This is a genomic window from Citrobacter sp. Igbk 16, from assembly GCF_028069755.1.
Taxonomy (GTDB): Bacteria; Pseudomonadota; Gammaproteobacteria; order Enterobacterales; family Enterobacteriaceae; genus Citrobacter.
The window spans coordinates 1-49,705 of the sequence record NZ_JANEWJ010000033.1 but is presented as its reverse complement, the minus strand read 5'-3'; the positions used below and the strand labels follow the sequence as shown (position 1 = coordinate 49,705).

Below are 49,705 nucleotides of genomic sequence, written 5' to 3'. Positions count from 1 at the left end.
GGGTTACGTACCTTGTAGGCCTGATAAGCGAAGCGCCATCAGGCAATGGTTGCCGGATGCGACGTACCGTCTTATCCGGCCTACGGGTTATGTACCTTGTAGGCCTGAAAGCTACGCGCCATCAGGCGAATCGTTAATGTAGGAAACCTCTAAAAACTGCCCCTTATCTCTGACAGTTTTTAAAGGTTCCTTCGCGAGCCAAACAAAAAGAGCTCGCAAGTGAACCCCGGCACGCACATCGGTGTGCGTGGTAGTATCCACGGCGAAGTAAGCATACAAATGCTTAAGGGATCACGATGCAGAACAGCGCTTTGAAAGCCTGGTTGGACTCTTCTTACCTCTCCGGTTCTAACCAGAGTTGGATAGAACAGCTCTATGAAGACTTCTTAACCGACCCTGACTCGGTAGATGCTAACTGGCGTTCGACGTTCCAGCAGTTACCTGGTACCGGAGTCAAACCGGATCAACTCCACTCAAAAACACGTGATTATTTCCGTCGACAGGCGTTGATTACCCCACGTTACTCTTCTTCTATTTCCGACCCTGATGCCAATGTGAAGCAGGTTAAAGTCCTGCAGCTCATTAACGCCTATCGTTTCCGCGGTCACCAGCATGCGAACCTCGATCCGCTGGGGCTGTGGCAACAAGAAAATGTGGCCGATCTGGATCCTTCTTTCCACGATCTGACCGACGCTGATTTTCAGGAAAGCTTTAACGTAGGTTCTTTTGCCGGTGGCAAAGACACCATGAAGCTGAGCGACCTGGTTGTCGCACTGAAACAAACCTACTGCGGCCCGATTGGCGCAGAGTATATGCACATCACCAGCACCGAAGAGAAACGCTGGCTTCAGCAGCGTATCGAGTCCGGGCGTGCCGCATTCAGTAGTGAAGAGAAGAAACGCTTCCTCAGTGAACTGACTGCAGCTGAAGGCCTGGAGCGCTACCTGGGTGCGAAGTTCCCAGGGGCAAAACGCTTCTCACTGGAAGGTGGCGATGCGTTAATCCCGATGCTTAAAGAAATGATCCGCCACGCCGGTAACAGCGGAACTCGTGAAGTGGTTCTGGGCATGGCGCACCGCGGTCGTTTGAACGTACTGGTTAACGTGCTGGGTAAACGCCCGCAGGAACTGTTCGACGAATTCGCAGGCAAACATAAAGAACACCTCGGCACCGGCGATGTGAAGTACCACATGGGCTTCTCATCAGATATCGAAACCGAAGGCGGTCTGGTGCACCTGGCGCTGGCGTTTAACCCGTCGCACCTTGAAATCGTTAGCCCGGTGGTTATCGGGTCGGTACGTGCGCGTCTGGATCGTCTGGACGAGCCAAGCAGCAATAAAGTATTGCCGATTACGATTCACGGTGATGCGGCAGTGACCGGACAGGGCGTGGTTCAGGAAACCCTGAACATGTCGAAAGCGCGTGGTTACGAAGTGGGCGGTACCGTTCGCATCGTCATCAACAACCAGGTGGGCTTCACCACCTCTAACCCGCTGGACGCACGTTCTACACCATACTGCACCGACATCGGTAAGATGGTTCAGGCGCCGATCTTCCACGTGAATGCGGATGACCCGGAAGCGGTTGCTTTCGTTACCCGTCTGGCGCTGGATTTCCGTAATACCTTTAAACGTGATGTCTTCATTGATCTGGTGTGCTACCGCCGTCACGGCCATAACGAAGCCGATGAGCCGAGCGCAACCCAGCCACTGATGTATCAGAAAATCAAAAAGCATCCGACCCCGCGCAAAATCTACGCTGACAAACTGGAAGCCGATAAAGTTGCCACGCTGGAAGATGCGACCGAAATGGTCAACCTCTATCGTGATGCGCTGGATGCTGGCGAATGTGTCGTGAAAGAGTGGCGTCCAATGAACATGCACTCCTTCACCTGGTCACCGTACCTCAACCACGAGTGGGATGAAAATTACCCAAGCAAGGTTGAAATGAAGCGTTTGCAGGAATTGGCCAAACGCATCAGTACCGTACCAGAAGCAGTTGAAATGCAGTCGCGCGTTGCCAAGATTTACGGCGACCGTCAGGCAATGGCGGCAGGCGAGAAGCTGTTTGACTGGGGTGGCGCAGAGAATCTGGCTTACGCCACGCTGGTTGACGAAGGCATTCCGGTACGTCTGTCGGGTGAAGACTCCGGCCGCGGTACTTTCTTCCACCGTCACGCGGTGATCCATAACCAGGCGAACGGTTCAACCTACACTCCGCTGCAGCATGTGCATAACGGACAGGGCACCTTCCGCGTATGGGACTCCGTACTGTCTGAAGAAGCGGTGCTGGCATTTGAATACGGTTATGCCACGGCTGAACCGCGTACCCTGACCATCTGGGAAGCGCAGTTTGGTGACTTCGCCAACGGTGCGCAGGTGGTTATCGACCAGTTCATCTCGTCCGGCGAGCAGAAATGGGGCCGCATGTGTGGTCTGGTGATGCTGCTGCCGCATGGCTATGAAGGTCAGGGACCGGAGCACTCCTCTGCGCGTCTGGAACGTTACCTGCAACTTTGTGCTGAGCAAAACATGCAGGTTTGCGTCCCATCTACGCCGGCACAGGTTTACCACATGCTGCGTCGTCAGGCGCTGCGCGGTATGCGTCGTCCGCTGGTGGTGATGTCACCGAAGTCATTGCTGCGTCATCCGCTGGCGGTGTCTACGCTCGACGAACTGGCGAACGGCACATTCCTGCCAGCCATTGGTGAGATTGATGAACTTGATCCACAAGCCGTGAAGCGTGTCGTAATGTGTTCTGGTAAGGTTTATTACGACCTGCTGGAGCAACGCCGTAAGAATGGCCAAAAAGATGTTGCCATTGTACGCATCGAACAGCTCTATCCATTCCCGCATAAAGCGGTGCAGGAAGCGCTGAAACCGTTTGCTCATGTACATGATTTTGTCTGGTGCCAGGAAGAGCCGCTTAACCAAGGCGCATGGTACTGCAGCCAGCATCATTTCCGTGAAGTAATTCCATTTGGGTCAGCTCTGCGTTATGCAGGTCGCCCGGCCTCTGCCTCTCCGGCAGTAGGATATATGTCCGTTCACCAGAAACAGCAACAAGATCTGGTAAATGACGCGCTGAACGTCGATTAAATAAAGGATAAATAATGAGTAGCGTAGATATTCTTGTTCCCGACCTGCCTGAATCCGTAGCGGATGCAACGGTTGCAACCTGGCACAAAAAACCGGGCGATGCAGTACGTCGTGATGAAGTACTGGTAGAAATCGAAACTGACAAAGTGGTACTGGAAGTACCGGCATCAGCGGACGGTATTCTTGATGCGGTCCTGGAAGATGAAGGGACAACGGTAACTTCTCGCCAGATCCTCGGTCGCCTGCGTGAAGGCAACAGCGCCGGTAAAGAGACCAGCGCCAAGTCTGAAGAGAAAGATTCTACTCCGGCGCAGCGCCAGCAGGCGTCCCTCGCCGAGCAGAACAACGATGCCCTGAGCCCGGCAATCCGTCGCCTGTTGGGTGAGCACAACCTCGAAGCCAGCGCTATCAACGGCACAGGCGTCGGTGGACGTATTACGCGTGAAGATGTTGAAAAACATCTGGCTAAAGCGCCGGCGGCGAAAGCTGAAGCGAAAGCACCGGCCGCAGCACCTGCGGCACAGCCTGCACTGGGCGCACGTGGTGAAAAACGCGTTCCGATGACCCGTCTGCGTAAGCGCGTGGCTGAGCGTCTGCTGGAAGCGAAAAACTCTACCGCGATGCTGACAACCTTCAACGAAGTCAACATGAAGCCAATCATGGACCTGCGTAAGCAGTACGGTGACGCGTTTGAGAAACGCCATGGTATCCGTCTGGGCTTTATGTCTTTCTACGTTAAAGCCGTTGTTGAAGCGCTGAAACGCTATCCGGAAGTGAACGCGTCTATCGATGGTGATGACGTGGTTTATCACAATTACTTTGATGTCAGCATGGCGGTTTCCACGCCGCGTGGTCTGGTTACCCCGGTACTGCGTGATGTTGATCTGCTGGGTATGGCCGACATCGAGAAGAATATTAAAGAACTGGCAGTAAAAGGTCGTGACGGCAAGCTGACGGTTGAAGATCTGACGGGCGGTAACTTCACCATCACTAACGGTGGTGTGTTCGGTTCCCTGATGTCTACGCCTATCATCAACCCGCCGCAGAGTGCCATCCTGGGTATGCATGCCATCAAAGACAGACCGATGGCGGTAGACGGTAAGGTTGAAATCCTGCCGATGATGTATCTGGCGCTGTCTTATGACCACCGTCTGATCGATGGTCGTGAGTCAGTAGGCTTCCTGGTAACCATTAAAGAGTTGCTGGAAGATCCAACACGTCTGCTGCTGGACGTGTAACCAAAAAGAGTATCACCTGCCCCGTAGGCCTGGACGCCTTATCAGGCCTACGGGTAAAAGATAACGATTACCTGAAGGATGGACAGAACACATGAACTTACATGAATATCAGGCAAAACAACTTTTTGCCCGCTATGGCTTACCGGCACCGGTGGGTTATGCCTGTACTACTCCGCGTGAAGCCGAAGAAGCCGCATCTAAAATCGGCGCAGGCCCGTGGGTAGTAAAATGTCAGGTTCACGCTGGTGGCCGTGGTAAAGCGGGCGGTGTGAAGGTTGTAAACAGCAAAGAAGACATTCGCGCTTTTGCTGAACACTGGCTGGGTAAACGTCTGGTCACTTACCAGACAGACGCACATGGCCAACCGGTAAACCAGATTCTGGTTGAAGCCGCGACCGACATTGGTAAAGAACTTTACCTCGGCGCAGTGGTTGACCGTAGTTCCCGTCGCGTGGTCTTTATGGCCTCTACTGAAGGCGGCGTAGAAATCGAAAAAGTAGCGGAAGAAACCCCGCACCTGATCCACAAAGTAGCGCTGGATCCACTGGCTGGCCCAATGCCTTACCAGGGGCGTGAGCTGGCGTTCAAACTGGGTCTGGAAGGTAAACAGGTTCAGCAGTTCACCAAGATCTTCATGGGGCTGGCGACGATTTTCCTGGAGCGCGACCTGGCGCTGATCGAAATCAACCCGCTGGTGGTAACCAAACAAGGCGATCTGATCTGCCTCGACGGCAAACTGGGCGCTGACGGCAACGCGCTGTTCCGCCAGGCTGACCTGCGTGAAATGCGCGACCAGTCTCAGGAAGATCCGCGTGAAGCGCAGGCTGCACAGTGGGAACTGAACTACGTCGCACTGGACGGGAACATTGGTTGTATGGTTAACGGTGCGGGCCTGGCAATGGGCACCATGGATATCGTTAAACTGCACGGCGGTGAACCAGCGAACTTCCTGGACGTTGGCGGCGGCGCGACCAAAGAACGTGTAACCGAAGCATTCAAAATCATCCTCTCTGACGACAATGTTAAAGCTGTTCTGGTTAACATCTTCGGCGGTATCGTTCGTTGCGATCTGATCGCTGACGGTATCATCGGTGCGGTAGCGGAAGTGGGTGTTAACGTTCCTGTTGTTGTGCGTCTGGAAGGCAACAACGCCGAACTCGGCGCGAAGAAACTGGCTGACAGCGGCCTGAATATTATTGCAGCGAAAAGTCTGACGGATGCAGCTCAGCAGGTTGTTGCCGCAGTGGAGGGGAAATAATGTCAGTTTTAATTAATAAAGATACCAAGGTTATCTGCCAGGGCTTCACCGGTAGCCAGGGGACATTCCACTCTGAACAGGCTATTGCTTACGGTACGCAAATGGTCGGTGGCGTTACACCGGGTAAAGGTGGCACCACGCATCTGGGTCTGCCGGTCTTCAATACCGTACGTGAAGCCGTAGAAGCGACCGGCGCAACCGCCACCGTTATCTACGTTCCGGCACCGTTTTGCAAAGATTCCATCCTGGAAGCTATCGATGCAGGCATCAAACTGATCATTACCATCACCGAAGGTATCCCAACGCTGGATATGCTGACCGTGAAAGTGAAACTGGATGAAGCTGGCGTACGCATGATCGGCCCGAACTGCCCAGGTGTTATCACCCCGGGCGAATGTAAAATCGGCATCATGCCGGGCCACATTCATAAACCGGGTAAAGTGGGCATTGTTTCCCGTTCCGGTACGCTGACCTATGAAGCGGTTAAGCAGACCACCGACTACGGTTTTGGCCAGTCTACCTGTGTCGGTATCGGCGGTGACCCGATCCCAGGCTCTAACTTTATCGACATCCTGAAACTGTTCCAGGAAGATCCGCAGACTGAAGCGATCGTGATGATCGGTGAGATCGGCGGTAGCGCAGAAGAAGAAGCGGCTGCGTACATTAAAGATCACGTGACTAAGCCGGTTGTGGGTTACATCGCAGGTGTGACCGCACCGAAAGGCAAACGTATGGGGCACGCGGGCGCAATCATCGCGGGTGGTAAAGGGACAGCGGATGAGAAATTCGCTGCGCTGGAAGCTGCTGGTGTGAAAACCGTGCGTAGTCTGGCCGATATCGGCGAAGCGCTGAAAGCGGTAATTAAGTAATTCTCAAAAAGCAGTATAAGGTCCGACTCTTTCGCGTAGCAGAAAAAAGCTGTTACGCGAAGGAAGCAAGACTGATTCGTTTTCGACATGGTTGGCCATCTATTGATGGCCTTTTTTATTTTCTGTCATCCCGCATCATGCAATTTGATCACATTCATCTTCACAAATGAGATTATTTTTTGCGGCGAGCATCATTCTTTCTTTTGCCTGGATTTTGCATATTACCGCCTTTAGTCATATTAAGGTTGGAGGATGATGTGTCGCTGAAAATTCAGGATGATTACTTACCATGTTTTTTCTCTATAGCAGAAGTTTTCTCCAATGCGACGGGGTTAGCAACGGTAGTCGTTGATGTTACAGGCAGAGCACTCTCTGACTGCCATAATTTTAATTCATTCTGTAAGCTGATGAGAGCGAATAAACGCTACAGTGTTGGTTGCCAGGCATGCGATAAACAGTGTGCTTTTGAGGCACTGAAACAGTGTAAACCCAGAATATTCAGCTGCCATGCAGGGTTAAGTTTGTTCTCCATACCATTAATTTATGAGGGGAATCTGCATGGTTTTATTATCTGTGGTCAGGTTCGGGCTAAGTACCAGGAATATAAAACTATCGTCGTTGAAGATGAATTACGATGGATGGGCGATCCTGAAATAAAAACTGAGTGGGATCAGCTTGTTGCGGTTGATAATAATACGCTGGTGGCATCGGCTAATTTATTGCATTTTATTGTTAATAATTTTGAGAGAGAAGAAAAACAATCTGAAGTGGTATTCGATAAACCGGTAAGTAGCGTCCGGCACTATTTTACGGAGCTTTCTCGTCATGAGAAAAAACTACTGGCGGCACTGCGATATATTGATGAGAACTTGTATAGTGACTTATCCCTGGAGTCTGTGGCTGCACATGTCTGTTTAAGTGCAAATTATTTTAGTCGATTTTTTAAGAAGCGTCAGGGCGTTAATTTTAAAACCTGGGTAAATCAGAAAAAAATGCAAAAGGCGGGGGAGTTATTACATGATCCTGTTCATTCAATAGACAGTATTGCCCGGAAACTTCAGTACGCACAAACCAGTTATTTTTGTCGCGTTTTCCGGGCGGCGCATCAAACATCACCTCAGTCTTTTCGTCACGCCAGACTCTCGCAGTAAAGATGTTCAGGGAGGTCGATAGCGGCAGGAATGAAAGACAAACGATCGCTCAGCGTGACGACATCGCCAATGACTACCAGTGCAGGTGGCGTAATGTTGGCTTCCTGCGCATTGCTCAGTAATGATCCGAGAGTACAGGTCAGTCGGCGCTGATTCTCCCGGGTCGCGGACATGATAATGGCCGCGGGTGTCTCCGCCGGTTTTCCGCCCATCAGTAGCTCTTCACAGATGAATGCCAGATTCGCGATACCCATGACGATAACCAATGTACCGTTCAGTTTGGCCAGCTGGCGCCAGTCCTGTTGCTGGTTACCTTCGCGTGTATGGCCGGTCACCACGTGAAAACCAGAGGCGTAATCGCGATGTGTTACCGGGATCCCGGCACAGGTTAATCCCCCAATGGTTGAACTGATACCGGGGACGACTTCAAAAGGAATCCCCGGCTCGATAAGCCCTTCAGCTTCTTCGGCCCCACGACCAAATACGTAAGGATCGCCACCTTTTAAGCGCACGATATTGTGATGCGTCTGGGCATACTGAACGAGAAGCGCATTGATTTCATCCTGCGGAACGCAATGAAATCCTGGATTCTTACCGACATTGATAAGCTCACAGTCAGCGGATGCCCATTCCAGAATCTTAGGATTGACCAACCTGTCGTAAATAATGACATCCGCTTGTTTAATGCACATCACTGCTTTGAGGGTGAGTAATGAAATATCACCGGGACCTGCGCCAACGAGCCAGACCTTTCCGAAAGTTTTCACATTGTGTCCTTTATCACGTCTAACAAAAAAAGGCAGAACCACCCCGGAGAATGATTAAAAGCAGTCGTTTGCCTGTAAGTTATAACGCTAAATTTTCCTAAATTATCGCAAGGATAATATTGATTAATCTCGCAAAGTTTTTTCCACAATAAACAAGATGACTTGAAAAATTATTAAGAACTTATTGGCGCTATGTGTCTGAATTTAACCTTAATTAAATTGTGTTTATTGTTGTGCTTGAGTATTATTGGTTAATATTTATCCGCCATCAGTATGAACAAATCATGGATTGGATCAATGACATCAATGCCTGAAATAAAATATAACACTCGATGTTTACTCGGGTGGCATGAATTATTTTTTATAAATTAAACTATTTTTGTACGCTGCATATGGAAGAGGTTATGAGAGGAAAAATACCCAAAACGGAGTTGCTGGTAACTTTTGAAGTGGTTGCGCGTCACGAAAGTTATACCCGGGCAGCTGAAGAGCTGGCTTTAACACAAAGTGCTGTTTTCCGCCAGGTGAATGCGCTAGAGGATTTTCTTAATACAGCGCTATTTAATCATGCCAAAAAACGCATTTTTTTAAATGCGGCAGGCAAACACTATTTAACTATCGTTAAAGAGACACTGAACAAGCTTGAACGAGACACGACGACGATCATGACATGGCAGCCGACCGTACAAGTGATCGAACTGGCAGTTAACCCGACGTTCAGTACGCACTGGCTGATCCCAAACCTGCGTGAGTTCAATAAACTCAATCCTGATATTATCGTTAATATTCATTCTCTGGCGAATATTGGTGATTTTCTTAACCGGGAATATGACGCAGCGATCATGCGGGAAGATTTTTACTCTCCGTGGTCGGGGGTAGAGTATCTGTTCGAAGAGGAAATTCTGCCCGTGTGCAGTCGTTGCCTGCTTGCCGAACCGGACCGGAAGCTGTCCGTCGATGAACTGCTGAACGAATACCCGCTATTGCATCAAAGCACCCGCATCAAAGGTTGGCAGGAATGGTTTGCGCTGTCCGATGTCAGCAGTCCGCTGGTGAATAAAGGTCCGCGATTTGATCTCTTATCGATGCTGATTGCGGCGGTACGCTCCAACCTTGGTGTCGCATTGCTACCCCGTTTTGCCATTCAGCACGATCTGGATAGTGGAGATATGGTGATTCCTTGCGATGTTCCAATGCGTACTGGGAATCGATTTATCATGACGTGGCGGGAGGAGAAATCAGAGTCCCTGCATTTGGAGATCTTCCGCAACTGGTTGCTAAATAAATCCGTGGTGTCGGCTGCCTGATAGCGGCTTGCGCCTTATCAGGCCTACAGGTTTCAGTGTTAACCATAGGCCGCGATAAGCATCGCGGCATTGGGCAAATCGCCGGATGCGGCTTAAACGCCTTATCCGGCAAAGGAGCGATTACCAGTCGATACCTGGCTGTGCCTGAATGCCGCTATCAAAAGCGTGTTTAACCGGGCGAAGCTCGCTGACCGTATCGGCAAGTTCAAGTAACAGCGCATGGCAACCGCGCCCGGTGACTATCACACTCTGGTCGGCAGGGCGATTTTCGATGGCGCTGATAACCTCCTGAGTATCCAGATAGTGATAAGCCAACATATAAGTGAGTTCGTCCAGTACGACCAGATCATAATGCGCATCGGCTAGCATGCGCTTACTTTCCTGCCACACTGCCGTGGCCGCCTCGATATCGGCTTCCCGGTTCTGGGTTTCCCAGGTAAAACCGGTACCCATAATATGAAACTCCACGCCGAGAGGGTGCAGCGTGTTGTACTCGCCATTATCCCACTGGCCTTTAATAAACTGCGCGACGCCAACGGTTTTTCCGTGACCAACCGCGCGCGTAGCCGTGCCGAAGGCTGCGGTGGATTTCCCTTTACCATTGCCGGTGAAGACAATCAGAATCCCTTTTTTCTCGGTTGCTGCCGCCACACGGGTATCGACCTGCGTTTTTAGCTTCTGCTGACGCTGACGATGTCGGTCATTGTTGGCTCGCGCTTCCATGATAGCTCCTTAATGCCCCGCCGGGCAGGTTGCGCAGCGATGCTGCTGCTCAAACTGACTGAAGAAGTTATTGCCTTTGTCATCCACTAAGACGAAGGCCGGCATATTTTTAACTTCCATCATCCAGACCGCTTCCATGCCCAGTTCGGGATACTCAAGACAGTGCAGGCTCTTCACATATTGCTGTGCCAGCAGAGCCGCTGCGCCGCCGATGCTGCCGAGGCTAAATCCACCGTGTTTGTGGCAGGCATCAGTAACCTGCTGGCTGCGGTTACCCTTGGTGAGCATAATGAGGCTGCCGCCTTGTGCCTGGAAAGCATCGACATACCCATCCATACGCCCGCCGGTGGTCGGACCCATTGATCCACAGGCTTGATTTTCCGGGGTTTTGGCGGGACCTGCGTAATAAACGATATGCTTTTTCATGTATTCCGGCATCGGTTCGCCGTTATCCAGACGCGCTTTAATGTTTGCGTGGGCGATATCGCGAGCGACAACAATCGGGCCGCTAAGCGACAGGCGGGTACCAATGGGCAGAGCTGACAAATCATTAAGAATGTCACGCAACGGGCGATCGAGGTTGAGCTGTACCGTCTGGGCGGTGTTTTCAACGCGGTGAGAGTCGGGAATAAACTTACCTGGGTTATGTTCGAGTTTCTCCAGCCAGATACCGTGTTTATTAATTTTAGCCTTGATGTTGCGGTCAGCTGAGCAGGAGAGCGCCATGGCGATAGGGCAGGAGCCACCGTGGCGCGGCAGACGAATAACACGAATGTCGTGGGCAAAGTATTTGCCACCAAACTGCGCGCCGATGCCAAATTCGCGGCTGGCATTGAGCAGTTCGGCTTCCAGTGCTGTATCGCGGAATGCCTGGCCCAGTTCATTCCCGCTGGTGGGCAGGTTATCGTAATATTTGGTCGATGCCAGCTTCGCAACTTTTAGCGACTGATCGGCAGATAATCCGCCAACCACAAAGGCGATGTGGTACGGCGGACAAGCGGCAGTGCCCAGCGATTTCATTTTTTCGATCAGGAAAGCCGTCAATTTCTCCGGCTGCAGAATAGATTTGGTTTCCTGGAACAACGCGGCTTTGTTAGCAGAGCCACCACCTTTGTTGACGAACAGGAAACGGTATTCGCTACCCGGCGTCGCGCTGATGTCGATTTGTGCAGGCAGGTTGGTCTGGGTATTGACCTCGTTATACATGTCCAGCGGGGCATTTTGTGAATAGCGCAGGTTACTTTCCGTAAAGGTGGTATATACACCCTTGCTTAATGCTTCGGCATCATCGCCACCGGTCCAGACCTGCTGGCCTTTGCTGGCGACAATGGTGGCGGTACCGGTGTCCTGGCAGTTTGGTAGTACGCCTTTGGCTGAGACTTCGGCATTGCGCAGCAGCTGTAATGCGACATACTTGTCATTACTGCTGGCCTGTGGATCGTGCAAAATGCTGGCAATCTGTTTCAAATGTCCGGCGCGCAGGAAAAATGAGGCCTCATAAAATGCCTGCTGTGCTAACAAGGTTAACGCTTCCGGCGCAACCTTAATAACTTCCTCTCCGTCTAACTCCGTCACAGTAATGTGTTGATTACTGAGCAATTCATATTCGGTATTATCTTTACTCTGAACAAAGAGTTCCTGCCAGACAAATGGTTTAGACATGTTTACTTCTCACCTCTTCATTTTTGCCGGATGACGGCGTAAATAAATGCGCTAATCGTAGGCCGGATGAGCGAAGTGCCATCCGGCATAGAGTTATTTTGCTAAAAAGACATTGGCCTGCGTCGCGTCAGCGACATATTCGATAGTTCTCTGAGCACGAACGCTGTTACCGGCTTCGTCCAACGGCGGAGAATAGACGGCAATCGCATATTTACCGGGCACAACCGCAACCATTCCGCCGCCAACGCCGCTTTTCGCCGGAATACCGACGCTGTACAGCCATTTGCCGCTGCCGTCGTACAGCCCGGCAATTGCCATTTCAGCCAGCACCTGTGGCACATAGCGTTCATTCAGCAACTGCTTACCGTTGAAGGGCGACTTGCCTTTGTTCGCGAGTACGGCACCCATTTTGGCCAGTTGCTCAACGGTGATGTCCACTGAGCATTGGCGGGTATAAATTTCTACCGCTTCCTCTGTGTTGCCGTAGAAACTGTTGTAGGACTCCATCAGCTTCGCCAGTGCCTGGTTGTGCTGATTGGTTTCCATCTCGGACTTGAATACCGGTTCGTTGACCGTCAGTGAGGCATCCGCCCAGACATTCAGGTTGTTGAGGATTTTGTTCCAGCGATCGGTTTTGTCTTTGGCCTCAATCAGGCTGACGGTGCTCATTGCACCTGCATTCACCAGTGGGTTTTCCGGTGCGCCTTTCGTGAGTTCAACGGCTAAACCTGAGTTGAATGGCATGCCGGTGGCATTGGCCCCGAGTTTATCCAGAACCACCTGCGGACCATGCTGTTCCATGGCGAGCGCCATGGTGAAGACTTTACTCAGGGATTCCATCGGGAAGGGCTTTTTAACATCACCCACCTGGTAGATTTTTCCGTCTACTGTGGCAATGGTGATGGCAAAATTATTGGGGCTGTAGCTCGCCAGGGCAGGGATATAGTCGGCGACTTTTCCATCATTGTTACTTTTGTATTTCTGATGTGCCTGCTCTATTAGCTTTGCGTAGTCCGGCGTGGTTTGCGCGAATGAGGCAGAGCTAAACAAGACGCTGAAAGCAAAGAGACTCACGCCGATAATTGTTTTGTTCATTGTGCGTTCCTGTTGATGTTGTTGGGAAAACTATCCTGTAGGCCGGATAAGGCGTTCACGCCGCCATCCGGCGTTAACACGGTATAATTGCCGGATGGCAACGCTGGCGCGTTTTATCCGGCCTACGACTAGTCGTCCTTCTGCTATCAGGACAACGCGACCTCTGTTTCGGTAACCGGGCGGTCTTGCTCCGGTGTTTTGACTGGCGCGGTTCCGCGGCAGCCTGAACCAAAGTGTTCACCTTCCCAACGACCCACAATGGCAGCACCCATGGCATTACTCATGACGTTAGTGGCTGAACGACCCATATCGAGGAACGGATCGACGCCCATCAGCAGGATCAGACCGGCTTCCGGAATGTTGAACTGGTTCAGGGTTGCGGCGATAACCACCATGGATGCACGCGGTACGCCCGCCATCCCTTTCGAGGTCAGCATCAGGATCAGCAGCATGGTGATTTGCTCGCCCATGCTCAGCTCAATGTTGCACGCCTGGGCAATAAAGACGGTGGCAAAGGAGCAATAGGCCATGGAACCGACGAGGTTAAAGGAGTAACCAATCGGCAAAACGAAGCTGGCAATTTTTGACGATACGCCGAATTTTTCCAGCTTATCCAGCGTGCCAGGGAAGGCCGCTTCAGAACTGGACGTGGTAAAGGCCAACAGCGCCGGTTCGAAGATTGATTTGGTGAGACGTGCGATGCAAGGCCCGACTATCATGCTTGACAGGCCAATCAGAATTGCCCACAGCATACCCAGTGTCAGGTAGAACTCGCCCATAAAGATACCGGCACTGACCATTACACCCAGACCACGCTCGGCAATCAGACCGGAAATAGCCGCGAAAACGGTCAGTGGGGCAAACAGCATGACGTAGCCTGTCAACTTCAGCATGACGTGTACCAGCGAATCCAGAACCTTAACGATAGGCTCGGCTTTTTCACCGATGGCGGCCAGGCTGCAACCGAGGAAAATGGAGAACACCACGATCTGCAGAATTTCGTTACGCGCCATTGCGTCAACGATACTGGTTGGTACGGCATGTGAGATAAAGACTTTCAGCGTGAACGGCTCTGACTTAACAGCGGCAACAGCGCCTGCGTCATGAGCAACAAAGTTGATGCCTGCGCCCGGCTGGAAGATATTAACGATAACCAGACCCAATGCGATCGACAGCAGTGAGGCACAAATAAACAGGAAAAAGGTTTTAGAAAATATACGACCCAGCGTTTTGGCATCGCCCATCTTGGCAATACCGACAACCAGAGTTGAAATAACCAATGGCGCAATAATCATCTTCACCATACGTAAGAATATAGTGGTGAAAATGGAAATATCCTGTGCATATGATTTTGCTGTTTCAGCCGCGGCCATATTATTAATGGCCACCCCGGCAATCATGCCGAGTATCAGGCCTAATATGATCATCTTCGTTAAACTAATTTTCTTCATGTGTACTCCATCGGATAAAGGCTGGTAATTGGAATAATGTAGGGTGGCGTGTGCCTGAGCCCGGACAGCAGCTCAGACGCACGCCTGTTGTGACCAACCGCATGAATATTCGAAGCACTGTGATACCGCTGAACTCTGTGCTCCAATGGCTGTTATTGTGTTTTTTTGTTACAGATCGAATTCAATACTTAATAATGGTGCGTGTTGCTGCGCGCCATAAACATCATTGTCACCGACATTGCCGGAAATAATATCGCGCGGCATGACAATTTTTACTGCGTTAGCGGGATCAAACCAGACAATATTGTGAATAAAATCAGGTTCAACATTATATAACCCAGCAATAAGTTGCGGAGTTAATTGCTCCGAACGCTTTACCCGCTGATAGTCTTCCCGGGTTTTAAACAAAATATCTAAAACCAGTTCGTACGGTCCGGCATTTTTGGAGCGAATGACCTGCGCCAGTGAACAAATTGATTGTTTCATGCCTGAACTCCTTCTGGCGTCACCTGCTCAATGTGGAAATCAAACCGCAGTGCATCGCTGGCTTCAATCAGGTGATAGATCGAGAACTCATACACCGGCCCACTCTGAATATCAGATGGCGAGAATGGGAAAGCGAGGTTGCCCGCGGTCGCAATACGATTTTCATAGCCGTAGTGCAGTAGGGTAGAGCGCACCAGCGAGCAAACGCTGTTGGCGATATCCTGCGTTGGCGCGACAACGTCCAGTAAAATCCCCAGTTCATGACCGGCGGTTTTCATCGGTTCATGATTACCCATCACGCCATTCTTACCGTAAAGGTGGAACGTCATGCGGATACTGTCATCATTCAGTGAGAGGTTACGTGCCACGCTTGCCTGTACTTCTTCGAGAATGGTGTCGATACCGGCAATCATTATCGGGTCGCGCGTCCCGGCGATAGTCAGGCAGCGGAAGCCAACCTGACGTGCGCCTTCCAGTTTCAGTGCATACGGCGTTTCTTCATGACGCGAACCGCTGACATACACTTCACCTTCGTTAACCGCGGTGAAAGTACATGCCTTCAGGTTCAGTACGCCGCCTGGTCCCGGCAGGAAGTACGGGTCGGACTTCTCGTACAAGGTATGCGCCGCAGCGGAGGTTTCGGTGAACTTACGCTTTGGATTGAACGCCTTCAGCGTAAAGCCGTTGTCGTCGATGATCCCCATTGCGCAATCCGAGCCGGAGCCAGGGGTTGCTGCAATGGCAGCACACTCAAGGATCTTACCGCAGTGCAGCGCCAGACCTTCATCAAAGCCTTGCATAATCGGCAGCGCCGCGAAGCAGGCTGGATCGTAAGCGCGTCCGCCCAGAACAACCTGTGCACCCGCTTTCAGTGCACGCTGGAAAGGTTCGACCCCCATCTGCGCGACGATGTAGGTGCTGTCTTCGATGGCTTCGTGCGTTAACTCAGGCACGAAATCCAGCGCGGTGATTTTGCCGTTATCCAGCGCCTGGTGAACCACGTCTTTATCAACATCAGACGGAATCAGCGCCATGGAGAAAGACAGTTTTTCTTCCTGGGCAATCTCATGGATTATCTGGCGGCACCACTCCAAATGCGGAGCAGCACCGGAACCACCGGCGGTGCCGATAACCACAGGGATGTTGTTCTTAACGCCCGCCACGATCATATAGCGCAGATCGCGTTTTACCCCAGCCCTGTCAGTGAAGGGTTTACCTGCCCCCAGGTAGTGGGGGCCAGGATCGGAGGAACCTGCGTCAACAGCAATAAGATCCGGTGACTCTTCCATGGCTTTACGAAAACTCTCTTCCGGGAAGCCATAACCCAGGATAGCCGTAGGCGATAAGATCTTAAATGTGCGTGCCATCTCTTAATCCTTAGTTTGCAACAGCGCGATGGTGCGGTTCATTTCGTTAAACACGATGTTGAGACCTTCATCGAATCCCATACCCGGTTTTACCAGCATGCGCATTGGGCGTGCGGCCAGTGCGACGTGGACACAGGTGCGAGCACTGATCTCGGTTTCGTTACAGGTACCGCCCTGATAGGCTTCCATGGCGTGTTTGTTGCAATACAGCACCGCATCAACGATGTTGTGAATACCGCCCAGGTCCGGGGTTTTGATCTGCACCATGTGGCAGCTGCCCGCGTCGGTGAAGTCCACGATGTCCTGGTAGGTGTTACACCATTCATCAGCCACGATTTTCACGCCGGAGCCCAGACGGGTCAGCTCTTTGGTGATGGCGGTCAACATGCGGATCTGATCCGGTTTGTTGCCGGCATCAACCGGACCTTCAATGTACAGCGGCAGGCCTTGCGCTTCGGCTTCCAGGCTGGCGATGTATTCGGCGCAACGCACCGGGTCCATATCAAAAATCAGGCCGATCGTGCCGTACACATCGATATGCAGCGTCGGGTGATAACGCTCGCTGGTGCGCAGGCTTAAGATACGGTCAGACAGCCAACGCACATACTCACGCAGTTTTTCGCCTTTAAAGCCCAGCTTCTCTTCAACGTTATTGATCAGTGCATGCGGCAGGACATCCACACCTTTGAGGATCATTTTGTCGACGGCGATATAGCGGTCGTCACCACTCTGACCAAATAATGGAATGGCTTCTGGTACGCACGGCAGTTGCCACTCGTCGCATACCACTTCAGTTTTCAGACGACCGGTGGCCAGTGCCGCCGCGTCAAGCAGTGCCTGAGACAGACCATAACGAACGGCGGTATGCAGCAGGTGGCCGTCAATACGCAGTTGGTCAAAGAAACGGGCATTCGGCAGGAATGCATCAACGTCACGACCTTCCAGCAGCGGTTTGATGTGATCGTTGAGGAATGGAATGAAGTTCTCAGCCAGGAACAGCGGATCACGGCCGCCGGCACCTGAATATTGCACCGCAGCGCAATCACCCACTGCGACCGCGCCGTTTTCCAGAACCAGCTGGACGGATACGCATTCACCAGCCTGACGCACGGAGGTAAAGCCTGGCGTTACCGGATCGCCGGTATAGATAAAGCCGTCATGACCTGCGCCGTTTTTGATGGCCTGCTGATCGTCAAAATAAAATGAGGAGTAGCCAGCGGTGAAAAGGGCCTGTTTGATTTTCATTATGGTCTTCCTATTAATTTACTGTGGGATACGGCGTTGATGTCATCAATGACCATCTGGAAAGAAGGTTTGCGACCTTCAAAATGTGCGCGCTCTGAGACGTAGTCGTGGTGCAGCGCGAGAATGTCTTTCGGCAGTGGAACTGCACCGGCTTCGAGAATACGGATAGCACCTGTGTTATCGCGCACCGGCAGAATTTTGCCTGCGTTGCAAGCGGCTGGGGCGAAGGGGACATCCAGAACACCGGCTTCAAAAGCCAGTACCGTACCGCGTGCAATGTCGCCATTACCCAGCTCGAAGACTTTTTTCAGTACTGCGCGGACTTCACTCTTAATCAGTTCGACTTCCTGTTCCACGGCAGCGCACTGTGGGAATTTCTGGTCGCTAACCATGTTAAGCATCTGGCGTGACGCTTTAAGACCCTGAGCATTAGCCGCGGCGGTTGGGATGCCGAAGGCTTCATGCGGGCTCTTGGTAATGACTTTTGTGGCACCGGACATGCCAGCAACCGCAGCGCCCCAGGCGATAACGGAGAAGGCTTTTGCTTCATCTTCCGGGAATCCGCCCATCCACTGGTGGAATACGGTACTCAGCTCATAATCATCGAAGCCGTGGTTATGGAAGTATTCGTGGGACAGTTCGCGCAGTGCCTGAATGGCGGCGATATCCTGCGTCAAACTACCGACCTGGCCGTAACCGACGGTAATGGACTTCACGCCTTGTTCCAGTGCCAGCAGACCTTCGATAATCGCCACCGAGTGGGACATAAACGGCGGGATCAGGGTGCCGGTCAACGGACCAAACGGTTCACGGTTGATGCGAATACCATTTTCTTCGTACAGTCCCATCAGGCGATCGCAGTACTGCCAGTCACGAATGGATTTTTCCAGGGTGACGCGTTTGGCGTAAGGGATGTTGTAGGAGATACCGCCCCCTTCGTAGCTGGTAAAGCCACTGGCCATGGCGATTTCTGCCAGCAGACGTGCATCTGGCGTACCGTGGCGGACCTGGATTGGTTTTTCCAGCGACTCAGTCATACGGCGGCAGGCAGCAACCCCATGATTGACGACGGGTAAACCATTCAGTTTGGAGGTGCCCGCCTCGATAGATTTTTGGATCCCGACAGCCGCTTCTTCATAGCGGTTCAGACGGGTATAGGCATCGATTGTACTTGGCAGGAGGTCACATTCTTCCTGCAATGTTTTAAGCAGCTCAATGTGCTCATCCATGAGTGCGACGCCCGCACGCGGTTGGCTCAGCGTTTTACCTTCCTGGTCGGCCTTCAACAGCGCGAGGGAGAAGCGTTTTGAATCTGGAATTGATTGCTGGTACTTCACGCCATCTTCGAAGTTCTCAACGTCTTTGCCGGTTTCCCAGGTTTGCAATACCTGATGCCTTTCGGTCATGAATTCGTCGTGGGTCAATTTTTTATTTCGAAGTTCCATTCGTAGCTGCCTTTAGTTTTGTAGGGTTAAACACTGAATGCTGGTGCGAGCAGCGGCTTGCGGGTACAGCCTGGCGACGTTTGCCAGTAGAGGGAGCAGGCCATATGAATCGCGGTAATACTCAAACTGATTCGGTAACAGAATTCTTTTACCCTGGTCGTCCAGCTCCCGGTATTTGAGCCAGTTATGAATATCGAACTGGCTGGCGCGAGAGAGCCATCCACCTGAACCGACAACTTTCCGTACGGTGGTGAGATCGCGACCCATCTGTAAATCCACGTTACCGACGCAGGTGCAAACCTGCTTCTTAGTGCCCGCGTGGCGCTCAGTGGCATAGCCCACGCACAAACCGGCTAACAGAGTGTCGAAATATTTCTCTTCCTCGTTGACCGGCAGGTAGTCCGGCTGCCCAACCAGATGGCGCAGGTAGCGATAAAACGCCTCCTCACGTTGTGGCTGTTGGGCGAAAACAACTTTCACCATATCCTGCGTGCTTTCTCCCACCACGACGGCGGAAACGCGCATGCCCAAATCACCTTCAACGGTACGTTTGACGAAAGGTTCAGGGACACCATGCAGGACAGTATCGGGGGAGAGGGTATTCGCGCTGGCTGAATAGACATCCGTGGTGGCGCCACCCATATCGATCAGCATGAATTCCTTCCATGCGCTGTCGTAATCGCTAATTGCTTTTACCAGTTCATACACCGTCCACGGCGTCGGCATGGGGTCTTCGCCTGTTTCACCCACGATGACGTCAAGACCTTTACCTTTTACGATGCGTGACAAGAACACATCGCAAATGGCCTGACGAGCGGCAAACGGATTCGGGTGATCGAGATCCGGCAGGATGTTGTCTACCGTGGTCAGATCTTTGTGACCTAGAATCGTTTGTATTTCGTCCTGAATATCACGGTTTCCGGCATAGATGATGGCGCAATCAAGCTTCGAATTCGCCAGTGCACGCGCATTGGCCAATCCATAGCTTTCTTCACCGCCATCTGTACCCCCTGTAAACAACAGGATATCTGGCGGGACGGATTCCAGCTCCTGGATGTCATGACGGTTCAGCTTGTACGAATAATATTGCGCGATTTTCGCTCCTGCCGAGTGAGCGGTAACTTTCGCCGATTCCAGCGTAATGGAAGGCACCAGCCCCATTGCTGCAACGGCGAGTCCACCTTTGGCTGAGGAGGAGTACTTCAACTGCACTTCACCACTTTTCAGTAACGGGCGAGCATCGGCAACATTCAGCACCTGATTCAGGCTGGCAAAAAAACCGTCTGCCAGATGATGTGTGGTGGTTGGGGTCAGGACATGATTGACCAGCGTTAACACCTCTCCTTCCTGTGCGAAGAGGGCTGCCTTGGTCCATGTCGAGCCGATATCGACAGAAACTGTTTGCATCAGATGGCCTCTTCCAGGCAACGCTGTTCGAGGCCATTGTGTTGGTGAATATCGTTAGTGATAAGCGAGCAGACATCTTCCAGGTCGTGGCTGGGGGCGAAAACGCGGTTGAAGCCCATTTCTTTAAACTTCACTTCGACATCGGCAAAATCGTGTTTGCCCACGACAAGGTTACCGCCGACATACAGCAGAATGTCGCCGAGGCCGCGTTCAATGCAACGCTCACGCAAGCCGAGGCAGTCAATGTCGCCGTGGCCGTAGATGGAGGACACCACGATGGCATCGGCGCCTGTTTCAATTGCGGCATCAATATATTCATCCTGGCTCACCATCACCCCGAGGTTGATTACGTGAAAATCATGAGCAGTAAAAACGCGATCCAGAACTTTATTGCCTACTGCATGGCAGTCAGCACCGATGACGCCAATAACAAGTGTAGATTTCTTCATGGGTAATCCTCTGTAGGGCTGATGGTCAATAAGTAAAGAATATTTCTAATATTTAGAACATGGATTGTGACAACCTCTTAATAGGGTTGGAGTTTCTGTGGAAGCGAAAAAGGAAGCAATTGATCTATTTTCAAAATATCCTGCATAAAATGATTGTTATATTTCGATTTCATAAAAATCTATTTAAATCAGTATGTTATAAAATAGTTTCTATTGGTTATTTTATTTATTAGCGAATTTAGTAATAAACAACTTGCCATGTTTGTGATCGAAATCTTATTTTGTGTGGCGGGCTTTATCTGGGGTGTTTTTAATAATTTCAAAAATGATATTCGCTAAATAACTTGTGAACGACATAACGGTTTTTTATTTATTAATCTTATATGCCGTAAATATTTTTTGTTAAATTTAAGATAAAAATGATAATGAATTGTTCGTAATATAGTTATTCTTTGGCGTAGAAGCGATGTTGTGGTGGGAGTGATAACTTGCAGTGATGATTTAAGCGAAACGGCGAGTCTCTGCTGGGCGATCGCCAAGCCTCAGGGCACCGGTCAATGTTTGCCGCTTCGCTTCCAGTTGAGATAGTTACATTGTGGTGTTAATTATAAGTAAAATTAAAATGAATAATTTGTATTAAATAATGATTGCAGGACTTGCTAAACAAAAAACTGTGAGCTACCCAGCAATAGTGACTCTTTATCTGTCCATAATTTTGTCCCGCCGACTGGTTAAAAGATCGTGTAGATTTAAATAAATATCCTATCATTTGTAGTAACGGCAATTACTCATTGAAAAACATATCGTTAACATGGTGTTCACTAGTCGCACTAGCGATAAACACTATTAACATTAAAATTGAAAATTGATTTAAATCAATGTTTAAAACTTGGTAAACCTCACCAAATGAGGTTAAATTGCTGCAGATCAAATTGGTCTGAAAGTGATAAATTAGCTATAAATTGATCACTATCGAAAAATGCAAATTTACCTCGATAAAAACCTGTTTATTGTAAGGATTTTACGGCGTAATATAATTGCGGGATCAATTTGAGTGTTTTATTAACATGTTTGTAACTTTTCATCATTGTCCTTTCTTCAAATGAGAAGAAAGAGCAGCGGGGGAAGGAAGCAAATAAATTTGTATTGGGGCATGCGTGTGACCCTTTCTAACGGGGTTCACTCTCGGAGTCTTCATGCGATGAGCAAGGAGTCATGATGTTAGATATAGTCGAACTGTCGCGCTTACAGTTTGCCTTGACCGCGATGTACCACTTCCTGTTTGTGCCACTGACGCTCGGTATGGCGTTCTTGTTGGCCATCATGGAAACGGTCTACGTCCTTTCCGGCAAACAGATTTATAAAGATATGACCAAGTTCTGGGGCAAGTTGTTTGGTATCAACTTCGCTCTGGGTGTGGCAACCGGTCTGACCATGGAGTTCCAGTTCGGGACTAACTGGTCTTACTATTCCCACTATGTCGGGGATATTTTCGGTGCACCGCTGGCGATTGAAGGTTTGATGGCCTTCTTCCTCGAATCCACCTTTGTAGGTCTGTTCTTCTTCGGCTGGGACCGTTTGGGTAAAGTCCAGCATATGTGTGTCACCTGGCTGGTGGCGCTGGGTTCTAACCTGTCCGCACTGTGGATTCTGGTTGCGAACGGCTGGATGCAAAACCCAATCGCTGCGGATTTCAACTTTGAAACCATGCGTATGGAGATGCTGAGCTTCTCTGAACTGGTGCTCAACCCGGTTGCTCAGGTGAAATTTGTTCACACTGTGGCTTCTGGTTATGTTTGTGGCGCGATGTTCGTTCTGGGTATCAGCTCCTACTATATGCTGCGCGGCCGTGACTTCGCGTTTGCTAAACGTTCTTTTGCTATCGCTGCCAGCTTTGGTATGGCTGCCATTCTGTCTGTTATCGTTCTGGGTGATGAATCTGGTTACGAAATGGGCGACGTGCAGAAAACCAAACTTGCTGCTATTGAAGCCGAGTGGGAAACTCAACCTGCACCGGCATCCTTTACGCTGTTCGGTATTCCGGACCAGGATGCGCAGGAAAACCATTTTGCGATTCAAATTCCTTATGCGTTGGGCATCATCGCTACCCGCTCTGTTGATACACCGGTCATTGGTCTGAAAGATCTGATGGTGCAGCACGAAGAGCGTATCCGTAACGGGATGAAAGCGTATCAGCTGCTGGAAGAACTGCGCGCAGGCTCTACCGATCAGGCTGTTCGCGACCAGTTCAACAGCATGAAGAAAGATCTGGGATATGGTCTGCTGCTGAAACGTTATACAGATAAAGTGACTGATGCGACTGAAGCGCAAATCCAGCAAGCCACGAAAGACTCTATCCCTCGTGTTGCGCCACTGTACTTCGCATTCCGTATTATGGTGGCGTGCGGCATCCTGATGCTGGCTATCATTGCTGTGTCCTTCTGGACCGTGATTCGTAATCGTATCGGCGAGAAAAAATGGCTGCTGCGTACAGCGCTGTATGCGATTCCGCTGCCGTGGATTGCCATTGAATCTGGCTGGTTTGTCGCAGAATATGGCCGTCAACCGTGGGCGATAGGTGAAGTGTTACCGACAGCCGTGGCGAACTCTTCGCTGACTGCGGGTGATCTCATCTTCTCGATGCTGTTGATTTGCGGCCTGTATACCCTGTTCCTGGTGGCTGAACTGTACCTGATGTTCAAGTTCGCACGCCTTGGGCCGAGTAGCCTGAAAACCGGTCGTTATCACTACGAGCAGTCTACTGTGACTACTCAGCCGGTACGCTAAGACAGGAGTCGTCAAATGATCGATTATGAAGTATTGCGTTTTATCTGGTGGCTGCTGGTTGGCATTCTGCTGATTGGTTTTGCGGTCACTGATGGCTTCGACATGGGGGTGGGCATGCTCACCCGTTTCCTCGGTCGTAATGATACCGAGCGTCGAATTATGATTAACTCCATCGCCCCGCACTGGGACGGTAACCAGGTATGGCTTATCACCGCGGGTGGCGCATTGTTCGCTGCATGGCCGATGGTGTACGCTGCTGCGTTCTCCGGTTTCTACGTGGCGATGATCCTGGTACTGGCGTCATTGTTCTTCCGTCCGGTCGGTTTCGATTACCGATCCAAGATTGAAGATATGCGCTGGCGCAACATGTGGGACTGGGGCATCTTCATTGGTAGCTTCGTTCCGCCGCTGGTTATCGGCGTTGCGTTTGGCAACCTGCTGCAAGGTGTTCCGTTCCACATGGATGAGTACATGCGTTTGTACTACACCGGTAACTTCTTCCAGTTGCTGAATCCGTTTGGTCTGCTGGCAGGGATTGTGAGCGTAGGGATGATCATCACTCAGGGCGCAACCTATCTGCAGATGCGTACCGTAGGTGAACTACACCTGCGTGCTCGTACCACCTCACAGGTTGCGGCGCTGGTGACTCTGGTTTGCTTCGCACTGGCCGGTGTTTGGGTTATTTACGGGATTGATGGTTATGTGGTGACTTCCGCACTGGATCACCACGCGGCCTCTAACCCGATGACCAAAGAAGTGGTGCGTGAAGCGGGCGCCTGGATGGTGAACTTTAACAATGCACCTATCCTGTGGCTGGTTCCTGCGTTGGGCGTGGTTCTGCCGCTGCTGACCATTCTGACTTCTCGTATGGAGAAAGGGGCCTGGGCGTTCATCTTCTCCTCACTGACGTTAGCCTGCATCATCCTGACTGCCGGTATCGCAATGTTCCCGTTTGTGATGCCGTCCAGCACCATGATGAACGCAAGTCTGACCATGTGGGATGCCACCTCCAGCCAGAGAACATTGAACCTAATGACCTGGGTTGCGGCGGTGTTTGTACCGATTATTCTGCTCTACACCAGCTGGTGTTACTGGAAGATGTTCGGTCGCATCACTAAAGAAGATATTGAAAGCAACACCCACTCTCTGTACTAAGTAAGGAGCTAAAAATGTGGTATTTCGCATGGATTTTGGGAACGCTTCTTGCCTGTGCATTTGGGATAATCACAGCACTGGCGCTTGAGCACGTTGAATCAGGCAAAGCCGGACAAGAAGAAAGTTGATGACCAACATTATCGCGATGGTATACAACGCGATGGATAAGCGCCCCTTGCGGGCGCTTTCCTTTGTGCTGGCAATCGTGTTGGCTGGTTGCATATTCTGGGATCCGTCACGTTTCGCGGCCAAAACCAGTGAGCTTGAGATCTGGCATGGCTTCCTGCTGATGTGGGCTGTCTGCACTGGCATCATTCATGGCGTTGGATTTCGTCCTCGTGCGGTGCACTGGCAGGGCATCTTCTGCCCGCTGATCGCAGATATCGTCCTCGTTGTTGGTCTTATTTTCTTCTTCTTTTGAATAAGAAACATCCTTAAATATTTATGGGCTTGCATAAGCCCATAATTTTTTACTCTCCGTTTACTTTCCCCCATTCCAAAGCATCATTCCCGCGCGTATAGTAGCGAAGTTTGAAAGCACTACCGGGATGTACAGTGAAGACAGCGCGATATACAACGACATTCTTGATGCATCGCGGCGGCAAGAACGCGAGTCACCAGGCGTTTACAAAGATAAGCGGCTGGTGTGAGTGGACGAAGCCAACAAAGAGGCAGTAAGAATGAATAAGTATATATTTCGATGGCCGGTTCGTGTCTATTATGAAGACACCGATGCCGGTGGGGTGGTTTACCACGCCAGCTATGTTGCTTTTTATGAGCGAGCACGCACAGAGATGCTGCGTCATCATCACTTCAGTCAGCAGGTGCTGTTGGCAGAACGTGTAGCCTTTGTGGTGCGCAAGATGACCCTGGAATATTTTGCGCCAGCCCGGCTCGACGATATGCTCGAAGTCCAAACCGAAATTACGTCAATGCGTGGCACCTCATTGGTTTTCACGCAACGCATTGTCAACGCAGAGAACGTCGTGCTGAATGAAGCCGAAGTTCTGATTGTTTGCGTTGATCCACTCAAAATGAAGCCTCGTGCGCTTCCCAAGTCTATTGTCGCGGAGTTTAAGCAGTGACTGACATGAATATCCTTGATTTGTTCCTGAAGGCAAGCCTTCTGGTTAAACTTATCATGTTGATTTTGATTGGTTTCTCAATCGCATCCTGGGCCATTATCATCCAGCGGACCCGTATTTTGAATGCCGCCTCACGTGAAGCAGAAGCGTTTGAAGATAAGTTTTGGTCTGGTATCGAATTATCGCGTTTGTACCAGGAAAGCCAGGGGCGCCGGGATAATCTGGCCGGTTCGGAACAAATTTTCTACAGTGGATTCAAAGAATTTGCGCGCCTGCATCGGGCAAATAGCCACGCGCCGGAAGCGGTTGTTGAGGGGGCATCCCGTGCGATGCGTATCTCTATGAACCGCGAACTGGAAACGCTGGAAACGCATATTCCGTTCCTGGGAACCGTCGGCTCCATCAGCCCATACATTGGTCTGTTCGGTACCGTTTGGGGGATCATGCACGCATTTATCGCGCTGGGCGCGGTAAAACAGGCAACCCTGCAAATGGTTGCACCGGGTATCGCGGAAGCGTTGATTGCAACAGCCATTGGCCTGTTTGCGGCAATCCCGGCGGTTATGGCTTACAACCGACTGAATCAGCGCGTGAACAAGCTGGAACTGAATTACGACAACTTTATGGAAGAGTTCACCGCGATTCTGCACCGCCAGGCGTTTACCGTTAGCGAGAGCAACAAGGGGTAAACCATGGCCAGAACGCGTGGACGAGGTCGTCGCGAACTCAAGTCCGAAATCAATATTGTACCGTTGCTCGACGTACTGCTGGTTCTGCTGCTGATCTTTATGGCAACAGCGCCAATCATTACACAGAGCGTGGAAGTCGACCTGCCGGATGCGACTGAGTCGCAAGCCGTTAGTAGCAACGACGAACCTCCGGTCATTATTGAAGTTTCCGGTGTTGGACAATACAGCGTGGTGGTTGAAAAAGACAGGATGGATCAACTACCACCAGAGCAGGTTATCGCAGAAGCGAAGAGCCGTCTGCAGGCCAACCCGAAAACGGTCTTTTTAATCGGTGGTGCGAAAGACGTGCCTTATGATGAAATAATTAAAGCGCTGAACTTGTTACACAGTGCAGGCGTGAAATCGGTTGGCTTAATGACGCAGCCAATCTGATGTCTGCGTATTCCTGGCTTGAAAGATAGCGCGTAACAGGCGAACAGTTTTTTGGGAACCGAGAGTGTCAAAGGCAACCGAACAAAACGACAAGCTCAAAAGGGCGATAATTATTTCAGCGGTGCTGCATGTCATTTTATTTGCGGCACTGATCTGGAGTTCGTTCGATGAGCACATTGATGCTTCAGCCGGCGGTGGTGGTGGCTCGTCCATCGACGCCGTTATGGTCGATCCTGGTGCTGTTGTTCAACAGTACGACAGGCAGCAGCAACAGCAGGCAAGTGCGAAACGTGCAGAAGAACAGCGTGAGAAACAGGCGCAGCAGCAGGCCGAGGAGCTTCGTGAGAAGCAGGCGGCAGAGCAAGAGCGTCTGAAACAGCTGGAGAAAGAACGTTTAGCGGCGCAGGAAAAAGTGCGCGAGCAGGCGGAACAGCAGAAACAGGCTGAAGCCGCTGCGGCGAAAGCACAGGAGCAACAGAAGCAGGCTGAAGAAGCTGCGGCGAAGGCTGCAGCAGACGCGAAAGCCAAAGCAGATGCTCAGGCGAAACAAGCGGCAGATGCTGCGAAGAAAGCCGCTGCTGATGCCCAGAAGAAAGCTGAGGCTGAAGCTGCAAAAGCGGCTGCCGATGCTAAGAAGGTTGCTGAGGCGCAGGCTGCCAAGGCCGCCGCAGACGCCGCGAAGAAAGCGCAGGCTGAAGCCGCTAAACAAGCTGCGGCTGAAAAAGCTGCCGCTGAGAAAGCCGCTGCTGCTGCCGAAAAAGCGGCTGCCGCGAAAGCTGCCGCTGCTGAAAAAGCGGCTGCAGAGAAGAAAGCCGCCGCCGAAAAAGCCGCTGCAGATAAAAAAGCTGCTGCAGAGAAAGCCGCTGCCGATAAGAAAGCAGCAGCCGATAAAGCCGCCGCTGCGAAAAAAGCGGCCGCTGAAAAAGCTGCTGCCGCTTCGGGTGTTGACGACTTATTAGGTGACTTAAGCTCCGGTAAGAATGCGCCGAAATCAGGCGGTGGGGCGAAAGGAAACGGCCAACCGGCAAAAGATAGTGGTACAAGTGGTGCAAATGGCGGTGCATCTGGTGCTGATATCAGTGCTTACGCATCTCAAATTCGTAATGCAATCCAGAGCCGTTTGTATGGTGCCGATTTATATGCAGGGAAATCTTGCGTATTACATATCAAGTTAGCGCCCGATGGTCTGTTACTGGATGTGACCGAAGAGGGTGGTGATCCGGCATTGTGCCAGGCTGCGCTGACGGCTGCGAAAACAGCCAGAATTCCTAAACCGCCTAGCCAGGCTGTTTATGAAAAAGTAAAAGATGCCAAACTGGACTTTAAACTGTAATAACGCCCCCTGAGAATTCAGGGGAAACGGTCTAAGGTTGAGACAGAGTTCTGGTAGTTTTGTGTATTTGAGTTTGTTAACATTCTGCTAAATTATCGTGGGCGTTCCGTCCAGATAAGGGAGATATGATGAAGCAGGCATTACGAGTAGCATTTGGTTTTCTGATGCTGTGGGCAGCAGTGCTGCATGCAGAAGTACGTATCGAGATCACCCAAGGGGTAGACTCGGCACGCCCGATTGGTGTTGTCCCGTTCCAGTGGGCAGGGCCGGGCGCTGCACCTGAAGATATCGGTGGTATCGTAGGTGCTGACCTGCGTAACAGCGGTAAATTTAACCCACTAGACAGATCTCGTCTGCCTCAGCAGCCGGGGACTGCAGCTGAAGTTCAGCCTGCTGCATGGTCCGCTCTGGGTATTGATGCCGTCGTGGTAGGCCAGGTTACGCCAAACCCGGATGGTTCCTATAGCGTTGCATATCAACTGGTTGATACCGGTGGCGCACCAGGTACCGTACTGGCACAGAACACCTATAAAGTGAACAAGCAGTGGCTGCGTTATGCGGGGCATACTGCAAGTGACGAAGTATTTGAAAAACTGACCGGTATTAAGGGCGCATTCCGTACCCGTATCGCGTATGTTGTTCAGACGAACGGTGGTCAGTTCCCGTACGAATTACGTGTGTCTGACTACGATGGTTACAACCAGTTTGTCGTTCACCGCTCTCCGCAGCCGTTGATGTCTCCGGCGTGGTCTCCGGACGGTTCTAAACTGGCCTACGTTACCTTCGAAAGCGGTCGTTCAGCGCTGGTTATTCAGACGTTGTCCAACGGCGCAGTGCGTCAGGTTGCTTCGTTCCCGCGTCACAACGGTGCACCTGCGTTTTCTCCGGATGGCAGCAAACTGGCGTTTGCCCTGTCTAAAACCGGTAGCCTGAACCTGTACGTTATGGACATCGGTTCCGGTCAGATCCGTCAGGTCACTGATGGTCGTAGCAACAACACGGAACCTACCTGGTTCCCGGACAGCCAAAACCTGGCCTTTACGTCTGACCAGGCCGGTCGTCCGCAGGTGTATAAAGTTAACGTCAACGGCGGTGCTCCGCAGCGTATTACCTGGGAAGGTTCGCAAAACCAGGATGCTGATGTCAGCAGCGACGGTAAGTTTATGGTAATGGTAAGCTCGGCGAATGGTCAGCAGCACATTGCCAAACAAGATCTGGTAGCGGGTGGCGTACAAGTTCTGTCGTCAACGTTCCTGGACGAAACGCCAAGTCTGGCACCTAACGGCACTATGGTAATCTACAGCTCTTCTCAGGGGATGGGATCCGTGCTGAATTTGGTTTCTACAGATGGGCGTTTCAAAGCGCGTCTTCCGGCAACTGATGGACAGGTTAAATTCCCTGCCTGGTCGCCGTATCTGTGATAATAAATAATTGATTAATAAAGGAATCATTGAAATGCAACTGAACAAAGTGCTGAAAGGGCTGATGATTGCTCTGCCTGTTATGGCTATTGCGGCATGTTCTTCTAACAAGAACGCCAGCAATGACGGCAGCGAAGGCATGCTGGGTGCCGGCACTGGTATGGATGCAAACGGTAGCGGCAACATGTCCTCCGAAGAGCAAGCGCGTCTGCAGATGCAACAACTGCAGCAGAACAACATCGTTTACTTCGATCTGGATAAGTACGATATCCGTTCTGACTTCGCTGCAATGCTGGATGCGCACGCTAACTTCCTGCGTAGCAACCCGTCTTACAAAGTCACCGTAGAAGGTCATGCGGACGAACGTGGTACTCCTGAGTACAACATCTCCCTGGGTGAACGTCGTGCTAACGCCGTTAAGATGTACCTGCAGGGTAAAGGCGTTTCTGCGGACCAGATCTCCATCGTTTCTTACGGTAAAGAAAAACCTGCAGTACTGGGTCATGACGAAGCGGCTTACGCCAAAAACCGTCGCGCCGTACTGGTTTACTAAGAGAATTGCATGAGCAGTAACTTCAGACATCACCTGTTGAGTCTGTCGTTACTGGTTGGCATAGCGGCCCCCTGGGCCGCTTTTGCTCAGGCGCCAATCAGTAGTGTCGGCTCTGGCTCGGTCGAAGACCGCGTCACTCAACTCGAGCGTATTTCTAACGCTCACAGTCAGCTTTTAACCCAACTCCAGCAACAACTCTCCGATAATCAGTCCGATATTGATGCCCTGCGTGGTCAAATTCAGGAAAGTCAGTACCAGCTGAATCAAGTTGTTGAACGCCAAAAACAGATATTGCTGCAGATGAATAATCTCGGCAGCGGTAGCGCGCCTGCGGCGCAATCTGCGGCTGGTGATCAGAGTGGGGCGGCAACCCCAGCACCCGATGCGGGTGCTGCAGCCTCGTCAGGCGCTCCGGCGCAAACTGGCGATGCGAATACTGATTACAATGCGGCAATCGCTCTGGTACAGGATAAATCCCGTCAGGATGATGCGATCGTTGCATTTCAGAACTTCATCAAAAAGTACCCGGATTCTACTTACCTGCCAAATGCGAATTACTGGCTCGGTCAGTTGAATTACAACAAGGGTAAAAAAGATGATGCAGCGTTCTATTTTGCATCCGTAGTTAAAAACTTCCCAAAATCACCGAAGGCTGCAGACGCGATGTATAAAGTCGGCGTCATCATGCAGGACAAAGGTGACACAGCAAAAGCGAAAGCCGTTTATCAGCAGGTTATCACTAAATACCCTGGTACTGATGGCGCGAAACAAGCGCAAAAACGTCTTGGCGCGATGTAATGCACACCATGCGACCAGAAATCGTGTTATTTCTGGTCGCGTCGTGTGATTCCTAAGCAGTTGAGTAATTTACATCGAAATTTTTGTTGCGCTAAAATCTGAAATCAGTAATATATGCCGCCGTTGCCAAGGGATATCAAACAAACCAAAAGCAGCGCAAAAGTGGGTCGTTAGCTCAGTTGGTAGAGCAGTTGACTTTTAATCAATTGGTCGCAGGTTCGAATCCTGCACGACCCACCACTTAATGCAGTATCCAGCGCAGTAACGGGTGATTAGCTCAGCTGGGAGAGCACCTCCCTTACAAGGAGGGGGTCGGCGGTTCGATCCCGTCATCACCCACCACTCGGGGCGTTAGCTCAGTTGGTAGAGCAGTTGACTTTTAATCAATTGGTCGCAGGTTCGAATCCTGCACGCCCCACCAATTCTTATATTGGTGTCGAGTAAAAAATTTTTCAGGCGACATCCGAGCGGGTCGTTAGCTCAGTTGGTAGAGCAGTTGACTTTTAATCAATTGGTCGCAGGTTCGAATCCTGCACGACCCACCATCCTGAATAATTGAAGCAGTAAACCCCATATGGGGGCGTTAGCTCAGTTGGTAGAGCAGTTGACTTTTAATCAATTGGTCGCAGGTTCGAATCCTGCACGCCCCACCAGTGTAAAAAGGCGCCCTAAAGGCGCCTTTTTGCTATGCACAGAATTAACGATTCGAACCTGCAGCAGGTTCGGGTCTCACGTAGTGAGACAACGGAGCCGTTTACGGCGACGGCCCGGAGGGCGAGCGAAGCGAGTCATCCTGCACGCCCCACCAGTGTAAAAGAGGGCGCTGGCGGCGCCTTTTTGCTATCTGCGATTTATAAGATTCGAATCTGCTTGCCTGATGCGCTTCGCTTATCAGGCCTACTGACGACACGACTCATGTAGGCCGGATAAGACGCCAGTCGCCATCCGGCATTCATCACTCGCAATTCTTGTGACTTTTCGACACCAATCCGCTATCTTGTTTAGCATACAAAACAATTCTAACCGAATATAGCGTATGTCACGCTTCTACTCGGTTATTTCGTTAAGCCAGTAAAACGAGAAAGCAAGATGAGCGTGATGTTTGATCCTGAAGCAGCAATCTACCCGTTTCCGCCAAAACCTGCGCCGTTGAGTGTGGATGAAAAGCAATTTTATCGAGAGAAAATTAAACGTCTGCTGAAAGAGCGTGATGCCGTCATGGTTGCGCACTATTACACCGATCCTGAAATACAGCAGTTGGCCGAAGAAACCGGAGGCTGTATCTCTGACTCGCTGGAGATGGCGCGGTTCGGATCAAAACATCCGGCCTCTACGTTGCTGGTTGCGGGAGTCCGGTTTATGGGCGAAACAGCCAAAATTCTGAGCCCGGAAAAAACCATACTGATGCCAACCTTACAGGCTGAATGCTCACTAGATCTGGGGTGCCCGATTGAGTCGTTTAGCGCATTTTGCGATGCGCATCCGGATCGCACTGTCGTGGTTTACGCCAACACTTCAGCCGCCGTTAAAGCACGTGCGGACTGGGTCGTGACGTCCAGTATTGCCGTCGAACTGATTGAACACCTTGATAGCTTGGGGGAAAAAATCATTTGGGCTCCTGACAAGCACCTGGGTAATTACGTACAAAAACAGACCGGGGCGGATGTTCTCTGCTGGCAGGGTGCCTGTATCGTTCATGATGAATTTAAAACCCAGGCATTAACACGCATGAAAGGGCTGTATCCTGACGCTGCCGTACTTGTGCACCCTGAATCTCCCCAGTCTATCGTTGATATGGCTGATGCAGTGGGATCAACCAGCCAGCTAATCAGCGCCGCTAAATCGTTACCGCACAAGCAACTGATTGTGGCGACCGATCGGGGTATTTTTTACAAAATGCAGCAAGCTGTTCCGGATAAAGAGCTGCTTGAAGCCCCGACAGCGGGTGAAGGTGCAACGTGTCGTAGCTGTGCGCACTGTCCGTGGATGGCAATGAACGGCCTTAAAGCGATTGCTGAGGGACTTGAGCAGGGGGGTGTGGCTCATGAGATACATGTTGATGCCGCGCTGCGAGAAGGCGCATTGCTGCCGTTAAACCGCATGCTGGAATTTGCGGCTACACTACGAGCTTAATTACGGCGTTTCGCTCTGGGGGAAAAGATGGATTTTTTTAGCACGCAGAACATTCTGGTACATATTCCAATCGGTGCAGGCGGGTACGATCTGTCGTGGATTGAAGCGGTGGGGACTATCGCCGGGTTACTGTGTATTGGCCTCGCCAGTATGGAGAAAATCAGTAATTACTTCTTTGGTCTGATAAACGTCACGCTGTTTGCGATTATCTTCTTTCAGATCCAACTTTACGCCAGCTTGTTGCTGCAGGTGTTCTTTTTTGCCGCCAATATCTATGGCTGGTACGCCTGGTCCCGGCAAACCAGCCAGCATGAGGCTGAACTTAAAATTCGCTGGCTGCCGTTGCCGAAAGCGTTGGGCTGGCTGGCGGCTTGTGTGGTGGCAATTGGTCTGATGACAGTGTACATCGATCCGGTGTTTGCGTTTCTCACCCGTATTGCGGTGACTATCATGCAAGGGCTGGGATTACAGGTTGCATTACCTGAATTTCAACCGGATGCGTTCCCGTTTTGGGATTCCTGCATGATGGTGCTATCGATTGTGGCGATGATCCTGATGACGCGCAAATACGTCGAGAACTGGCTATTGTGGGTGCTCATTAACATCATCAGCGTCGTGATCTTTGCCCTGCAAGGGGTGTATGCCATGTCGCTGGAATACATGATTCTGACTGTGATCGCGTTGAACGGCAGCAGGATGTGGATTAACAGCGCGCGCGAACGGGGTTCACGCGCGTTTTCCCATTAGTGATGGTGATGTGAATGGCCGGACAGTCCCTCATACAGGTGACAGTCCGGTCCATTGCACGGCTGATATTCCATCTGAATCGTCGCGTGTTCAATCTGATAGTGATGAATAAGAAAGTGCTGAATGCGTTCCAGCAACGCATCGTGATCGTGCGGCGGGACGACCTGAACATGCAGTGTCATGACCGGTTTTTCACCCACCATCCAGACGTGAACATGGTGTACATTGCGAACCTCGGGGATATCCCGGCTGAGATGTCGCTGTAGAGCGGCGATATCCAGCGCATGGGGCGCGCCCTCGAGTAATTCATTCACACTGTCTTTCAGTAAGCGCCAGGCGCTACGCAACACCAGAACAGAAACCAGAATAGAGAGAATAGGGTCTGCAGGGGTCCAGCCCGTCCAGATAATGATCAGTGCCGCAATGATCGCGCCGACCGAGCCCAGCAAATCGCCCATCACATGCAGCGCTGCGGCACGAACGTTGAGGTTTTTCTCTTCGCTGCCGCGATGTAAAACCCAGAAGGCAAGGACGTTAGCCAGTAAACCCGCAACGGCGATGACCATCATCATCCCGCCGGCGACCGGACGGGGCGTATGGAAGCGCTCAATCGCTTCCCAGACGATTAAAATCGTGATCACCACCAACGCAATAGCGTTAACAAATGCGGCCAGCGTCGTGAGCCTCAGCCAGCCGAAAGTGTGTCGGATGGTCGGCGGTCGACGGGCAAATTGAACGGCCAGCAGAGCAAAAAGCAGCGCTGCGGCATCAGTGAGCATATGTCCGGCATCCGCCAGCAGCGCCAGCGAGCCTGAAAGTATCCCTCCTACCACTTCGACCAGCATGAACCCCGCTGTAATGCAGAAGGCGAACAGCAGTCGACGGGCATTATTATCTTTTGGCTGGTCGGGGGAAGTATGAGTATGTGAGTGCGCCATTGTGCCATCCCTTTGTTATTCTCACCTTTACTGTATGACATCATACCGTTTTTGGGGGGATAAAATTAAAAAGGAGAGCTTCTATTCTCCCTTTATCAGCCACGTAAATAGTGGGCGTTGCCTTACCGTACAGTGGGTAAAGATCCACGATGTGTATCGATAGTCAGCACAGAATTTTGAAAATAATAATAAAAGCCGCAATTACAGTTGGGATTTGCGGTCTGGATCTCACTATTCGCTACATTCTTGCGTTTTTTTGCTTAATCCCGGGATAACACGGTTCGTACTGTAAAACCCCGTTTACACTTTATGACTGAAGATATAGATTGGGGGGATTGCATTCATTTATATAAGTATGGCTACGCTGGAATAATCATGAATTATCAGAACGACGATTTACGCATTAAAGAGATCAACGAGTTATTACCCCCGGTTGCACTGCTGGAAAAATTCCCCGCTACTGAAAATGCCGCAAATACAGTTGCGCATGCCCGTAAGGCGATTCATAAAATTCTGAAAGGGAATGACGATCGCCTGTTGGTTGTTATTGGACCGTGCTCAATTCATGATCCGGCTGCCGCTAAAGAGTATGCCGCACGTCTTCTGGCGCTGCGCGAAGAGTTGAAAGGCGAGCTTGAAATCGTCATGCGTGTTTACTTTGAAAAACCGCGTACCACCGTCGGCTGGAAAGGGCTTATCAACGATCCACATATGGACAACAGCTTCCAGATCAACGATGGCCTGCGCATCGCACGTAAATTGCTGCTGGATATCAACGACAGCGGATTGCCGGCAGCGGGTGAGTTTCTGGATATGATCACCCCGCAATATCTTGCGGATCTGATGAGCTGGGGCGCAATTGGCGCGCGTACCACTGAGTCTCAGGTGCACCGTGAGCTGGCGTCTGGTCTTTCCTGTCCGGTTGGTTTTAAAAACGGTACTGATGGCACCATCAAAGTTGCCATTGATGCCATTAACGCCGCAGGCGCACCACACTGCTTCCTGTCCGTGACCAAATGGGGTCACTCCGCCATTGTGAATACCAGTGGTAACGGCGATTGTCATATCATTCTGCGTGGTGGCAAAGAGCCAAACTACAGCGCTCAGCACGTCGCAGACGTAAAAGAAGGTCTGGTCAAAGCGGGTTTGTCTGCGCAGGTGATGATCGACTTTAGCCATGCCAACTCCAGCAAGCAGTTCAAAAAGCAGATGGATGTAGCCAGCGATGTTTGTGGACAGGTTGCCGGCGGCGAGAAAGCCATTATTGGTGTGATGATCGAAAGCCATCTGGTCGAAGGTAATCAGAACCCGGATAGCGGTGAACCGCTGACCTACGGCAAGAGCATCACTGATGCCTGCATTGGCTGGGAAGATACCGATGCGGTACTGCGCCAACTGGCGGATGCGGTTAAAGCGCGTCGCGGGTAAAAAACTTATCCGGGCTACGCTCGGTAGGCCGGATAAGGCAACGCAGCCATCCGGCAATAAAAAAAGCGTGGAGCATTCCACGCTTTTTTCGTTTGAACCGGGATGAAAATTACTTCGCTTTACCCTGGTTGGCTACCGCTGCGGCTTTTGCTGCGATCTCGTCAGCGTTACCCAGATAGTAATGTTTGATCGGCTTGAAGTTTTCGTCGAACTCATACACCAGCGGTACACCCGTCGGGATGTTCAGTTCAAGAATTTCATCTTCACCCATATTATCCAGGTATTTCACCAGCGCACGCAGGGAGTTACCGTGAGCGGCAATAATGACGCGCTCACCGCTTTTCATGCGCGGCAGAATGGTTTCATTCCAGTAAGGGATAACGCGATCGATAGTCAGTGCCAGGCTTTCGGTGACCGGAAGTTCTTTGTCCGTCAGTTTGGCATAACGCGGATCGTGACCCGGATAGCGCTCGTCATCTTTAGTCAGTTCCGGCGGGGTTACCGCAAAACCACGACGCCATTGCTTAACCTGCTCGTCACCGTATTTCTCAGCGGTTTCGGCTTTGTTCAGCCCCTGTAGCGCGCCGTAATGACGTTCGTTCAGTTTCCAGGATTTCTCAACGGGCAGCCAGGCCTGATCCAGTTCGTCCAGGACATTCCACAGGGTGTGGATGGCACGTTTCAGCACAGAGGTATAAGCAAAATCGAAGCTGTAGCCTTCCTCTTTCAGCAGTTTACCTGCCGCTTTTGCTTCGCCCACGCCTTTTTCAGACAGGTCAACATCATACCAACCGGTAAAACGGTTTTCGTTGTTCCACTGACTTTCACCGTGACGTACCAGAACCAGCTTAGTTACAGCCATACACTCACTCCTATAAATCATATTGAATGATAATAATTATCATTATATTGCCGTAATGCACCAGCGGCAATGCTTACGCATAACCATAGCGAAAATAGCGGCGCAGTGTAAGGTTCTTGTGAACTCAAGGTTGCGATTTTGTCTTTGAGTGGTGTGGTTTTGCGCGGATCCCGAGAGGGAATAAATGACGAGCCGGGTATCAGCTCGTCACGGTAAACTGTCAGGCAGGAATAAACCGGTATTCGGTCAGGCTGGTGTACTCTTCACCCGGTCGCAGAAAGCAATCTGGTTGCGGCCATTCTGGATGATTTGGGCTGTCAGGCAGAAATTCACTTTCCAGCGCCAGTCCTTGCCAGTCGGCATAGACTTCAGGTCCACGGGAGGGCGTGCCGCCGAGGAAGTTACCGGAATAGAACTGCAATGCCGGGGCAGAGGTGTATACCTCCATTTGCAGTTTTTCATCCTGGGACCAAACTATAGCGACCGGTTTGCGGGCATCACCTTGCGCCTGCAACAAGAAAGCGTGGTCGTAACCTTTCACCTTGCGCTGATCGTCATCGGCCAGAAATTCGCTGTCGATGCGTTTAGGTGCCCGGAAATCGAACGAGGTGCCAGCCACGGGTTTCAGTCCGTCATGCGGGATACCCATTTCATCAACCGGCAGGTACGTATCGGCCAGAATCTGCAACGTATGCTGACGGATATCCGTTTTGTCGCCGTCAAGATTGAAATAAACGTGATTCGTCAAATTTACCGGGCAGGGCTTATCCACCGTCGCACGGTAGGTAATCGAAATACGGTTATCATCGGTCAGGCGATATTGCGCGGTGGCGCAGAGGTGACCCGGAAAACCCTGGTCGCCATCGTCAGAGGTTAAGGCAAACAGCACCTGACGATCATTTTGATCCACTATCTGCCAGCGGCGCTTATCGAAACCGTCCGGCCCACCATGCAACTGGTTGTCACCCTGGCTTGGCAGTAACGCAACGGTTTCACCGGCATAGGTATAACGGCTGTCTGCGATACGGTTAGCATAGCGGCCGATGGATGCGCCTAAAAATGCGGCCTGTTGTGGGTATTGCTCCGGGCTGGCGCAGCCGAGTAATGCTTCTCGCACGCTACCATCGCTAAGCGGGATACGGGCAGAAAGCAGCGTCGCGCCCCAGTCCATCAGCGTGACTACCATCCCCGCGTCATTACGCAGGGTGAGCAGGCGAAACGGTTGGCCGTCGGGCGCCATTACGGGAATTTCGTTTAGCACTGTCCGGCTCCTTGTGAAGGTTTGCAGACGTAAAAGGTTTCCTTGATACCGGTTTTCGCTTCGTATTGTTCAGCGACAGCCTGCTGTACGGCAGGAACCAAATCTTGTGGGATCAACGCCACGATGCAGCCGCCGAAGCCGCCACCGGTCATACGTACACCGCCTTTATCGCCGATAGTTGCTTTAACAATCTCGACCAGCGTATCAATTTGTGGCACGGTGATTTCGAAGTCATCGCGCATTGAAACGTGAGATTCAGCCATCAGCTGGCCCATACGTTGCAGATCGCCTTTCTCCAGAGCCGCTGCGGCTTCAACCGTGCGGGCATTTTCTGTGATCACATGGCGAACACGTTTGGCAACGATGGGATCCAGTTCATGTGCGACCGCGTTAAAGGCCTCAAGGCTGACATCACGCAGCGCGGGTTGTTGGAAGAAGCGCGCACCGGTTTCACACTGTTCGCGACGGGTGTTGTACTCACTGCCAACCAGTGTACGTTTAAAGTTGCTGTTGATGATCACTACCGCCACACCTTCCGGCATGGAAACAGCTTTGGTGCCCAGCGTACGGCAGTCGATCAGTAGCGCATGGTCTTTCTTGCCCAGTGCAGAGATGAGTTGGTCCATAATGCCGCAGTTACAGCCGACAAACTGGTTTTCCGCTTCCTGACCGTTCAGGGCAATCTGCGCGCCGTCGAGCGGCAGATGATAGAGCTGCTGGAACACCGTACCAACGGCGACTTCCAGCGAGGCGGAAGAGCTTAAGCCCGCACCTTGCGGCACATTGCCGCTGATCACCAGATCCGCGCCGCCAAAGGCGTTATTGCGCTTTTGTAGATGCTTCACGACGCCGCGCACGTAGTTTGACCACTGCTGGGTTTCGTGGGCGATAATCGGCGCATCAAGAGAGAATTCATCTATCTGATTGTCGTAATCCGCCGCAATCACACGAACGGTGCGATCATCGCGGGGGGCACAACTGATAACCGTTTGATAGTCGATGGCGCACGGCAGGACGAAGCCGTCATTATAATCAGTGTGTTCGCCGATCAGGTTTACACGACCGGGTGCCTGAATAGTATGGGTGGCAGGGTAGCCAAACGATTCAGCAAACAGAGATTGTGTTTTTTCTTTCAGACTCATTATTTAAACTCCGGATTCGCGAAAATGGGTGTCGCTGACCGCACGCAAACGGTCTGCCGCTTGTTCTGCTGTCAGATCGCGTTGGGTCTCCGCCAGCATTTCGTAACCAACCATAAACTTACGTACGGTCGCGGAACGCAGCAGCGGTGGATAAAAGTGTGCGTGCAACTGCCAGTGGTCATTCTCTTCGCCGTTAAACGGTGCGCCGTGCCAGCCCATAGAGTAGGGGAAAGAGCACTGGAACAGGTTGTCATAACGACTGGTCAGTTTTTTCAACGCCAGCGCCAGGTCAGTTCGCTGTTCGTCGGTCAAATCGGTAATTCGCAGGACATGTGCTTTTGGCAGCAGCAGTGTTTCGAATGGCCATGCCGCCCAATAGGGCACTACTGCCAGCCAGTGTTCGGTTTCTACTACCGTACGGCTGCCGTCTGCCTGTTCACGCCGGACATAATCCAGCAGCATTGGCGTGCCCTGCTCGGCAAAGTACGCTTTTTGCAGACGGTCTTCACGTTCGGCTTCGTTGGGCAGGAAACTGTTGGCCCAAATCTGTCCGTGCGGGTGCGGGTTTGAACATCCCATTGCCGCACCTTTGTTTTCAAATACCTGCACCCAGGGATAGGTTTTCCCTAAATCTGCGGTTTGTTCCTGCCACGTTTTCACGATTTCGGTCAGCGCGGGTACGCTGAGCTCTGGCAGTGTTTTGCTGTGATCGGGCGAGAAGCAGATCACGCGGCTGGTACCGCGTGCGCTCTGGCAACGCATTAATGGATCATGGCTGTCGGGAGCATCCGGGGTATCAGACATCAGCGCGGCAAAATCGTTGGTAAAAACGTAGGTTCCCGTGTAATCGGGGTTTTTATCGCCGGTAACGCGTGTATTGCCTGCACACAGGAAGCAGTCCGGATCATGCGCGGGCAGAACCTGTTTAGATGGCGTTTCCTGCGCCCCTTGCCAGGGACGTTTTGCACGATGCGGCGAAACGAGGATCCACTGCCCGGTGAGCGGGTTAAATCGGCGGTGTGGATGATCGACAGGGTTGAATTGCGTCATGACGTGTCCTTAATCCGAATATCCCTGTGGATGGCGTGATTGCCAGTGCCAGGTATCTTGTGCCATTTCATCCAGTGTACGCGTCACGCGCCAGTTAAGTTCGCGGTCTGCTTTGCTGGCATCAGCCCAGTAGGCAGGCAGATCGCCGTCGCGGCGCGGAGCAAAATGATAGTTCACTGGTTTACCGCAGGCTTTGCTGAAGGCGTTTACCACATCCAGTACGCTGCTACCAACGCCAGCGCCAAGGTTGTAAATATGTACCCCTTGCTTGCCTGCCAGTTTTTCCATGGCGACAACGTGACCGTCGGCAAGATCCATCACGTGGATGTAATCGCGAACGCCGGTACCGTCTACGGTCGGGTAGTCATTACCAAATATGGCCAGAGACTCACGGCGGCCCACGGCAACCTGCGCGATGTAAGGCATCAGATTGTTAGGAATGCCTTGCGGGTCTTCGCCCATGTCCCCTGACGGGTGTGCGCCAACCGGATTGAAATAGCGTAGCAACGCAATGCTCCACTCAGGTTGTGCTTTTTGCAGATCGGTCAGGATCTGCTCGACCATCAGCTTACTTTTTCCGTATGGACTTTGTGGTGTGCCGGTCGGGAAGCTTTCAACGTAAGGAATTTGCGGCTGATCGCCATAGACTGTGGCGGAGGAGCTGAATATGAAGTTTTTCACGTTGGCGGCGCGCATCGCATTGACCAGACGCAGAGTGCCGTTGACGTTGTTGTCATAGTACTCCAGCGGCTTAGCAACGGATTCGCCGACGGCCTTCAGACCAGCAAAGTGGATGACCGTATCGATGGCATGATCGTGCAGGATTTCGGTGATCAGCGCTTCGTTACGGATATCACCTTCGACGAAGGTCGGATGTTTTCCACCTAAACGCTCAATAACGGGCAGTACGCTGCGCTTACTGTTGCAGAGGTTATCAAGGATCACGACGTCGTGGCCATTCTTAAGCAACTGCACACAAGTGTGGCTCCCAATGTAACCGCTACCACCTGTAACCAATACTCTCATAATTCGCTCCGTTATGCCTATATCATGTAATGAAGATAGCATAACAAAGTTGTGAAAAGTGTGACATGGAATAAATTAGTGGAATCGTTTACACATGCAAATTCTTAACACCTGAGCTGCATTTTTTGATTTTAAATCATTATGTTATTTAATGATTGCAGATTTTATCTGAAAAATCTGGCCTAAAAAAGGGCGCATTAACGCGCCCAGGTATGAAAACTAACGCAGGGATGATTGCCGATAGGTGTAGATATCGTTTTCTGGTACGAACTCCAGTCGGTGGGTAATGCAGGCGGGTGCATCTTCAGCATGGTGAGAAACAAACAGCAATTGGGTTTCGCCTTCACCGATCAGAACATCAACGAAGCGGCGGATCAACTGGCGGTTTAGCGGGTCCAGACCTTGCAAGGGTTCATCAAGGATCAATAGCGTAGGGTGTTTCACTAACGCGCGGACGATCAGCGCCAGGCGCTGCTGCCCCCAGGAAAGGCTGTGGAAAGGGGCGTCAGCAGTGCGCTTATCCATTCCCAGAATATCCAGCCACTGTTGCACCAGCTTGTGTTGTCTGTCTGATACGGCCTGATAAATACCGATTGAATCGAAGTAGCCTGAGAGAATGACGTTACGCACCGTGGTGCTCACTCGGTAATCCAGATGCAGGCTGCTGCTGACGTAGCCAATGTGCTTTTTAATATCCCAGATAGTTTCGCCGCTACCCCGACGACGGCCAAACAGCGTCAAATCATTGCTATAGCCCTGCGGATGATCGCCGGTAATTAAACTGAGTAGCGTTGATTTTCCCGCCCCGTTGGGACCGACAATCTGCCAGTGTTCCCCTGGGTTTACCCGCCAGCTCAGATGATGAAGAATAGGGCGATCGTTATAGGAAACGACCCCGTCGTTGAGCATAATCCGCGGTTCGTTCTCAGACAATATGCGGCGTACGGAAGGTTCATCCGGTTCGGGGAGGGTAATACCATCAAGCCGTTCACTATGCGCAAGTTGGGCGATTAACGCTTGTTGCAGAAGACCCGTTTTTTCACCGGTTTCTGTCAATGTGCAATCGGCGAGTACGCCAGCATATTGCACAAAATCGGGGATCTCATCAAAGCGGTTTAGCACCAGCACTAACGTAAAACCGGCCTGATGTAACGCTGCGAGCAGCTCTGCCAACTGGTGACGTGAAGCCACATCCAGCCCGTCAAACGGTTCATCAAGGATCAGTAAATCGGGTTCAGACATCAGTGCCTGACAGAGCAGAGTTTTCCGCGTTTCGCCAGTGGAAAGATATTTGAAACGTCTGCTGAGCAGTGAGGTAATACCAAACTGCTGCGCCAGGGCGGCACAGCGAGCAGGGTCGCTGACCTCATCCTGAATAATTTCCGCGGTGGTGCGCCCGGTATCGTCTTCACCTGGGCTCAGAAGATCGGTGTTGTTACGCTGCCATTCGTCGCTGACCAGCTTTTGTAGCTGCTCAAAGGAGAGACGGGTTATACGCGTGAACTGGCTGTGGCGTTCGCCTTTTAGTAACGGCAATTCTCCGGCGAGCGCACGCGCCAGTGCGGATTTTCCGCTGCCGTTAGACCCCACAAACGCCCAGCTATCACCCGCGTTTAACGTCAACGAATTCAGCTGAAGCGTTTTGGTATCACTCAGACGAAACGTGCCTTGCGAAATTTGCAACGATGACATTTTGCATCCCATTTTTTGCAGCGATGAATAACAGGGATACGTTGTCCGGGCGGGAATGTCAATGCAGTTTGTTGCCGGATGGTGGCGCGGGTACCTTATCCGGCCTGAGCGTGGGCCTGATAAGCGCAGCGCCATCAGGCGAAGCGGGCTTAAAGATTTAGCACAGTGTGGCGATAATCACTCTGTCCGCGTTGAAATAGGCAGTGACATTCGCGCCTTCTTGCAGTGATAGCGCATCGTCAGTCGGCACGGTGGCGCACAGTGTTTGTCCATCCGGCAAGGTCATTAACACTTCACACTGCTCGCTCCCGCGTTCAATATGGCTGATGGTGCCTTGCAATTGGTTATCGGCGGCCTGAGCGATAGCATCATCCTGGGTGATCCCCACCCACGGAGCTTTCAACAGGATCAAGACTTCTTTGCCTTCATCAAGCCCCAGACGTTCACCGCTTTGCGCGGTAATCGCGACTTTCAGCCGGGTTTCGCCATCGGCCAGCAGGACGTCAACATGCTGTTGCACCTGGTCGTGGTCGCGTGCGGTGATGGTGCCAAACCATTGGTTACGCGCACTGGTTTGCAGTGAGAAGCGGGAGATGGCCGCCAGCAAGCTATTCAGTGGAACCGCATCGTCATCGCTCAGGACATCGAAGGCTTTTTGCTGAATTTGCGCCAGCAGATCGTATAACTGAATCAGGCGCTGGCCGTAGCGGGTTAACACTGCACCGCCGCCGCCTTTGCCACCGGTGGCGCGCTCTACCAGTGTCTGCTCACTCAGCTGGTTCATTTCGTTAATCGCGTCCCAGGCGCTTTTATAACTGATACCTGCATCCTTCGCGCCCTGACTGATGGAGCCGGAAAGCGCAATGTGCTTAAGCAGAGAAATGCGGCGGGGATCGGCAAACAGTTTTTGCTGAAGTTTCAGTGTAAGTAGGATTTCGGCCTGCATAACAAGCTCCTGGCAAAAAAGGGTATTGTGACGGAAAACCGCGCCCGAGCAAAGCCGACCGCACAAAAGGGGAGTGCTTTTCTGTGTTATGTGGTTAGAATACAACTAAGGACTATATCTGGAGTTGACCATGTTAGAGTTATTGAAAAGTCTGGTATTCGCCGTAATCATGGTACCTGTGGTAATGGCCATCATTCTGGGACTGATTTACGGACTGGGTGAAGTGTTCAACATTTTTTCCGGTATCGGTCAGAAAGACCAATCCAGACAGAACCATTGATTCCCCGAACGCCCGCTTAGCCGGGCGTTTTTTATTGCTCATTATCAAACTGCGTTAGTTCCTCAAGATCCTGCTTTCCCTGCCGATATTTTCTTTGTGTAACCTCTAATTGGTAGTAATAACCACTGGGAAAATCCTGATTTAATCGTTATATTTGCGCCTACATAACGAAACTCAAAGGAGTTACAGATGGCACGTACATGGTTACGCTTGTTTGCAGGGGCAACACTTTCTCTTTCTGTTGCCGGACATGCACTGGCGGATGAAGGTAAAATCACAGTGTTTGCAGCGGCGTCGTTAACGAACGCGATGCAGGACATTGCCGCAGAATATAAAAAAGAGAAGAATGTTGATGTTGTCTCCTCTTTTGCCTCTTCTTCTACGCTGGCACGCCAGATTGAAGCAGGTGCTCCGGCCGATCTGTTTATTTCAGCCGATCAGAAATGGATGGATTACGCGGTAGATAAAAAGTCTATCGATACCGCAACGCGCAAAACGCTGCTCGGTAACAGTCTGGTCGTTGTCGCGCCGAAAGCCAGTGCACAGAAAGACTTCACCATCGACAGCAAAACCAACTGGACCAGCCTGTTGAACGGCGGGCGTCTGGCCGTAGGCGACCCGGAACATGTTCCGGCAGGTATTTACGCGAAAGAAGCGCTGCAAAAATTGGGTGCATGGGATACCCTGGCACCGAAATTGGCTCCGGCTGAAGATGTTCGTGGCGCATTGGCGCTGGTTGAACGCAACGAAGCCCCGCTGGGCATTGTCTACGGTTCTGATGCCGTAGCCAGCAAAGGCGTAAAAGTTGTGGCGACCTTCCCGGAAGACTCACATAAAAAAGTGGAATACCCTATCGCGGTTGTTGATGGGCACGCCAACGCAACGGTCAGCGCGTTCTATGATTACCTGAAGGGACCGCAGGCTTCTGAAATCTTCAAACGTTATGGATTTACGACCAAGTAATGATACTGACTGATCCAGAATGGCAGGCTGTCTTACTGAGCCTGAAAGTTTCTTCCCTGGCCGTGTTGTTTAGCCTGCCGTTTGGGATCTTCTTTGCCTGGTTACTGGTACGCTGTAAGTTCCCGGGCAAAGCGTTGCTCGACAGCGTACTGCACTTGCCGCTGGTACTGCCTCCGGTCGTGGTGGGGTACCTGCTGCTGGTGGCTATGGGGCGGCGCGGATTTATTGGCGAGTGGTTATATGACTGGTTCGGTATCACGTTTGCGTTTAGCTGGCGTGGTGCGGTTCTGGCCGCAGCGGTAATGTCTTTTCCTCTTATGGTGCGGGCAATACGTCTGGCGCTTGAAGGCGTAGACGTCAAGCTGGAGCAAGCGGCCCGCACACTGGGGGCCGGGCGCTGGCGCGTATTCATGACCATTACCTTACCGTTGATGCTGCCTGGCATAATTGTCGGTACGGTGCTGGCGTTCGCGCGTTCACTCGGTGAATTCGGCGCAACCATTACTTTTGTTTCAAATATCCCTGGCGAAACGCGCACTATTCCTTCGGCAATGTACACCCTCATCCAGACGCCGGGCGGCGAAAGTGCGGCGGCAAGGTTATGCATTATTTCTATTGTGCTGGCGCTGATTTCGCTGCTCATTTCTGAATGGCTGGCGCGAATTAGCCGTGAGCGGACGGGGCGATAATTATGCTGGAACTTAATTTCTCCCAGACGCTGGGAACCCATAGTCTGACGCTCAACGAAACGCTGCCAGCCAGCGGTATCACCGCTATTTTTGGTGTCTCTGGTGCGGGCAAAACATCGCTGATTAATGCTATCAGTGGTCTGACCCAACCCCAGTCCGGGCGCATTGTGCTCAACGGTCGGGTACTGAATGACGTTGAAAACGGTATCTGCCTGACGCCTGAAAAACGCCGGGTGGGCTATGTTTTTCAGGATGCGCGTCTGTTCCCTCATTATAAAGTACGCGGCAATCTGCGTTACGGTATGGCGAAAAGCATGGCCGGACAGTTTGATAAGCTGGTGGCATTGCTGGGCATTGAACCGCTGCTTGACCGTCTGCCCGGCGGTCTTTCCGGCGGTGAAAAGCAGCGCGTCGCTATCGGCCGGGCGCTGCTTACCGCCCCCGAACTGTTACTGCTTGATGAGCCGTTAGCGTCGCTGGATATCCCGCGTAAGCGCGAACTGCTGCCTTACCTGCAACGCCTGGCGCGAGAAATTAATATTCCCATGCTGTATGTCAGCCACTCGCTCGATGAAATTTTGCACCTGGCGGACAAAGTGATGGTGCTGGAAAACGGGCAGGTGAAAGCGTTTGGCTCACTGGAAGATGTCTGGGGAAGCAGTGTGATGCATCCCTGGCTACCGAAAGAGCAGCAGAGCAGCATACTGAAAGTTAACGTACTGGAACATCACCCGCATTATGCGATGACAGCGCTGGCGCTGGGCGATCAGCATCTGTGGGTCAATAAGCTGGATAAACCGCTGCAAACCGCATTGCGTATCCGGATTCAGGCATCTGATGTTTCGCTGGTATTACAACCGCCGCAGCAGACCAGTATTCGTAACGTACTACGGGCAAAGGTGGCGTCATGCTATGACGACAACGGACAGGTAGAAGTACAGCTTGAAGTGGGCGGGAAAACGCTGTGGGCGAGAATCAGCCCATGGGCCAGGGATGAACTTGGCATCAAGCCTGGCCTGTGGTTGTACGCCCAAATTAAGAGCGTATCGATTACCGCCTGATTACAGCAACTGAGAATAGATAAATTTGGCGATGCTGTCGGTGGTATTGTCGCCAATGACAATATTGGCGCGGGCTTTGACTGCATCATCGGCATTTCCCATCGCCACGCCGGTGCCCGCGGCTTCCAGCATACTGATATCATTAAAGTTATCGCCAAAGGCGATCACGTTTTCCATTGATCCACCTTGCGCTTCAATCCACTGGGCAAGGCGTCGTCCTTTGCTGTTGCCTTTACGGGCCACGTCAACCTGATCGTGCCAGGACCACTCACACTCCAGCCCCAACTGCTGTTCAACATGTTTACCAAATTGCTGCAGCTTTGGAATATCTTCGTCAGTCAGGGCAAATTTCCACACGGCATTCACGTCATGCGCGGCCTGTGCGAGAGACGGTACCTGAGTGAAGGTAGGACGCTGTTCCGGCGGCAGAGTTTGCGCCCAGTTTGCGGTACGCTCGACATGCCCGGTCGGGCGTTCATACAGCATGGCCTCGTCAACATACATTAGCCCGTGGATCTGGTGTTCATTCAGCATATCAATCAACTGCAACGCCTGATTAACCGGAAGGGGATCGGATTCCAGTACCTTTTTCGCCTGATAATCATACAAATAGGTACCGTTGCAGCAAATTGCAGGTGTATCCAGCGCCAGTGCCTGATAAAAAGGATGAATAGCAACGTGATGGCGACCCGTGACAATGATAAGTTGGTAGCCTGCTTCTCTGGCGCGAGAGAGCGCCTCGAGAGAGGATGGCAGCAAGGTTTTTTTCGGGGTCAGCAACGTACCGTCTAAATCCAGGGCAATCACGCGTGCGGTCATAGGTTTTTCCAGATGAAGGTTGAGAATTTTGTCTGTCAGAATGGTACACCGAGTCGGGGGCCGGACAAAATTCTGAGCCTTAATTAAGCATTCACCGATAAAAGCGTCTACCTTAGGCGTGTGTCAGGCCATTGCAGCCACCTGCCAAAAGCAAAGGAGTTTTCATGAAGCAAACCGTTTATACCGCCAGCCCTGAGAGTCAGCAAATTCACGTCTGGGGCCTGAATCACGATGGTTCACTGACGCTGACGCAGGTGGTTGATGTACCGGGTCAGGTACAGCCGATGGTTGTCAGCCCGGATAAACGCTACCTCTATGTCGGTGTGCGTCCGGAGTTTCGGGTGTTGGCATACCGTATCGCACCTGATGACGGTGCACTGACATTCGCTGCGGAATCTGCACTGCCGGGGAGCCCGACGCATATTTCGACCGATCATCAAGGGCGTTTCGTATTCGTCGGCTCTTATAACGCGGGTAGTGTGAGCGTCACGCGTCTGGAGGATGGCCTGCCGGTGGAATTGGTTGACGTGGTTGAAGGTCTGGATGGCTGTCACTCGGCCAATATCTCACCAGATAACCGTACGTTGTGGGTTCCTGCGTTGAAACAGGATCGTATCTGCCTGTTCACCGTCAGTGATGATGGCCATTTGGTTGCACAGGAACCCGCGGAAGTGACTACCGTTGAAGGTGCAGGTCCGCGTCATATGGTGTTCCATCCGAATCAGCAATATACCTACTGCGTGAATGAGTTGAACAGTTCAGTCGATGTTTGGGAACTGAAAGATCCGTACGGCAAAATTGAGTGTGTACAGACGCTGGATATGATGCCTGCTGATTTCTCTGATACCCGCTGGGCGGCAGATATCCATATTACGCCAGATGGTCGTCATCTGTATGCCTGTGACCGTACCGCCAACCTGATTACGGTATTCAGCGTATCAGAAGACGGAAGTGTGCTGACGAAAGAAGGCTTCCAGCCTACTGAAACACAGCCGCGCGGTTTTAATATCGACCACAGCGGGAAATACCTGATTGCCGCAGGGCAGAAGTCCCACCATATTGCGGTGTATGAAATTGCGGGTGAGCAGGGATTGCTGGCAGAGAAAGGACGCTATGCGGTAGGCCAGGGCCCAATGTGGGTGGTGGTTAACGCGTACTAACCACGGTGACGCCCGCTTGCGGGCGTCATTATCTGAAAGTGATTCTTGTTTTTTCTGTACCCGCCTATTTCATTTTTTTAGTGACACCTCAGATTTCACATATTGACCGGGGACTGAGGTGGTTTCTTCATTTTATCTCTCACCCGCACTAAATATTTTCTTAAAAAACCCTTTTTGTGAACATGAGATATCTTGTATTAAATTTCAATGCGATAATTGAAATGGGATATATATAAT

Annotated in this window: 45 protein-coding genes, 5 tRNA genes and 1 other RNA gene; 31 read left to right on the top strand and 20 right to left on the bottom strand. The window is 51.5% G+C overall.

The genetic code is table 11. The annotated features are described in order from the left end of the window. The first annotated feature begins 296 nt into the window (after window positions 1-296). The 5 genes from sucA (at window position 297) to NNO03_RS18740 (ending at window position 7,614) form a co-directional block, all read left to right on the top strand. Window positions 297-3,098 carry a 2-oxoglutarate dehydrogenase E1 component gene (gene sucA / locus NNO03_RS18760; RefSeq protein ID WP_271442215.1) on the top strand — a complete coding sequence of 934 codons (2,802 nt, stop codon included), beginning with the start codon at window positions 297-299 and terminating at the stop codon, window positions 3,096-3,098. Window positions 3,099-3,112: 14 nt separating this feature from the next. Further along, window positions 3,113-4,336 (top strand): 2-oxoglutarate dehydrogenase complex dihydrolipoyllysine-residue succinyltransferase, encoded by a 1,224-nt coding sequence (gene odhB, locus NNO03_RS18755; RefSeq protein ID WP_271450211.1) that lies wholly within the window; start codon window positions 3,113-3,115, stop codon window positions 4,334-4,336. Window positions 4,337-4,427: 91 nt separating this feature from the next. Then, a complete protein-coding gene (gene sucC / locus NNO03_RS18750) occupies window positions 4,428-5,594 on the top strand; it encodes an ADP-forming succinate--CoA ligase subunit beta (protein WP_003022927.1) in 1,167 nt (388 codons plus the stop codon). Further along, the gene (gene sucD, locus NNO03_RS18745) at window positions 5,594-6,463 is read left to right on the top strand and encodes a succinate--CoA ligase subunit alpha (RefSeq protein WP_005122544.1); all 870 of its coding nucleotides are present in this window, start codon (window positions 5,594-5,596) and stop codon (window positions 6,461-6,463) included. The genes sucC and sucD overlap by 1 nt, the downstream gene beginning before the upstream one ends. Before the next feature lie 257 nt (window positions 6,464-6,720). After that, a complete protein-coding gene (locus NNO03_RS18740) occupies window positions 6,721-7,614 on the top strand; it encodes a PocR ligand-binding domain-containing protein (RefSeq protein WP_271450210.1) in 894 nt (297 codons plus the stop codon). Here the strand turns inward: NNO03_RS18740 and cobA are convergent. Next, on the bottom strand, window positions 7,593-8,381 hold the full coding sequence (gene cobA / locus NNO03_RS18735) for a uroporphyrinogen-III C-methyltransferase (RefSeq protein WP_202039115.1): 789 nt from the start codon (window positions 8,379-8,381) through the stop codon (window positions 7,593-7,595). The genes NNO03_RS18740 and cobA overlap by 22 nt on opposite strands. Before the next feature lie 404 nt (window positions 8,382-8,785). On the opposite strand from cobA, the gene NNO03_RS18730 reads away from it, so the two are divergent. After that, window positions 8,786-9,688 (top strand): LysR family transcriptional regulator, encoded by a 903-nt coding sequence (locus tag NNO03_RS18730; RefSeq protein WP_137381339.1) that lies wholly within the window; start codon window positions 8,786-8,788, stop codon window positions 9,686-9,688. A gap of 120 nt (window positions 9,689-9,808) precedes the next feature. Here NNO03_RS18730 and cobO read toward each other — a convergent pair whose 3' ends face one another. The 10 genes from cobO to glmS form a co-directional block, all read right to left on the bottom strand. Beyond that, the gene (cobO, locus tag NNO03_RS18725; RefSeq protein ID WP_271450209.1) at window positions 9,809-10,411 is read right to left on the bottom strand and encodes a cob(I)yrinic acid a,c-diamide adenosyltransferase; all 603 of its coding nucleotides are present in this window, start codon (window positions 10,409-10,411) and stop codon (window positions 9,809-9,811) included. A 9-nt stretch (window positions 10,412-10,420) separates the two neighbouring features. Continuing rightward, the gene (locus tag NNO03_RS18720; protein ID WP_271450208.1) at window positions 10,421-12,073 is read right to left on the bottom strand and encodes a class I fumarate hydratase; all 1,653 of its coding nucleotides are present in this window, start codon (window positions 12,071-12,073) and stop codon (window positions 10,421-10,423) included. 93 nt (window positions 12,074-12,166) lie between these two features. Beyond that, complete coding sequence (gene glsA, locus NNO03_RS18715; RefSeq protein WP_271450207.1) at window positions 12,167-13,168, bottom strand: glutaminase A; 1,002 nt, start codon at window positions 13,166-13,168, stop codon at window positions 12,167-12,169. A 146-nt stretch (window positions 13,169-13,314) separates the two neighbouring features. Beyond that, window positions 13,315-14,619: a dicarboxylate/amino acid:cation symporter gene (locus NNO03_RS18710; RefSeq protein WP_271450206.1), complete on the bottom strand. Its 1,305-nt coding sequence runs from the start codon at window positions 14,617-14,619 to the stop codon at window positions 13,315-13,317. A gap of 168 nt (window positions 14,620-14,787) precedes the next feature. Continuing rightward, complete coding sequence (locus tag NNO03_RS18705; RefSeq protein WP_005122536.1) at window positions 14,788-15,105, bottom strand: DUF4387 domain-containing protein; 318 nt, start codon at window positions 15,103-15,105, stop codon at window positions 14,788-14,790. Continuing rightward, window positions 15,102-16,472, bottom strand: coding sequence for an acyclic terpene utilization AtuA family protein (locus NNO03_RS18700; RefSeq protein WP_137381334.1), 1,371 nt, complete (start codon window positions 16,470-16,472; stop codon window positions 15,102-15,104). The genes NNO03_RS18705 and NNO03_RS18700 overlap by 4 nt, the downstream gene beginning before the upstream one ends. A gap of 3 nt (window positions 16,473-16,475) precedes the next feature. After that, window positions 16,476-17,717: a methylaspartate ammonia-lyase gene (locus tag NNO03_RS18695; protein ID WP_137381333.1), complete on the bottom strand. Its 1,242-nt coding sequence runs from the start codon at window positions 17,715-17,717 to the stop codon at window positions 16,476-16,478. Then, a complete protein-coding gene (locus NNO03_RS18690; protein WP_271450205.1) occupies window positions 17,717-19,162 on the bottom strand; it encodes a methylaspartate mutase subunit E in 1,446 nt (481 codons plus the stop codon). The genes NNO03_RS18695 and NNO03_RS18690 overlap by 1 nt, the downstream gene beginning before the upstream one ends. A 12-nt stretch (window positions 19,163-19,174) precedes the next feature. Further along, the gene (gene glmL / locus NNO03_RS18685) at window positions 19,175-20,569 is read right to left on the bottom strand and encodes a methylaspartate mutase accessory protein GlmL (RefSeq protein ID WP_271450204.1); all 1,395 of its coding nucleotides are present in this window, start codon (window positions 20,567-20,569) and stop codon (window positions 19,175-19,177) included. Continuing rightward, a complete protein-coding gene (glmS, locus tag NNO03_RS18680; protein WP_137381330.1) occupies window positions 20,569-21,018 on the bottom strand; it encodes a methylaspartate mutase subunit S in 450 nt (149 codons plus the stop codon). Before glmS ends, glmL begins: the two co-directional genes overlap by 1 nt. 1,218 nt (window positions 21,019-22,236) lie before the next feature. Here glmS and cydA point away from each other — a divergent pair. From cydA to pnuC, 19 genes are all read left to right on the top strand, one after another. Then, a complete protein-coding gene (gene cydA / locus NNO03_RS18675) occupies window positions 22,237-23,805 on the top strand; it encodes a cytochrome ubiquinol oxidase subunit I (RefSeq protein WP_271450212.1) in 1,569 nt (522 codons plus the stop codon). Window positions 23,806-23,820: 15 nt separating this feature from the next. Next, window positions 23,821-24,960 (top strand): cytochrome d ubiquinol oxidase subunit II, encoded by a 1,140-nt coding sequence (cydB, locus tag NNO03_RS18670; RefSeq protein WP_271441224.1) that lies wholly within the window; start codon window positions 23,821-23,823, stop codon window positions 24,958-24,960. 14 nt (window positions 24,961-24,974) lie between these two features. Then, window positions 24,975-25,088: a cytochrome bd-I oxidase subunit CydX gene (gene cydX, locus NNO03_RS18665; RefSeq protein WP_061381940.1), complete on the top strand. Its 114-nt coding sequence runs from the start codon at window positions 24,975-24,977 to the stop codon at window positions 25,086-25,088. After that, complete coding sequence (ybgE, locus tag NNO03_RS18660; RefSeq protein ID WP_149335058.1) at window positions 25,088-25,381, top strand: cyd operon protein YbgE; 294 nt, start codon at window positions 25,088-25,090, stop codon at window positions 25,379-25,381. Before cydX ends, ybgE begins: the two co-directional genes overlap by 1 nt. A 259-nt stretch (window positions 25,382-25,640) precedes the next feature. Further along, window positions 25,641-26,045, top strand: a complete 405-nt coding sequence (gene ybgC / locus NNO03_RS18655; RefSeq protein WP_005125439.1) for a tol-pal system-associated acyl-CoA thioesterase — start codon at window positions 25,641-25,643, stop codon at window positions 26,043-26,045. After that, complete coding sequence (tolQ, locus tag NNO03_RS18650; protein WP_003022976.1) at window positions 26,042-26,734, top strand: Tol-Pal system protein TolQ; 693 nt, start codon at window positions 26,042-26,044, stop codon at window positions 26,732-26,734. Before ybgC ends, tolQ begins: the two co-directional genes overlap by 4 nt. Before the next feature lie 3 nt (window positions 26,735-26,737). Then, window positions 26,738-27,166 carry a colicin uptake protein TolR gene (tolR, locus tag NNO03_RS18645; RefSeq protein WP_137381327.1) on the top strand — a complete coding sequence of 143 codons (429 nt, stop codon included), beginning with the start codon at window positions 26,738-26,740 and terminating at the stop codon, window positions 27,164-27,166. 64 nt (window positions 27,167-27,230) lie between these two features. Continuing rightward, window positions 27,231-28,499 (top strand): cell envelope integrity protein TolA, encoded by a 1,269-nt coding sequence (tolA, locus tag NNO03_RS18640; protein ID WP_271450203.1) that lies wholly within the window; start codon window positions 27,231-27,233, stop codon window positions 28,497-28,499. Window positions 28,500-28,627: 128 nt separating this feature from the next. Next, window positions 28,628-29,920 carry a Tol-Pal system beta propeller repeat protein TolB gene (gene tolB / locus NNO03_RS18635; RefSeq protein WP_038638949.1) on the top strand — a complete coding sequence of 431 codons (1,293 nt, stop codon included), beginning with the start codon at window positions 28,628-28,630 and terminating at the stop codon, window positions 29,918-29,920. Window positions 29,921-29,954: 34 nt separating this feature from the next. Beyond that, window positions 29,955-30,473 (top strand): peptidoglycan-associated lipoprotein Pal, encoded by a 519-nt coding sequence (pal, locus tag NNO03_RS18630; RefSeq protein ID WP_003022983.1) that lies wholly within the window; start codon window positions 29,955-29,957, stop codon window positions 30,471-30,473. A gap of 9 nt (window positions 30,474-30,482) precedes the next feature. Beyond that, entirely contained in the window at window positions 30,483-31,271 is a 789-nt protein-coding gene (gene cpoB, locus NNO03_RS18625) for a cell division protein CpoB (protein WP_048212240.1), read from the top strand. 164 nt (window positions 31,272-31,435) lie between these two features. Continuing rightward, window positions 31,436-31,511 (top strand) — tRNA-Lys (locus tag NNO03_RS18620). A 26-nt stretch (window positions 31,512-31,537) separates the two neighbouring features. After that, window positions 31,538-31,613, top strand: a tRNA-Val gene (locus NNO03_RS18615). A gap of 3 nt (window positions 31,614-31,616) precedes the next feature. Continuing rightward, a tRNA-Lys gene (locus NNO03_RS18610) sits at window positions 31,617-31,692 on the top strand. Window positions 31,693-31,740: 48 nt separating this feature from the next. Beyond that, window positions 31,741-31,816: transfer RNA gene (locus NNO03_RS18605), tRNA-Lys, on the top strand. A gap of 32 nt (window positions 31,817-31,848) precedes the next feature. Then, a tRNA-Lys gene (locus NNO03_RS18600) sits at window positions 31,849-31,924 on the top strand. Window positions 31,925-31,946: 22 nt separating this feature from the next. Then, window positions 31,947-32,079: non-coding RNA, RtT sRNA (locus NNO03_RS18595), on the top strand. Window positions 32,080-32,360: 281 nt separating this feature from the next. Beyond that, complete coding sequence (nadA, locus tag NNO03_RS18590) at window positions 32,361-33,404, top strand: quinolinate synthase NadA (protein WP_271441227.1); 1,044 nt, start codon at window positions 32,361-32,363, stop codon at window positions 33,402-33,404. Between the two features lie 27 nt (window positions 33,405-33,431). After that, on the top strand, window positions 33,432-34,151 hold the full coding sequence (gene pnuC / locus NNO03_RS18585) for a nicotinamide riboside transporter PnuC (RefSeq protein WP_271450202.1): 720 nt from the start codon (window positions 33,432-33,434) through the stop codon (window positions 34,149-34,151). Here pnuC and zitB read toward each other — a convergent pair. Beyond that, window positions 34,148-35,089 (bottom strand): CDF family zinc transporter ZitB, encoded by a 942-nt coding sequence (zitB, locus tag NNO03_RS18580; RefSeq protein ID WP_271441228.1) that lies wholly within the window; start codon window positions 35,087-35,089, stop codon window positions 34,148-34,150. The genes pnuC and zitB overlap by 4 nt on opposite strands. A gap of 375 nt (window positions 35,090-35,464) precedes the next feature. Here zitB and aroG point away from each other — a divergent pair, with 375 nt between their 5' ends. Continuing rightward, entirely contained in the window at window positions 35,465-36,517 is a 1,053-nt protein-coding gene (aroG, locus tag NNO03_RS18575; RefSeq protein ID WP_271441229.1) for a 3-deoxy-7-phosphoheptulonate synthase AroG, read from the top strand. A gap of 109 nt (window positions 36,518-36,626) precedes the next feature. Here aroG and gpmA read toward each other — a convergent pair whose 3' ends face one another. The 7 genes from gpmA to modE all read right to left on the bottom strand — a co-directional run bounded on the left by gpmA (window position 36,627) and on the right by modE (window position 44,496). Further along, on the bottom strand, window positions 36,627-37,379 hold the full coding sequence (gene gpmA, locus NNO03_RS18570) for a 2,3-diphosphoglycerate-dependent phosphoglycerate mutase (RefSeq protein WP_003022999.1): 753 nt from the start codon (window positions 37,377-37,379) through the stop codon (window positions 36,627-36,629). 220 nt (window positions 37,380-37,599) lie between these two features. Then, the gene (gene galM, locus NNO03_RS18565) at window positions 37,600-38,640 is read right to left on the bottom strand and encodes a galactose-1-epimerase (protein WP_271441231.1); all 1,041 of its coding nucleotides are present in this window, start codon (window positions 38,638-38,640) and stop codon (window positions 37,600-37,602) included. Next, entirely contained in the window at window positions 38,634-39,782 is a 1,149-nt protein-coding gene (gene galK / locus NNO03_RS18560) for a galactokinase (protein ID WP_271450201.1), read from the bottom strand. The genes galM and galK overlap by 7 nt, the downstream gene beginning before the upstream one ends. 3 nt (window positions 39,783-39,785) lie before the next feature. After that, a complete protein-coding gene (gene galT, locus NNO03_RS18555; protein WP_271450200.1) occupies window positions 39,786-40,832 on the bottom strand; it encodes a galactose-1-phosphate uridylyltransferase in 1,047 nt (348 codons plus the stop codon). A 9-nt stretch (window positions 40,833-40,841) separates the two neighbouring features. Then, window positions 40,842-41,858: a UDP-glucose 4-epimerase GalE gene (gene galE, locus NNO03_RS18550; RefSeq protein WP_271450199.1), complete on the bottom strand. Its 1,017-nt coding sequence runs from the start codon at window positions 41,856-41,858 to the stop codon at window positions 40,842-40,844. 219 nt (window positions 41,859-42,077) lie between these two features. After that, on the bottom strand, window positions 42,078-43,550 hold the full coding sequence (gene modF / locus NNO03_RS18545; RefSeq protein WP_271450198.1) for a molybdate ABC transporter ATP-binding protein ModF: 1,473 nt from the start codon (window positions 43,548-43,550) through the stop codon (window positions 42,078-42,080). A 157-nt stretch (window positions 43,551-43,707) separates the two neighbouring features. Then, window positions 43,708-44,496 carry a molybdenum-dependent transcriptional regulator gene (gene modE / locus NNO03_RS18540; protein ID WP_137384363.1) on the bottom strand — a complete coding sequence of 263 codons (789 nt, stop codon included), beginning with the start codon at window positions 44,494-44,496 and terminating at the stop codon, window positions 43,708-43,710. A gap of 130 nt (window positions 44,497-44,626) precedes the next feature. On the opposite strand from modE, the gene NNO03_RS18535 reads away from it, so the two are divergent. From NNO03_RS18535 to modC, 4 genes are all read left to right on the top strand, one after another. Continuing rightward, window positions 44,627-44,776, top strand: a complete 150-nt coding sequence (locus NNO03_RS18535; RefSeq protein WP_003023026.1) for an AcrZ family multidrug efflux pump-associated protein — start codon at window positions 44,627-44,629, stop codon at window positions 44,774-44,776. 189 nt (window positions 44,777-44,965) lie between these two features. Further along, window positions 44,966-45,739, top strand: a complete 774-nt coding sequence (gene modA, locus NNO03_RS18530) for a molybdate ABC transporter substrate-binding protein (protein ID WP_137384362.1) — start codon at window positions 44,966-44,968, stop codon at window positions 45,737-45,739. Continuing rightward, the gene (modB, locus tag NNO03_RS18525; protein ID WP_005125418.1) at window positions 45,739-46,428 is read left to right on the top strand and encodes a molybdate ABC transporter permease subunit; all 690 of its coding nucleotides are present in this window, start codon (window positions 45,739-45,741) and stop codon (window positions 46,426-46,428) included. Before modA ends, modB begins: the two co-directional genes overlap by 1 nt. A 2-nt stretch (window positions 46,429-46,430) precedes the next feature. Further along, the gene (gene modC, locus NNO03_RS18520; protein WP_271450197.1) at window positions 46,431-47,489 is read left to right on the top strand and encodes a molybdenum ABC transporter ATP-binding protein ModC; all 1,059 of its coding nucleotides are present in this window, start codon (window positions 46,431-46,433) and stop codon (window positions 47,487-47,489) included. On the opposite strand, the gene NNO03_RS18515 is transcribed toward modC, so the two are convergent. Continuing rightward, window positions 47,490-48,308: a pyridoxal phosphatase gene (locus NNO03_RS18515; RefSeq protein WP_271441236.1), complete on the bottom strand. Its 819-nt coding sequence runs from the start codon at window positions 48,306-48,308 to the stop codon at window positions 47,490-47,492. Window positions 48,309-48,472: 164 nt separating this feature from the next. Between NNO03_RS18515 and pgl the strand changes: the two genes are divergently transcribed. Further along, complete coding sequence (gene pgl / locus NNO03_RS18510) at window positions 48,473-49,468, top strand: 6-phosphogluconolactonase (RefSeq protein WP_271450196.1); 996 nt, start codon at window positions 48,473-48,475, stop codon at window positions 49,466-49,468. Window positions 49,469-49,705 lie beyond the last annotated feature (237 nt).

Excerpts from the sequence above, each read along its gene's own strand:
- pnuC (WP_271450202.1), top strand. The coding sequence starts at position 33,432 with ATGGATTTTTTTAGCACGCAGAACATTCTGGTACATATTCCAATCGGT.
- aroG (WP_271441229.1), top strand. The coding sequence starts at position 35,465 with ATGAATTATCAGAACGACGATTTACGCATTAAAGAGATCAACGAGTTA.
- modF (WP_271450198.1), bottom strand. The coding sequence starts at position 43,550 with ATGTCATCGTTGCAAATTTCGCAAGGCACGTTTCGTCTGAGTGATACC.
- NNO03_RS18705 (WP_005122536.1), bottom strand. The coding sequence starts at position 15,105 with ATGAAACAATCAATTTGTTCACTGGCGCAGGTCATTCGCTCCAAAAAT.
- NNO03_RS18515 (WP_271441236.1), bottom strand. The coding sequence starts at position 48,308 with ATGACCGCACGCGTGATTGCCCTGGATTTAGACGGTACGTTGCTGACC.
- NNO03_RS18690 (WP_271450205.1), bottom strand. The coding sequence starts at position 19,162 with ATGGAACTTCGAAATAAAAAATTGACCCACGACGAATTCATGACCGAA.
- glsA (WP_271450207.1), bottom strand. The coding sequence starts at position 13,168 with ATGAACAAAACAATTATCGGCGTGAGTCTCTTTGCTTTCAGCGTCTTG.
- pgl (WP_271450196.1), top strand. The coding sequence starts at position 48,473 with ATGAAGCAAACCGTTTATACCGCCAGCCCTGAGAGTCAGCAAATTCAC.
- modB (WP_005125418.1), top strand. The coding sequence starts at position 45,739 with ATGATACTGACTGATCCAGAATGGCAGGCTGTCTTACTGAGCCTGAAA.
- NNO03_RS18695 (WP_137381333.1), bottom strand. The coding sequence starts at position 17,717 with ATGAAAATCAAACAGGCCCTTTTCACCGCTGGCTACTCCTCATTTTAT.
- galT (WP_271450200.1), bottom strand. The coding sequence starts at position 40,832 with ATGACGCAATTCAACCCTGTCGATCATCCACACCGCCGATTTAACCCG.
- glmL (WP_271450204.1), bottom strand. The coding sequence starts at position 20,569 with ATGCAAACAGTTTCTGTCGATATCGGCTCGACATGGACCAAGGCAGCC.
- ybgC (WP_005125439.1), top strand. The coding sequence starts at position 25,641 with ATGAATAAGTATATATTTCGATGGCCGGTTCGTGTCTATTATGAAGAC.
- ybgE (WP_149335058.1), top strand. The coding sequence starts at position 25,088 with ATGACCAACATTATCGCGATGGTATACAACGCGATGGATAAGCGCCCC.
- modC (WP_271450197.1), top strand. The coding sequence starts at position 46,431 with ATGCTGGAACTTAATTTCTCCCAGACGCTGGGAACCCATAGTCTGACG.
- tolR (WP_137381327.1), top strand. The coding sequence starts at position 26,738 with ATGGCCAGAACGCGTGGACGAGGTCGTCGCGAACTCAAGTCCGAAATC.
- cydB (WP_271441224.1), top strand. The coding sequence starts at position 23,821 with ATGATCGATTATGAAGTATTGCGTTTTATCTGGTGGCTGCTGGTTGGC.
- cpoB (WP_048212240.1), top strand. The coding sequence starts at position 30,483 with ATGAGCAGTAACTTCAGACATCACCTGTTGAGTCTGTCGTTACTGGTT.
- pal (WP_003022983.1), top strand. The coding sequence starts at position 29,955 with ATGCAACTGAACAAAGTGCTGAAAGGGCTGATGATTGCTCTGCCTGTT.
- tolB (WP_038638949.1), top strand. The coding sequence starts at position 28,628 with ATGAAGCAGGCATTACGAGTAGCATTTGGTTTTCTGATGCTGTGGGCA.
- cydA (WP_271450212.1), top strand. The coding sequence starts at position 22,237 with ATGTTAGATATAGTCGAACTGTCGCGCTTACAGTTTGCCTTGACCGCG.
- cydX (WP_061381940.1), top strand. The coding sequence starts at position 24,975 with ATGTGGTATTTCGCATGGATTTTGGGAACGCTTCTTGCCTGTGCATTT.
- NNO03_RS18700 (WP_137381334.1), bottom strand. The coding sequence starts at position 16,472 with ATGGCACGCACATTTAAGATCTTATCGCCTACGGCTATCCTGGGTTAT.
- glmS (WP_137381330.1), bottom strand. The coding sequence starts at position 21,018 with ATGAAGAAATCTACACTTGTTATTGGCGTCATCGGTGCTGACTGCCAT.
- sucC (WP_003022927.1), top strand. The coding sequence starts at position 4,428 with ATGAACTTACATGAATATCAGGCAAAACAACTTTTTGCCCGCTATGGC.
- NNO03_RS18535 (WP_003023026.1), top strand. The coding sequence starts at position 44,627 with ATGTTAGAGTTATTGAAAAGTCTGGTATTCGCCGTAATCATGGTACCT.
- modE (WP_137384363.1), bottom strand. The coding sequence starts at position 44,496 with ATGCAGGCCGAAATCCTACTTACACTGAAACTTCAGCAAAAACTGTTT.
- sucD (WP_005122544.1), top strand. The coding sequence starts at position 5,594 with ATGTCAGTTTTAATTAATAAAGATACCAAGGTTATCTGCCAGGGCTTC.
- sucA (WP_271442215.1), top strand. The coding sequence starts at position 297 with ATGCAGAACAGCGCTTTGAAAGCCTGGTTGGACTCTTCTTACCTCTCC.
- NNO03_RS18720 (WP_271450208.1), bottom strand. The coding sequence starts at position 12,073 with ATGTCTAAACCATTTGTCTGGCAGGAACTCTTTGTTCAGAGTAAAGAT.
- modA (WP_137384362.1), top strand. The coding sequence starts at position 44,966 with ATGGCACGTACATGGTTACGCTTGTTTGCAGGGGCAACACTTTCTCTT.
- nadA (WP_271441227.1), top strand. The coding sequence starts at position 32,361 with ATGAGCGTGATGTTTGATCCTGAAGCAGCAATCTACCCGTTTCCGCCA.
- zitB (WP_271441228.1), bottom strand. The coding sequence starts at position 35,089 with ATGGCGCACTCACATACTCATACTTCCCCCGACCAGCCAAAAGATAAT.
- cobO (WP_271450209.1), bottom strand. The coding sequence starts at position 10,411 with ATGGAAGCGCGAGCCAACAATGACCGACATCGTCAGCGTCAGCAGAAG.
- galK (WP_271450201.1), bottom strand. The coding sequence starts at position 39,782 with ATGAGTCTGAAAGAAAAAACACAATCTCTGTTTGCTGAATCGTTTGGC.
- odhB (WP_271450211.1), top strand. The coding sequence starts at position 3,113 with ATGAGTAGCGTAGATATTCTTGTTCCCGACCTGCCTGAATCCGTAGCG.
- galE (WP_271450199.1), bottom strand. The coding sequence starts at position 41,858 with ATGAGAGTATTGGTTACAGGTGGTAGCGGTTACATTGGGAGCCACACT.
- NNO03_RS18730 (WP_137381339.1), top strand. The coding sequence starts at position 8,786 with ATGAGAGGAAAAATACCCAAAACGGAGTTGCTGGTAACTTTTGAAGTG.
- NNO03_RS18710 (WP_271450206.1), bottom strand. The coding sequence starts at position 14,619 with ATGAAGAAAATTAGTTTAACGAAGATGATCATATTAGGCCTGATACTC.
- gpmA (WP_003022999.1), bottom strand. The coding sequence starts at position 37,379 with ATGGCTGTAACTAAGCTGGTTCTGGTACGTCACGGTGAAAGTCAGTGG.